The sequence below is a fragment of the Acidimicrobiia bacterium genome (assembly GCA_009694375.1).
Lineage (GTDB): Bacteria > Actinomycetota > Acidimicrobiia > Acidimicrobiales > VFJN01 > VFJN01.
Map to the genome: position 1 here is coordinate 229,198 of SHVB01000001.1, position 56,143 is coordinate 285,340.

Genomic DNA, 56,143 nt, shown 5'->3' on the forward strand with positions numbered 1-56,143 from the left:
GCCAACCGGCGCATGAAAACCACCCGGGTGGGGGGCGGCCACCCCGGCTACCTCGTTCGGGAAGATCCTCGCGATGACGACATCCACGGGCCTCGCACCACGCACCAGCAGGACCTGTGGCACTACACGGTGGCCCGCATGGTCGATGCCTGTCAGGCCAACGGCATCTTGGCCTTCTACGGCCCCTTCGGGGACATCAAAGACACGGTGGCCTGCGAAGATCAGTTCCGCAACGCCTACCTGCTGGGCTGCGTGGGGGCGTGGAGCCTGCACCCGGTACAGATCGACATCGCCAAGCGCGTGTTCTCCCCCGATCCCGCCGATGTACGCCACGCCCGGGCCGTGATCGCTGCCATGGGCGACGGCACCGGCGCCGTGATGCTGGAGGGGAAGATGGAAGACGACGCCTCGGTGAAGCAATGCCAGGTCATGATCAACTTGGCCGAACAGCTCGCCGCCCAGGACCCTGCCCTGGCCGCCCTGTACGCCCAGGCCGCCGACGCATGACCGTCTCCGCCCCTCGGCCTCGGCGCTCGGTCCTCTACATGCCCGGGGCTAACGCCCGGGCCCTTCAGAAGGCCCAGACGATTCCCGCCGATGCCCTCATCTTGGACCTCGAGGATGCGGTGGCCCCCGACGCCAAACCGGCGGCCCGCCAGAGCGTCTGCGAGGCCGCCAACTCTGGCGATTACGGCACCCGGGAAATCGCCATCCGGGCCAACGGCATCGGTACGGAGTGGCACGGGGCTGACCTCGCCGCCATTGCGGCCGCCGGTCCGGCCGCCATCGTCATCCCCAAGATCAACTCCGCGGCCGACGTACACCTGATCGAGCGTGCCCTCGAAGCCGGAGGCGCCCCCGATCACACCCAGATCTGGGCGATGCTGGAAACCCCCATTGCGATGTTGTCGGCCCTGGAAATCGCCACCAGTTCCGAGCGTCTCACGGTGCTGGTGATGGGCACGAACGACCTCGCCAAGGAACTCCAGGCCGTCCCTGTGCCGGGTCGCCAACCCCTTTTGGCCGGGCTGAGCCAGTGCCTGCTGGCCGCTCGGGCGGCGGGCAAGATCATCCTCGACGGCGTCTACAACGACATCACCGATGCCGCCGGTTTCCTGGCCGAATGTGAACAGGGTCGCGACCTCGGCTTCGACGGCAAGACCCTGATCCACCCCAGCCAGGTCGATCCGTGCAACATCACCTTCGCTCCCAGCGCCGAGGAGGTGACCAAGGCGGGTCGGGTCATCGCCGCCTTCGAGGAAGCCCAAGCCGAGGGCCGGGGGGTGGTCACCGTCGATGGCCGCATGGTGGAGAACCTCCACGTCGACGCCGCCCGGCGCACCCTCGCCATTGTCGAGGCTATCGACGCCAGCACCACGTAATCCCCTCGATCACCCAACCCACCCCTGCTTGGGGCATCATCGGGACATGAAGGTCGCTCTGTTGGCCGTCGCCGGTGCCGCTGGCGCGCTCACCCGTTACGGCGTGGGAAACTGGTTCGGCACCCGGACGTTCCCGTGGTCCACCTTGGGTATCAACCTCGTCGGCTCGTTCGCTCTCGGCGTGATCTTGCAACTCGGCGACCTCCGGGGCTGGTCCGATACGCGCACGACACCGTTGGCCGTCGGCTTCCTCGGCGCCTTCACCACGTTCTCGGCGTTCTCCTATGAGGTCCAGGAACTGCTGCGGGCCGATCGCATCGGTAGCGCGGCGGGCTACGTGGCACTGTCGGTGGGTGGTGGGGTGCTCGTCGCCTTCGCCGGCTACGCCGCCGCTCGCACCTTCGCCTAGGGCCGTCGATGGGGACCCGGGGCCAGGATCAGTAGGCGCCGGCGAGTTTGTTGTGGTCCCAACTCACCACGCGCTCACCGGTGATCCGCACCCCGAAGCGCTTGGCGCCGGTGGCGTGCACATGCGGCCGGACCTCCTCAGTGACCTCACCGAAGTAGCGCTCGTAGACCGCTTCACCGATCGCCATAATGGCGTCGTGGTCGGTGATGACCTCGGCCCGGCCCACGATCTCCACGCCCATGAGGTGTTCGTAGTCGGCTCCAGTTTCCACCAGGCAGGTCACCCGCGAGTCGCGCTGCAGGTTGAGGATCTTCTGGCTCTTGCCGAAGGTCCAGAACACGGCGTCACCGTCGATCATGGCGTACCACATGGCCACCAGATGGATCGTGCCATCGTGGTTGAAGGAGGCCACGTTCATCGTGTGGCGGCCATCGAGGTACTGGGCCACCTCGGCTTCGGTCATCTTGATCTGGTCACGACGAGACATAGATCTCTGTCTACTGCCTGTAGGTACCCGGAGCGTTACCGGGAGCAAAGAGTTCGGGAGCCACGGGACAATCGGTGCGCCGGACGGCTTCGGCGGGCGCCTCCAGACCGGCCGGGCCGCATACCTTGTCCACCAGGGACAGCGGCACCACCTCTTCGTCGAGGTCCCAGGGATCCGTGGGCCGGATGGCCCGTCGATTGGCAAGGGCCTCCCACATGCGCGGCGGCAACAAGCGCCCGGCGCCCACCGTGAGCCACACGGGCACCTCCGCCGCCTGGGCCACTGCGGCGGCCGCGTAGGAACCGCTCACCCCCACAAATCCGCTGGGCCCGCAGGCCACCGCCTCGAGCAAGACGACCTCGGAGTGGACCACGGCGGCGGCGAGGCCGGCCGGGGCAACGTCTACCGCATCGATACCAGCCTGCTGCAAACGACGAACGAGGCCGCTCCCCTCCCCCAGCACATCGACCGCCAGCACCTCCACGTCGCCGCGACCGGGCAGGGCCTCGCCCACCAACTCCGGCCAGCCGATCACGCACACGGTGCCATCTTCGGGTAGGGCAAAGGCCAGTTCGCGCCCAGTGGGATCGGAGTCGATGTCGTCGACCGCTTGCCATGCCTCCCGCCGACCTTCCGGCGAGGTGAGCACCCGCGCACACAGCCACCACAACGGACCAGAGGTGGGATGGCGGTCCACGATGCGTCGGCAGGCCGCCACCAGTCCGGCCGGATCATCATGAAAGGCGGCGAGGGCCTGGGCGGTCTCGCGCACCAGCACGGCCTGATCGATCCCCGATGCTCGGGCCACATAACGGAGCCGCTCGATCGGATGCATTGCCTGAACCTACCGGGGTTCGGTCCAACGCCCTTCCCCCTTCGCGGCCGTTAGACCCCGGGCTTGAAGAACATGAGATACCCAAGCGCCAGGAAGACCACGGTGGCGATGTCATTTCCCCATCGCAGTTGCCGCCCGGCACTGGCCTCTCCCGCCGCCAGGCGACGCAGCGCCGGCCCGGTAATGCCGCCCACCACCCCACACAGCGCCAGCCACAGCAGCAGAGCCAGGGACAGCCAGGTTTGGCTGAAATCCCATGGCGAGCCGGAGGCGAAGACCAGCGCCAGCCCGAGGAGGCCGGTGACTACCAGGGCCGGCAGGTGAACCCATTGTGTATTGCGGGCCAGATGGTCCGCTACCCCGCTGGCTCCTAGCTCCCCCTGGGCCTGCGTCCCGAACCGACCCCGCCAGCCCACCAACGGGGCGAAGGCCACCGCGAAGGAAAAGACGTGGCCCATCAGCAAAAGGTTGTACCAATGAGAGGCGTAAACGGCGAGGACCATACGGGAGGACCTTAGAGAGGCTCGGCGGAATCTGCTCGCGCGGAACCTAGCGCGCTACCGTCGGGACTCGTGGCGACCGACCCCCCTGCCGATCTCACCCTTACGCCCATCAACGGCGAGTCCCGCACGGTGAAAGGCTGGGTGACCACCTTTCAGTTGGCCGCCGTGGTGCTCGACCCGTTCACCAACGAGAGCGCCTGGCTTATCGCCACCGCCGGACGGATTCTCACGCACTTCAACGGCGCCGACTGCCGGGCCGCCTTCATCATCACCGGAACCGCCGAAGAGGCCCGCCAGTTCCTCGGCCCGTGGGCCAAGACCATCCTCACCTTCGCCGACCCCACCCGTGCCGCCGTCAGCGCCCTCGGTCTCCAGGAACTACCAGCGTTCGTGCAGATTCAGGGCGACCTGCACGTGGCCAGCGCCGCCGAGGGCTGGGATCCGCCCCAGTGGCGAGCAGTGGCGGCCAGCCTGGCCAAGGCCATGAGTTGGTCCTCGCCGCTCATCCCCGAACCCCACGACCCCTCGCCCTACGCCGGCGCCGCCGCCGCAGGCTGATCGGGCTCCGCCCCCTTAGTAAGACCGAGCAGATCGAGCCGGGCGTCGAGTTCGGTAGTTTCCATGAGCCGGCGGGCGATCACTAGCTCACGGATACTTTGGCCGGTCTTGGCCGACTCTTGCACCAGTGCCGCCACCTGGTCGTAGCCGAGCACCGAATTGAGCGCCGCCGCCACCTGGGGGGTGGCCTCGGCATACCGCCGCATCCGTTCCTCGTTCGCTTCCAGGCCGCTGATGCAGCGGTCGGCAAAAAGGCGCGTGACGTTGGTGAGAAGTCGGATGGACTCCAACAGATTACGGGCCATCACCGGCAGAAAGGCGTTCAATTCGAAGCTGCCCTGACTACCGGCGAAGGCCATGGCGGCATCGTTGCCAAATACCTGGACCACCACCTGGCTCACGGCCTCGGGCAGCACCGGGTTCACCTTGCCCGGCATGATCGACGACCCGGGCTGGAGGTCGGGAAGGCGGATCTCCGCTAGTCCGGAGGTGGGGCCCGACGCCATCCAGCGTAGGTCGTTGGCAATCTTCAGGAGCGCCCCCGACAGCGCCCGCAGTTCTCCCGACAGGCTCACCAGCGCGTCTTGAGCCCCTTGAGCGGCGAAATGGTTACGCGCCACCCGCAGCACCACATTGCCTCGCTCAGCCAGTAGGGAAACCACGGCAGCGGCAAACCCCGGCGGGGCGTTGAGGCCGGTGCCGGTGGCGGTGCCCCCCAACGGCAGTTCCCCCACCACCACCACCGCGGCGGCAATCCGTTCGCCGGCCTGGCTGATCTGGGCGGCATAGCCACCCATCTCCTGGCCAAGGGTCACCGGCGTCGCGTCCATGAGGTGGGTACGACCGGCTTTCACGACGGTGGCGTATTGGTGGGCTTTGGCGAGCAGCGTTCCGGCGAGATGATCAAGGGCCGGCAGCAGACCGTGGGACACCGTCATCACCGCCGCCAGGTGGATGGCGGAGGGAAACACGTCGTTGGACGACTGCGAGGCGTTCACGTCGTCGTTGGGATGGACCACTCGACCCAGACGCTCGGCGGCGAGGAAGGCAATCACTTCGTTGGCGTTCATGTTGGTCGACGTGCCCGATCCGGTTTGAAACACGTCGACCGGAAACTCGTCGTCCCACTGCCCCCGGGCCACTTCGCGGCCCGCCGCCGCCACCGCCGCCCCTACCTCGGGCGCTAGCACTCGGAGGGAGACGTTCACCTCCGCGGCGGCGGCCTTGATGGCGCCGAGGGCATGGATCAGAGACGGCTCCATCACCATTCCCGACACGGGGAAGTTCTCCACCGCTCGCTGCGTTTGGGGCCCCCACCGAGCCGTGGAGGGCACCCGAACCTCGCCCATCGAGTCGTGCTCAACCCGGAATCCGTCGTCCGACATGACCCCACGCTACGCAGGGGCCTAGCGTTAAGGGGCGATGAGTGACCTCCCTTTCACCGAACTGCTCCCCCTTGGTCCTGACGACACGCCCTACCGCCTCCTCACCACCGAGGGCGTGGCGACGATCGAAGCGGCCGGACGGAGTTTTCTCGAGGTGTCCCCCGACGCCCTGACCCTGCTCACCCGTACGGCGTTCCGCGACATCGCCCATTGGCTTCGACCCAGCCACCTCGCCCAGTTGCGACGGATCATCGACGATCCAGAGGCCTCGGCCAACGACCGTTTCGTGGCGATCGATCTGCTGAAGAACGCCAACGTGGCCGCCGGTGGGGTGCTGCCCATGTGTCAAGACACCGGCACGGCGATCGTCATGGGCAAACGCGGTGAGCGGGTGCTCACCGGCGGCGACGACGAGCGGGCGATCACCATGGGGATCCAACAGACGTACGAGACGTCGGCCCTGCGGTTTTCCCAGATGGCTCCGATCACGATGTGGGACGAGATCAACACCGGTACCAACCTCCCAGCCCAGATTGAGCTCTACGCCACCGGCGGCGATGCCTACACGTTGCTCTTCATGGCCAAGGGAGGGGGCTCCGCCAACAAGAGTTACTTGTATCAGGAGACCAAAGCGGTGCTGAATCGCCCCTCCATGCTGAAGTTCCTCGACGAGAAACTCCGCACCCTGGGCACCTCGGCCTGCCCGCCGTACCACCTCGCCATCGTGATCGGCGGTCCGTCGGCGGAGTTCGCCCTCAAGACGGCGAAGTACGCCTCGGCGCACTACCTCGACACCCTCCCCACTACCGGCTCCCGCCTTGGTCACGGATTTCGCGACCACGAACTCGAAGCCGATGTGCTCACCCTCACCCAGGGATTTGGCATCGGGGCCCAGTTCGGAGGGAAGTACTTCTGCCACGACGTGCGCGTGGTGCGCCTCCCCCGCCACGGGGCCTCCTTGCCGGTCGCCATCGCGGTGTCCTGCTCCGCCGACCGTCAGGCTCTGGGCAAAATCACCAGCCAGGGCGTGTTCCTTGAGCAACTCGAGCAAGACCCGGCGAAGTACCTCCCTGAGATCACCCAGGACGACCTCGTCGACGCCGATGTGGTGCACGTCGACCTCAACCAGCCCATGGCCCAGATTCGTGCCCAACTATCCCGGTACCCCGTGAAGACCCGGCTCTCCCTCAGCGGGCCCATGGTGGTGGCCCGAGATCTGGCCCACGCCAAGATCAAAGAACGCCTCGATGCGGGCGAGGCAATGCCGGCCTACCTCGTGGACCACTGCGTCTACTACGCCGGCCCCGCCAAAACCCCCGAGGGCTACGCCAGCGGATCCTTCGGACCAACCACCGCCGGGCGGATGGACTCCTACGTGGCGCAGTTCCAAGCCGCCGGTGGGTCGCTGGTGATGCTGGCCAAAGGGAACCGGAGCCGAGCGGTCACCGATGCCTGCGCCGCCCACGGCGGCTTCTACCTCGGGTCGATCGGTGGCCCGGCCGCTCGGCTGGCGCAGGACTGCATCCGTCGGGTGGAGGTGCTCGAATATCCCGAGTTGGGCATGGAGGCGATCTGGATGATCGAGGTGGAGAACTTCCCCGCTTTCATCGTGGTGGACGACAAGGGCCACGACTTCTTCGACCTCGTGAGCACGCCGGTGGCCATCACCTGATCCCGCCGCCCCGGTTCGCTCAGGCCAGTTCCACCAACTCGAGATAGCCCTCGGCCCAGTGGTCGAGCGTGCCCTCGGGCATGAGCAACACCTTGTTGGGTTCGAGGTCGCGCACGAAGTCGGCGTCGTGACTGACCAACACGATGCTCCCCGGCCAGCCTCGCAACCCTTCGGCCACGGCCCGGCGCGAACCCGGGTCGAGGTTGTTGGTGGGTTCATCGAGCAGCAATAGGTTGTGCCGCCCCGCCACGAGAATGGCCAGCGCCAGTTTCGTCTTCTCGCCGCCGGAGAGCGTGCCGGCATCCTGGTGGACCTTGTCGCCGGTGAGGCCCATGGCCCCCACGATGGCCCGCAGATCGGGGTCGGCGGCGTGGGGCACCTGCTCCCGGAGGTGCTCGAGGATGGTCCGGCCCGCCTGGATGCCCTCGTGCTCCTGGGCGTAGTACCCCGCCACCACGTTGTGACCTAGCCGGAAACTGCCCTCCTCGGGCTGGCGTTGGGCGGCGAGCACCCGCAACAGGCTGGTCTTGCCGGCCCCGTTGAGCCCCATGATGAGGAGTCGTTCTCCCCGTTCCAGCGCAAAATCGACATCGCGAAACACCTCGTTGTCGCCGTAGCGCACCGCTAGGCCCGCACCATCGAGCACGAGACGACCGGGAGGGGGCGGCGGCGGAAATTTCACATGCACCGAGCGATTCCCCTTCGACACCTCCACCTTGGTGTCTTCCAAACGCACGATGCGCTTCTCGATGCTGTGGGCCATCGACGCCTTGGAGGCCTTGGCCCCGAAGCGGTCCACCAGGGTTTGGAGTCGATCGATCTCCTTGGCCTGGCGCTGAGCGACCTTGGCCAGGCGGATCTCGTCTTTGGCGCGGTTGGCGAGGTACTCGGTGTAGGTGCCCTTGTATTCCTCCATGGCGCCGAGGCTGGCGTCGTCGTATCGGTCGAGATGCAACACGCGCGTGATGGCTTCGTCGAGCAGGTCGAGGTCGTGGCTGATCACCAACAGCGCGCCCCGATAACCACGCATGAAGCCCAACAGCCACTCCTTGGCATCGCTGTCCAGGTGGTTGGTGGGCTCATCAAGGAGAAGGACGTCGCTGCCGGCGAAGAGGATCCGGGCAATCTCCACCCGGCGCCGCTGCCCGCCCGAGAGTGCCCCCACCGGCAGTTCGAGGCGGTCGGCTTCGAGACCCAGGCCCGCCGCGATGCGCAGCGCTTCGCTCTCCGCTGAATACCCGCCATCCACGCGAAACTGCTCTTCGGCCCGGGCGAACCGCTCGACGGCTCGCTCCGAAGGGTCTTCCTCCATCTGCAGCCGGAGTTTTTCAATGCGGGTCATGGCTTCGTCGAACCCGCGACCGGACAAGATGTGGCGGATAGCGGGCATCTGATCGTCAACGCCGTCGAGGCGCGGGTCCTGAGGGAGGTACCCGAGCCCCCCGGTGCGGTTCACCACGCCGGCGAAGGGGTCGGAGACACCGCCGAGCACCTTGAGCAGGCTGGTCTTGCCCGCTCCGTTGCGGCCTACCAAGCCCACCTTGTCCCGGGCGCGAATCGAGAAACTGACCCCGTCCATGATGACGGAGCCTCCAACCTCTACGGCGAGTTCTCGAACCTGCAGCACCTCACCATGGTCACAGTCGCCCACTCCGTTGACCAACTCGTTAGGTTTGATCGCTATGGCGTTGGCCTCAGAATCCCGGGCCGCACTCCTCGTGGTGGCGGCCGCCACCCTCTGGGGAACCAACGGCACCGCGCAGGCCTTGGGCCCCGCCGGGGCCAGTCCGATCGCGGTGGGCGCCACCCGCACGGTGGTGGGCACGGTCGTGCTCGTGGTCATCGCGGCCAGCCGAGGTCGTCTGTGGGCCGGAGCTCGCCACCTCCAGCGCCGACCACTCGTGCTGGCCGCGCTGGCCATCAGTAGCTACCAACTCTGCTTCTTCGGGGGCGTGCGGTTGGCCGGAGTGGCCATCGGCACGGTGGTGGGGGTGGGGTCGGGGCCGCTGTGGGGTGGACTAGTGGGCTGGTTCGGTCGCGGCGAACGGCCGACGCCGCGCTGGGGCATCGCCACGGTCTTGGCGTTGCTGGGCGCCACTTTGCTCGCCACCACCAAGACCAACGGAGTCCGGGTGAACCCGGTGGGGATTGCGCTGGCGGTGGGGGCCGGGGCGAGTTACGCCCTGTTCACCCTTTGGTCCAAGACTCTCACCGACCACCACGACCCCGACCTGGTGATGACCTGGGCCTTTCTGCTCAGCGCCATACTGCTGCTCCCCCTCGGCCTGGCAGCCGGCATTGGCCCGATGTGGTCGGGCGTGGGCGTGGCGATGGCGCTGTGGCTTGGGTTGATGAGCCTCGCGGTGGCCTACTTGCTGTTCGGACGGGGCATCGCGGTGGTGGCGGTAGCCACGGCCACCACCTTGTCCCTCGCCGACCCTCTCACGGCATCGGTGTTGGGGGTGATTGTCCTCCACGAAGAACTCACCCGCTCGCACCTGGCCGGGATGGCTTTGGTGCTGGCGGGCATGGGGGCCCTCACGCTCAGCGTGCCACCCATCCTCCGTCGATCGTAAGGGTCTGACCGGTCATGTAAGACGAGGCATCACTGGCCAGAAACAACAATCCGCCGTCGAGTTCGTGGGCGTCGCCAGCACGGGCCATCGGACAGTTGCGCCGCATGAACTGATTGGCGCTTTCGTCGCTAAACATCAGTTCGGTCATCTCCGAGGGGAACCAACCGGGAGCCAACGCGTTGACCCGTACGCCCTTGCGCGCCCACTGCACCGCCAGTTCCCGCGTGAGGTTCACCACCGCTCCCTTGGTGGCGCAATAGGAGGCCTGCTTGATCGGAGCCGAGGCCACCTGGCCGAGCACCGATGCGATGTTGATGATCGAACCCGACCTCGCTTCGATCATGTGGCGGCCCGCCAGTTGGCTCAGCAGAAACAGAGCGTTCAGGTTCACATCCACCACGCGACGAAAGTCCTGGATTGCCTCGTCCTCGGCGGCCACGGGAAAACCGAGTCCGGCGTTGTTCACCAACACATCAAGATGACCTTCCCGAGCCACCGCCGCCGCGATGAGTTGCTCACAGTCATGGTCGATGGACACATCGCAGGTCATCGGGACGAGGCGATCACCGAGTTCGGCGGCGAGGGCTTCCAACCGGTCCGTGCGCCGGGCCGCTGCCACTACCGTGGCGCCCGCCGCGTGCAGCACGCGAGCGAAGCGGTCACCGAGACCGCTGGAGGCTCCGGTAACAACGGCGACGCGTCCGTCGAGACGAAACGGGGCAGTGAGATCAATGGTGCTCATGGCCCAGAACTTACGAGGTGGCGAGGGCAGGGGGAGGAGTCGTGGCAGGCTGAAGCCATGAAGGTGCGCATCGGGTACGGGCTGGGCACGCGGGCCTCGTGCGATGCGGAGGGGTTCTCCACCCTGGTCACCAGCTTGGAAAACCACCGATTCGACTCGCTTTGGCTGTCGGAACGGGTGGGGAGCCACTGTCCCGATCCCATCGTGGGGCTCAGCATCGCGGCGGGGTTGACCAGCAAGATCAAACTCGGCTTCTCCGTGTTGGTCGTACCCGGCCGCAACCCGATGCTCCTGGCCAAACAACTCGCCACCCTTGACCGCCTGGCGCACGGACGCCTGTTGTCAGCGTTCGGCCTTGGAGCGGTGGATCCCGGCGAGCAGCAGGCCTTCGGAGTAGCGCGAGGAGATCGCGCCAACATTTTCAACGAGGTGCTCCCTCTCCTGCGGCGGTTCTGGGCGGGCGAGACTGTGGACCATGACGGCGCCGCCTACCGCTACCTCCAGGCGGTGGTGCGACCCGTTCCCCTGCAGGACCCGTTGGAGATCTGGTTGGGTGGCATCGCTCCGTCGGAAATGAAGCGGTGCGGTCGCTTGGGCGACGGGTGGCTTCCGTCGTTCTGCACAGCCGAGGACGTGCAGAAGGGCATCGCGGTGATCCAGGCCACCGCCGCCGACCACGGCCGCGTCCTTGACCCGGAGCATTTCGGCGCCGTGTTGCCCTACTGCCACGGTCCCATTCCCGACCCGGTAGTGGCCGGTCTGGCCGCCCGGCGGCCCGATGTTCACCCAAGCCGGGTGGTCGCCAGCGGACTGGACCGCCTGCGGGAAATGATTGGTGAACACATCGAGGCGGGCGGATCGAAGTTCGTCGTGATTCCCCTGGCCGAACCAGACCACTGGGAACCGCACCTCACCGAGGTGGCCGAAGCCCTCCTTCCCCTGCAGAACTAATCGCCTCGGGCTCAACGAAACCGCCCTCGCTCAACCCACGCCAGACACCCTGCGAGCACTCGCGAAGCGCTACGGCGTTCGCTACCTCGTCGTCGACAAGATCAACGGCAGCGCCGCCGACCTGACCGCGCTGGCGAGCCTCACCACCCCCGTCTACGAGGCCGCCGGGGTATCCGTCTTCGCGCTCGGTGAGCCCTCGCCGGCCTAGCGGCTCCATGGACTGAGCAATCCATCCGGAACGAGCGGACTCACGCGCACCCCAGCGGCGGGTATACCTGCCGCCGCGATGGCAGATCGGGTAGTCAGCTCTTCCGAGGAGTTCGCGGCGCCACCGGGGGTCGGGCGCTCGATGTGCGGTGCCCGGGGTGGGATTCGAACCCACATGTCGCCAAAGCGACAGAGGGGTTTAAGCCCTCCGCGTCCACCATTTGCGCCACCCGGGCGGGGGCTACTACCTCAGGCTAGGGCCTCATCCACGCCGACCAGCGCGCCGTCGCCGCGTAAGTGGTGTTGGTGGCCGTCACTGAAGAGAAGTAGCGCAGGGCCCGCCAGGACAAGACCGTCGGGAGTGTGGGCGTGCAGATGGTGGCGACCAGGGGGAACGTGGCGCCGATCCGGTGTAGTCACGGTGGCCTCCCAGTCGTTGGGACCAGGGCGATGGTCGCCTTCCCGCAGGACCACGAAGAGATCGGCGTAGGTCACCTCGACGGGGACATCGTTGATCGCCAGGTCGCAGAGCAGGAGGCGCCAAGACTTCACCCGAGAACCGTACCGGGCGAAGTCATGCCGCTTGTTCGTCGCGTTCGGGGGGCGACTCCAGAGCCCGCCACAACTCAGCTCTCGCCCGATCCGAGGCCGGGCTCACCAGGCCATTGGTGGCGACAATGCCCTCCACGAGATCGGACTGCACGGCGGGCCAGGGTCGACCCCGCACCACTACCGCCACCGTGGCCCCACCAGGCCACCGCGTGATTGATCGTTGCACCCCAACGAGTCGGGGAGGGCTGCGGAACCCGGGCACCACGAGACCAAGAGAACGGGCGGAAGCGGCCAGGACGTGGACGGCCCGAGCGAAGTTGAGCGAGGAGGACTGCATCACCGTTCCATTCAACCTCGCAGGTGTGACAGTCTCCCGGCGTGGATCACGATGCTCCCGCTCCCGCGCTCAACCCCGCCCAGAGCGCGGTGATGGCCGTGCTAGGTGCCCGTCCCCACGAACGTCCTGCGTTCGACCCCCGCCTTCGTTACGAACTACGGAAGCAACTCGAAGACGCTCTCACCCCCGTGGCCGAGCGCATCCCCGCCGGGGAAACACTGTGGCTGTCGAAATACCTCCTCGGCCTCGTGCACGGATGCGAAGGGCTGTTCCTGGCCCAAGACGGCGCACCGTTTGCCTGGTCGCCCGCCACCGTGCGCGGCACCATCTCCCACAAGGCCATCGAGTTGTCGATCGCCTGGCGGGGCGATCCTGCCGCGGGGGAACTCGTGGACGCCGCTCTCGCCAACCTGATCGCCAGTACCGACAGCATCAGCGACTACCTCACTGCCCTCACCGACGGCGAACAAGCCGAGGTGCGCGGCGAGGCCACCGAGCGGGTGAATCTGTTCCTTGAGTGCTTTCCCCCGCTCGAACCCCGCTGGCGACCGGTGGCGGAGAGTCGCCTGCGGGCGGACCTGAACGGCGACCGGATCGTACTGGCGGGCAAGGTGGACCTCAGCGTGGGACGAGCCCACGGCACCCAGGCCGGCAAGGTCCTCATCGACCTAAAAACCGGCGGCTTCGCCCCCCACCATCATGAGGACCTCCGGTTCTACGCCCTCATCGAGACGCTTCGGCTCGGCGTGCCGCCCCGGCTGTTGGCGAGCTACTACCTCGACGGGGCTCGCCTGCAGGAAGAAGTGGTCACCCTCGACACCCTCGGTTCCACCGTGGAGCGAGTGGTGGCGGCGGCGGGTCTCATTGTCGCCTTGCGTCACGATGGCCGCCCACCGGTGCTGAAACCGGGCCTGCAGTGTCGCTGGTGCCCTCAGCGGAGCACCTGCGACGTCGGGCAGCAGCACCTCAGAGAGCACGACGATGCGAGCGGCTGGTGATCACACCGCTGTCAAGAACTACCATCAGCACCGATGGCGCCGTCGGAGAAACCCACCAAAACGGCCACCAAAGCTCGCCGGGTAGTGAAGCTCCCGGTTCCCGCTGAAGCCCGCACGCCCTCGGTGGCGCTCGTAGCGGTGCCATCGCAGCCGGAAGCCGACCAGCATGGTGATCTGCGATGCTCCGATGTAGACGAGTGGGGCCGCTCGGCCAAGAGCCGAGAGCTAGCACGACGGATCTACGGCCCGCTGTACCGCAGTTGGCACCGCGTGGAATGGGACGGCCTCGACAAGATCCCCACCAGCGGCGGTGCGCTGTTGGTATCGAACCATGCGGGTGCCATTCCCGCCGACGCCCCCGCCATCATGCACGGCATCGAAGAAGAAATCGGCCGCCCGGTGTACGGCCTAGCCGACGAGATGTTCAAGCGACTACCAATCGCCGGCACGTTGTGGGCCCGCACCGGTGGAGTACTCGCCCACCCCGACAACGCCTATCGGTTACTGCGGGAGCAGCAACAGTTGGCCCTGGTGTTCCCTGAGGGCACCAAAGGCACCGGCAAGTACTACCGCGATCGGTACCAACTCCGACGCTTCGGGCGCGGCGGGTTCGTGCAGATCGCCATGCGGGCCGGGGTGCCGATCGTGCCGATTGCGGTGGTGGGGGCCGAGGAGGCCATGCCGATCCTTTGGAAGAACACTCCCCTGGCCAAAGTGCTTGGCCTCCCCTACGCCCCGATCACCGCCAACATGCTCGCCTTTGCCGCCCTCGGCCCCCTCGGGGCGCTGCTCCCTCTTCCGGCCAAAATCAAGATACGGGTACTCGACCCGGTCACGTTCGATGTGGAACCCGATCAACCCCGCTATTCGCGAAGCCTCGTAATGGACGAGTCCGAACACATCCGCCAACACATCCAAGATGCCCTGTTGGACATGCTGCGCGACCGCAAATCTGTTTGGTTCGGCTGAAGGGCCCACGATGGGAAAGCGCGTCCTCATCACCGGCCTCGGCACCTTCTGGGGTAGTCGGCTAGCCCAAGCCCTGGAAGCGGACCCCAACGTCGATGTGATCGTGGGCCTCGACCGCAACGCACCCAACATCCCCCTGGAGCGCACCGAATACGTGCGCAGCGATGAGAGCTACTCGATCCTCAGCCGCATCGTGAAGGCCGCCCGAATCGACACGATCGTGCACACCTTCCTCGTGATGGATTCCACTCAGATGAGCTCCCGCCAAATCCACGAGATCAACGTCATCGGAACCATGAACCTCTTCGCCGCCGCCTCGGCTCCGGGCAGTACCGTGCGCAACGTGGTGGTGAAATCGTCCACCCTCGTGTACGGCGCCCACCCCAAAGACCCGGTGTGGTTCTCTGAAGAAAGCCGGCGGGCGGGGGTGCCGGTTCAGATGGTGGAACGCAGCCTCTTGGAGGTGGAGAGTTACGTACGCGACTTTGCCGTGGACAACCCGCAGATCGCCGTCGCCATGCTGCGGTTCTCCAACGTTCTCGGCCCCGACATCACCACCCCTCTGGCCAAGGCCCTCGATCTGCCGCTGGTACCGCGCATGTTCGGGTTCGACCCGCGTTTCCAGTTCGTGCACGAAACGGACGTGGTGCGAGCGATCCTTTTCGTCCTTGACCGCGAGATCCAAGGCACCTTCAACGTTGCCGGCGACGGCCTCCTGCCCTGGAGCGAGGTGGCTGCCCTCTGCGGCAAACGCACCATTCCCCTCTCCCCCTGGGGTCTTGGGTTGCTCAGCGCCCCGATCAGACGCCTGGGCATCGAGCTACCCCCTGAGTTGATCGACCTGCTGCGCCACGGCCGGGGCGTGGACAATCGCCGTCTCAAACAACGCGGCTTCGCTTACGACTTCACCTCGGCCGGAACGGTGACCGACTTTGTCGGATCACTGCGCGTCAGCGCCATGACCGGAGTGACCGGTGCGGCCTACCAGTACGAACGCGACGTGGAACAGTTCTTCCGCCATAGCCCCGCCGTGGTCCATCCCGACTGATCGCCGCGCGCCCTGCCCCACCCGAGGGCAGGGTTGCCCCGAGCGTCAGTTGCCGTTCGAGGACCAGTGCCAGGGTTCGCTGGGCAGGTTGTAGAAGCCGTAGCCCCCCGCGTTGGCCGCCAGCCACCGAAAACAGGGACTACTGCGAGAACTAATGGCCCCGCCACCGTTGCAGGTGAAGTCCACCGCCAGACCGCGTTCGTGCATGGACGAGCCGGGGGGCGCCGTGGGGGGACTGCACTGAGAGGACGGCATCTGATAAATCGCGTAGTCGCTGGTGCCGCAGTGGGCGCGACGCAAGGCGATCTGCGCGGACGAACTGCGGTAACCCCCACCGCAAAGGGCGTTGCCCGCCGCCGAGGCGGCGTTGATCATTGACCGCAGGCGCCCGGTAACCGAGGTCGCCACGGTGATTGAGCCGCCATTAGGGCAGGCCACCGAACCTAGGCCGGGGTTGAGCGATCCCCCACCGCCGCCGCTGGGGGGGCGACCACCGCCGGTGGCGCCGGTGTTTTGCCGGGCGAGGTCAGCTTGATCGTTACGAATCTGCTGGGACAAGGTGGCGTCGATGTCGGCGAGGTTCTCGGCCTCCGCGAGCGCCCGATCGAGGCGACTCTGCACCTGATTGGCGTAGGCGGTTTGTTGCTCGAGCGCCGAGGTGAGCTCACCCAGACGACCTTCCTCGGCGGCCTTCTTGGCTTTGGCCTGAGCCGCGGCGTCGACGGCCAGCGCCCGTTCCACCTCGAGGTCCTCCTCGGCGGCGCCGAGACGATCAAGGAGGTCGTCGTCGTTGGTGTTCTGCAGTTCCAGTAGGGCCCGCTTCTCGGCGGCCTCCCCCGGGTCGTCGGAGTCGAGGGCGGCGAGCGCATCGTCGGAAGGCGGATGCACGAACGCCTCGACGGCGAACTCGCGGATGTCCTCGCGCAGGAGGGCAATCTCGGCCGTCTTGGCCTCCACCGCCGCAGTAGCTTCGGCGAGAGCCTGATCGGCTTGGACGGCGGCTCGCTGGGCTTCGACAAACAGTGCCCGCTGACCGGCCACGTTGTCTTGCAGATCCGCAAGCGCCCGTGACACCTCCGCGTCGCTGGCTCGCAGGGCATCCACTTTGGTAGCCACCTGGGCCTTTTCAGCGCGTACCCGTTCCCGTTGGGCCGAGGGACTCTCGGTGGCCTTCTGAGCCAATCCCACCAGCGGGGTTGAAACCAGAGCGACGGCCAACACCACCCCAAGGGCGGCAACAACAGATCTCGGGGACAACGAACGGGAACCCATACACCTCACCTGGGGTTTATTCACACGAGCCACAGCACCCCCATCGTCCCCGCGTGCAACACGCACCACAAGTCCGGGAGGGCAACAGAAATACTATAGTCGGTAAACTGTAACAATTACAGGACCCAAAGTCACACCAGCGCCACTCGCAGTGCCAAACTGCCCCTATGTCCCTTCTGCACACTGAAATCGCCGACGGCGTCGCCACCGTCACCCTCAGCGACCCCGATCGCCGCAACGCCCTCACCCTCCCCATGGTGGTGGAGATCACCGAACGGTTTGACGAACTCGAAGCCCAGGCCAGCGTCGGCGCCGTCATCATCACTGGATCGGCACCGGCCTTTTGTGCCGGCGCCGACCTATCCCATCTCAGTGATGCATCCGGAGGCGAAGCCGAGGTGGGCCTCCGCGCCATTTACGAAGGCTTCTTGCGGATCGGGCGCTCCCCGCTTCCCACCATCGCAGCGGTAAATGGTGCGGCGGTGGGCGCGGGGATGAACCTCGCCCTTGTCTGTGATGTGCGACTCGCCGCCACCAGTGCCCGCTTCGACACGCGCTTCCTCAACCTCGGTCTGCACCCCGGGGGAGGACACACCTGGATGGCCCACCGTATTGCTGGTCCGCAGACGGTGGCCGCCACCGTATTGTTCGGCGAGATACTCAACGGCGCAGAGGCGGAACGGGTAGGGCTGGTGTGGAAATGCCTACCCGACGATGAACTACTCAACTACGCCCGGTTGATGGCCGGGCGCGCCGCCTCGGTTCCTGGCGAACTTCTCCGCCGCACCAAAGCCACCCTGGCCGATGTCCCGACCATCACCGACCATCCCGCCGCCGTGGACCGCGAACTCGTGCCCCAGGTGTGGTCGCTGGAACAACCAACCTTCCAGACTCGCGTGGCTGCCCTTCAGGCCAAAATCTCCTCGAACTAGCCGCGCCCCTCAGTCGATCCAGGTGGCCGCCAGTGCGTCACGGCGATCGACCCACTCCTCCGACGTGATGGCGAAGCGAATGTGGTCCTCCCAGATCCCGTTGATCTCCAAGTAGCGCAGGGCAACCCCTTCGTCACGGATCTCCAGTTTTTCCGTGACCCGCCGACTGGCCAGGTTGCGAGGAATGATCGAGATCTGGATTCGGTGCAGGTTCAGTTGCTCAAAGGCGTGCTGGCACAGCAACACGAGCGCCTCGGGCATGTAGCCCTGCCCGGCGCGGGCTTGGTCGATCCAGTAGCCCAGGTAGGCACTCTGAAACGGTCCTCGCTGCACGATGGACAGGTTGAGTTCGCCGGCGAAGAAGCCATCGACGAACAGTCCGAAGCCGTGGCTGGTGCCGAGTTGCCGCTCGCGGTCACGAGCACCGCAGCGCGCCGCGAAGGCGGCCCGATCGCGCACCGGATCGGGGGCCCCGGCCAGCGAGGCCGGCTCCCACTTCACCAACCAGTCGCAGTTGCGCTGACGAACCTCGGACCACGCGGGAAAGTCCTCCCGCACCAAGGGACGCAACACCACCCGGCGGCTGATCAGGGTGCTCATGCCCCTGATCCTGCCGTATCCGAAACGATGGAGGCGACAAGACCATCGAGGATGTCGGCGACTGACACCGATAACTCGTCGATCCCGAGCGTGCGCATGAAGGCCACCAAGATGCAGCAGCCGCCCACGATCACATCAGCCCGCTCCCGATCGAGGCCCGGATTGTGCACACGATCCTTCGGCGCTTCGGTAGCCAGGGTGCGAAACACGTCCTCGGCGGCCGCCCGAGTGAGCACAAAGTGGTGGAGGGCATCGCGGTCCCACTGCGCCAACCCGATCTCCACCGCCGCCACCGTAGTGATGGTGCCGGCAAGGCCCACCACCTTTCGTGCGGCGGTGGCCGGCGGCACCTCTCGAATCAGATCGTCAAAGAAATCCGACGCCTCCGCGATGGCATTGGACAACTCTTCGGGCGCGGGCGGATCAGTGGTGAAGTGCTTCTCGGTGAGGCGCACACAGCCCAGGTCAAAAGAGCGGACGGCGTCGAGGGTGCGGCTACCAACCATGCACTCGGTGGAACCACCGCCGATATCGACCACCAAGAACGGCCCTTCCGCCAGGTCCAGATCGGCCGTGGAGCCCGCAAAGGCAAGCGCGCCCTCCTCCGCCCCACTGAGCACCTCCACTGGCATGCCAACCGCGGCGGCCGCCGCTACGAAGTCTTCGGCATTGGCGGCATCGCGCACTGCGGAGGTGGCAACCACTCGCAGTGTTTCCACCCCGTGGGCGTCCATAATGCCCCGGTAGTCTCGCAGCGAGGCCACGGTGCGCTCCATGGCCGCCGGGTCCAGTCGACCGTTGCGGCCCACCCCCTGGCCCAACCGGGTGATCGTCATCCGCCGTTCCACGGTGGTGAGTCCGTGGCGAATCAACAATCGCGTGGAGTTGGTTCCACAATCGATAGCGGCGAGCAGAGGCACCGCCTGACGCTACCGGTGGGAACGCCGACCCGCGCGGCCCGCCCGGGGGGAACCCGGCGGTGCTTAGGTCGCCTGGAGGAGATGCTCCTCAACCCACTGGCCCACGGGATCGTCACCGCCGGCGAGATGCCAGGCGTAGTGCGCGTGGAGACACTTCACCCCCACCCGGGTGCCCCCCACCCCGCCGCGGGGCCGATGGCCGGTGTGGCCCGGGGGTACGGCCGCATCGCGTTCGGCGGCGTATCGGGCGTGCGCCACCACCAAGATGGCGGGGTCGATCTCCGCTTCGGCCCGGTTCACTCCCCCGGCGGCTTCTAGTCGTGAAACACGAGTGCGTTCGGGTTCGCCTACCAACCAGTAACGGGTGGGCATGGGCGTGCCGTCGTGGAGTAGCGGAGCGTTTTGCAGCACCACCGGCGAACCGTCGTCGTGCCGGACCACCACCACAAAGGCCCCCTGTACCGGCCGCCCCAGGAGCGCCTCTACCGCCGCTCGATCGGCCGCGTCGGCGGTCATGGGTGCCGGCCCAGTGACCACTTCAGGACCGATGAGCCCGCACCACCGACCAACGCCGCCGGAGTCGGCGACGGCGTGGAGGTCCGGCGCAGGCCAGGGGCATCGCTCCGCTGCTGTTCAAGCCGCCCGCGCGGTTCCACCTCCTCCCGCTTCGGCGGGTGGTTGCGGGTGATGGACATCCCCATCACAGGCCTCTGATGGTCATGGCGTGAACTTCCGGATCCCCGTCGCCGCCCACACCCACAGCACCACCAGCGCACCCCCCAGCGCCACCAATCCGGTCCAGGTAACCGACCAGGTGACCTCACCCACAAATCCCTGACGGGCCAACGCGAGCACATCACTGAGGGGGTTGAGGCGAGCGAACGGCTCCGTCCATCCAATCTGATCGGCGAGAGGCACGGTGCCCGTCGAGAGGAATGTGCACACAAAAATCACTAATTGCAAGATCGGACCGGATCGCTGATTGGGCATTCGAAATACCAGGCCCAGGGCCCAGCCCGCCGAAATAACCGCAGTGCCTATCGCGGCCAGGAACAACACCAGCAGACCGAGGGCACCGCCGGGGATACGCGCCCCCATCACCAGCGCCACCGTCAGCACTACAGCGGTAGTCACCATCGCCCGTACCGCCGTGGCCAAGGCTGGTCCTGCCAGTAGGGCCACCCGCGAACCCGGCGACAGCAGCAGCCGGGCATAAAAACCCGTCTCGATATCCCGCACGGTGGCGAAGCCAATACCAGAGCCCGCGAAAGCCGACCCTTGGATAATGGCGAAGGGCGCAAACCAACTCACAACGTTGTCGGTGGGGAACGACGGCAGCGCCAACAGGCTGCTGAAGGAGCCCGAAAAGGCCACCAGAAAAAAGATCGGCATGGCCAGCAAGGGGACCATGGCCGACGGGATGCGCAAGATCCCCAGGAGCGACCGGTGGCCGAGGGCCAGCGCCATGGGAACCCAGGAGAACACCGACGGCGCCGGGATGGTCGGTGCCGTCATGTTGCCCTCCGCAACCGCGCCCGCAAGGCCATGTTTGCCCCGAAGATGGCTAGCGCCGCCAACCCCGCCGCCACCAGAAGCGACCCGGCGGCCCTGCTCCAGTCGAGTCCCACGATTACCTGGTAGCGCATCCCATCCACCATCCAGGTCACCGGGTTGTACGACGCGATCGAACGGTAGGCCCCCTCCATCGACTCCGTGGGAAAGAAAGCCGAGGACACAAACAACACGATGAAGGTGAGGGGGAACATGTTCTGCACCGCTTCGGCCGAACCGGTGCGCAGGGCCAGCATGGCGGCAAAGCCGCCGATGACCAGGGCCAGCACCATGGCGTAGGCCATGAGCAGCAGGCCACCGGGCACACCGGCGGCGATGCGCGCCCCAAAGGCACCGTAGAGAACGATGAACACCAGGGCTTGCAGAGCGCCGGTCACCGAAGCCCCCATCAACCGGCCCACCAGGATCGATGTGCGCGACACCGGAGAAGCCAACAGGCGGTCGAAGAACCCGGTCTGAATGTCGGTGGCGGTATCGCTGCCCGCGGCGAGCCCACCGAAGAGAACCGACTGGGTGATGGAGGCCACCAGGAGAAAGTCGAGCAAGGAATCCACCCCGTCGAATCCGGGGAGAAACTCCACCGCCCTCCCCATCGCCGAGGTGTTCACCGCCGCGATGAAGATCGGGAACAACAGGCCCGGCAGCCACACCTGCGGTTGACGGAGCGTGCCCCGGATCGAACGCAGGCCCAGGGCTCGGCCCTGCTCAACTACGACACGGGCGTCAAACCCGACGTCTCGCTCACCAACGACCACCGTAGCCATCGCTACTCCGGCACGCCTTCGTCGGGAATGCTGGCGCCTTCGAGACGACGGCCCGTGGCCTCGGCAAACACGTCGTCGAGGCTCGGGGCATCGAGTTCCACCTGCTCTACCGGAACCCCGGCATCTTCAAGAGCCCGCAAAGCCGCCGAAACCGTCGTCGGCCCGGCGCGTAGGCCAATCGCCACGGCGGTTTCATGGCTGGGACGAGGGTCGCCGAAGGCAGCCAAGGCCTGACGCGCCACCGGTAGTTGATGAGACGCCACCGTCACCTGGAGGCGGTAGTCACCCACGGCTTCTTTGAGCACCTTCGGATCGCCCTCGCGCACGATGCGGCCGTCGTCGATAATGGCGATACGCCCGGCCAATACATCAGCCTCCTCGAGGTACTGCGTGGTGAGGAACACCGTGGTTCCCTCTTGGTTCAACCGGCGCACCTCGTCCCACAAGGCCCTCCGACTGGTCGGATCGAGGCCGGTGGTGGGCTCGTCGAGGAACAACACGCTGGGTTCGTGCACGAGAGCGAGAGCCAGATCCAACCGACGCCGCATACCACCGGAATAGGTACCCACCCGCCGCTGGGACGCCAGCGAGAGACCCACTCGGTCGAGAAGCACATCCCCCCGTCGGTCAGCTTCGGTGCGGCTGATCCCGTGCAACACCGCCTGGAGTCGCACCAGTTCGCGCCCCGTCATGAGTGGATCAATGGCGGCATCCTGCAGGGCCACCCCGATCGAGCGGCGCACGGCACCCGCCGCCGACACCACGTCGTGGCCGGCCACCCGAGCCACGCCCGCGCTGGGACGCAGCAGGGTCGTAAGCATGCGCACCACGGTGGTCTTGCCGGCCCCATTGGGCCCGAGGAAGCCGAAAATCTCTCCCTGCTTCACCTCCAGATCCACTCCGGCCACCGCCACGATGTCGCCGAAGCGCCGCACCAAGCCCTCCACTTCAATCGGATGACTCACGGGGCTTCCTTCCGGGCGGCTTGGCTGGCGGTCCAACCCCGCTTCGCGGGGCAAGATCTTTCGGGAGTTGAGTGACCCCAGAGAACCGATTGGGTTCACCCCCGTGGATCGACCCGGCGGGAGAGACCCGATGGTGCCAGATCCACCCGTTTCACCCCCAAGGGCTGGGCAGGACTGAGTCGGTCGCCGTCGATCCTACCGCCGTCGCCTCCTCAACTCGGCGGAGGCTCCGCCGGGGCCGGCGCGCTCAACATCGGGCCGAAGGGCCACAGCGAGGGAAACTCCAGCGGGGGCAGCGGGGCCGCCAGCACGGCGTAGGCCTCCTCCCCCGGCAGCACCAGGTTGTATTGCTCCCGAGCAAGCCGCTCGATCTCCTCGGCCGACTGCAGGCGCTCGACGCGATCCTCATAGGCCTGGTTCTGATGACGAAGCACCGTAAGACGCTGCTCGGTTTCACGGATGTTCCGTCGCTGGGCCAGATAGGTCGGCGTAGGCAACACCACCAGCACCAGCAACGCCAGCACCACGACGGCCCCGCTCACCAGCCCCAGCATCCGCCCGGAGCGCCGCCACGAACGGCGGGGGGTGACCGGCTTGGCGGGAGTAGCGCGACGACGCGACATCACTCTGGGCCGATGCCCTGGGCCAACACGCTGGCCCCTCCATAGGCGGCGGTCTCCCCCAACTCGGCCTCGATGCGCAACAACTGGTTGTACTTCGCCACTCGGTCCGAACGCGCCGGTGCCCCTGTCTTGATCTGGCCGCAGTTGGTGGCCACGGCGAGATCGGCGATGGTCACGTCCTCGGTCTCCCCGGACCGATGCGACATCACCGAGGTGTAGCTGGCGCGAGTGGCCATCCGCATTGTTTCGAGGGTCTCGGTGAGGGTGCCGATCTGGTTGACCTTGATGAGAATCGAGTTGGCCACCCCGGCGTCGATACCGCGCTCCAGTCGTTCGACATTGGTAACGAAGAGGTCATCACCCACCAGTTGCACCGCAGAGGACAGCCGTTTCGTGATGCTCGCCCAGCCCTCCCAATCCTCTTCCGCCATGCCATCTTCGATCGACACGATCGGATAGGCGGCGCACAGGCGGGCGTACTCGTCCACCATTTCGGCGGGCGTGAGCGTGCGGCCTTCTCCCACCAGTTGGTAGGCACCGTCCACGAAAAACTCCGAGGAGGCAGGGTCGAGGGCGATGGCGATCTGCTCACCGGCCATGAAGCCCGCCTGCTCGATGGCCTCCACCAGGAAGCGCAGCGCCTCCTCGCTACTGGCGAGATCGGGGGCGAACCCGCCTTCATCGCCCACCGCGGTGGACAGGCCGCGATCGTGCAGCAAGGCCCGGAGCGTGTGATAGGTCTCCACGCCCCACCGCAATCCCTCGGAAAAACTGGCGGCACCGATGGGCATGATCATGAACTCCTGAAAGTCCACGGTGTTGTCGGCGTGCACTCCCCCGTTGAGGACGTTCATCATCGGCACCGGCAGCAGGTGGGCATCGGCACCCCCCACGTAGCGCCACAGCGGCAGCCCCACCTCCTCGGCGGCCGCATGGGCCACCGCCAAACTGACGCCGAGCATGGCGTTGGCCCCGAGGTTGGCCTTATTGGCCGAACCGTCAAGATCGATGAGCAACAGGTCCACGGCGCGCTGATCCAGAGCCTCGAAACCCTCGAGGGCCCCGCCGATGGTGTCGTTCACATGAGCCACGGCCCGCAGCACGCCCTTACCGCCAAAGCGCTCCCCGCCGTCGCGGAGTTCCACGGCTTCGAACTGCCCGGTGGAAGCCCCGGAGGGAACCATGGCGCGGCCCGTCGCTCCCGAAGCGAGAAAGACCTCCACCTCCACGGTGGGATTGCCACGCGAATCGAGAACCTCGCGACCGTGGACGTGTTCGATGGAAGACATGGGGGTGATGTGGCTCCTGTGGCAGGTGAGGCGGATGTTATCCCTGGGAACGCGATGAACAAAGGCACACTGGCTACTGCGGCCCGGAAGCCTCCCGATCCCGGTACGCATCCCGGAGTCGGAGTGCCGCGCCGCGCAACTCATTCTCCGGGTCCAGACCCGTCGCCCGGGCCTCGTCGACCAAGGCCAACAGCCGGCCCCCCAGCGACGCCGGATCCCCCCCGGGCAGGTCCGGCCAGGCCACCCCCTGTGCCGCCGCCTTCTTCTGCACTTTCAGCGCATAGGCCAAAGCGGGCAGCGCCGCGGGAATCCCGTCCATCACGCTGGTACGGCCTTTCTCCAGTACCTTGCGCCGCTCCCAATCCGTCGCCAGTTGGGTCACGTCGGGACGACCACCATCGGGCTCGAAGACGTGGGGATGACGCGCCACCAGTTTGTCGTGGATGCCCCGGGCCACATCAGCCAAGGTGAACTGGCCTTCCTCGGCAGCCAACACGGAGTGGAACACCACCTGAAAGAGAAGATCCCCCAGTTCCTCTTCCAGTGCATCGAAACCCAACCCGGCGGCCACATTCACCCCATCGATGGCCTCGAGGACCTCGTAGGTCTCCTCCAACAGGTGTCGGGTGAGGCTGGCATGGGTTTGCTCGGCATCCCAGGGGCACTCCGTTCGGAGGCGCCGCACCAACTCATGGAATCGCTCCACCTCGCCGGCCACCGGGTCGCCGAAGGTGGGGATCCACAGCGAGGTGAGGTGGTCGGGATCCACCTCACGGTCGAGATCGTCCCAGGCCACCGTTCGGACCAACTCCTCCGGCAACCCCAGCCGCTGTAACACCACCACCGGTGGCCCGTCCTCCACGGCCAGTTTGATATCCGACAGCACGTGCTGCTGGTCGCACTGACCCACCAACAACGGGCCCACCACCCCGGCGGTCTCCACCGCAAAACGACGACCGTCCACCAGCCGCACCCCCCGCGCTACGGGATCCACCCGCAGCCGGGCCCAGGCGAGATCGAGGAACGACAGGGCGGGCAGCACCTGCACCGCCACCCGCTGGTCGGCCACCAGCAACTCGACCGCCCGCTCCGCCACCACCGGGGAACCCGGTACGGCGTAGAGCACCTCGCCGTGCTCGGCGGCGGCGGCCACCACCGTCTCCACGATGGCGGCGTACACCTCCTCGAAGGACGCCGCCCCCTCGTAGTGACCGTCGAAGTCGGTGGCGCTAGGCAGGGCCTCCGCCGCCGGGTGGCGTCGGGTGCGTAGGAACTGCACGGAAATGGATTCAATGGCCGCTCGGGTACCGGTGGTCAGCAGATCAGCGTCGGCCGGACCGAGCCCGGCGATCACCACCCGCGGCCGGCACCCCATCGCCGCCTCAGGTTCCGCTCGGCGCGACAACCGACGGTGCTATCACCGTGGCCGTACCGCTGTCCCAGCGCCCGTAACGGGGGCTGACAGCGATGTCGGTATCTTGGAGAGCGGCGACGCGCCAGGCCGGGTAGTCATCCTCGCCGAGCGCGCTGGACAGCCCGATCTGACGAGCGAGGGAGTCGATGAGCGCCACCCGATACGAGGCAGAGAACCCCGCCAACTGCGTATCGGCGGTGGCCTGGTCGCCGAACACCACAGTGACCACCTCGGCGCGCATGGCGTCATCCAGCACCAGGCCCTGGGCCTCGAATTCGCTCCGGGTGAGTTCGAAGTCAATGCGTTGGGCAGCGAGGCCCCGCACGAGATCACCCTGGTAGGCCCCGGGAGCGGGCGCCTCGGTCAACCGGGGGTCTAGCAGGACGTCGTTGCCCACCCATTCGTCGAGTTCCTTCTGAAACTCGGCGTAGCTGATCCGGGTATCCCCCACCCGGATGGCCGAGTCGGCTTCGTTGCCACAGCCCGCCGAGAACAGCAGAACCAGGGCGAAGGGGGCGAACATCCACAGGCGGCGGGGCACGAACGGCGAGCCTAGTGATGGGTCAGGTCAGTATGGGAACCGGGTCCAGTTGGCGCAACAGATCCACCAGAGCATCGGCCGGATGAAGTTGCTGGGGCACCGGCACGATGAGGAGTTGCTCCGCCTCTTTGTAGATGGCCCGAGGATGGAGGCGGGCCAAGCGGATCTGCTGACTGGTCTTGAGTGGCAGCGGCGACAGCCGGGCCGTGTAGGGCTGCCCGCCGTAGCCCGAGGGCTTGACCACGGTGACCTCCCGCAGGCCGGTACGGGACGCCTCGGCACGCAGGCGCGCCACGGCGAGGAGTTGTTCGGCCTCGAGAGGCAACGGGCCATAGCGGTCCTCCCATTCGGCCCGAATGTCGGCCACTTCGGAATCGGTGGTAACCGCTGCCAGGCGTCGATAGGCCTCAAGGCGCAGTTCTTCCTTCTGCACGTAGTCACGGGGCAAGTTGGCGGCCAGGGGCAGATCCAACTTGATCTCGGCTGGTTCCCTCACCGGCTCGCCCTTCAGCTCCGCCACGGCCTCGCTAACCATCTGGCAGTAGAGGTCGTAACCCACGGCGGCGATGTGGCCCGACTGGCCCACCCCCAGGAGATTACCGGCCCCGCGTATCTCAAGATCGCGCATGGCGATCTTGAAGCCCGAGCCCAACTCGGTGGCCTCGCCGATCGTCTTGAGGCGTTCGTAGGCAGCCTCGCTGAGGACCCGATCAGCCGGGAGAAACAAATAGGCGTAGGCCCGTTGTCCAGAGCGTCCCACCCGGCCGCGGAGTTGATGCATCTGGCCCAGTCCGAGCAGATCGGCCCGATCCACCACCAGCGTGTTCACCGTGGGCATGTCGATACCGCTCTCGATGATGGTGGTGCACACGAGCACGTCGTAATCCCCCTCGGAAAACGCCAGCACGAGTTGTTCAAGGGTGCCTTCGTCCATCTGCCCGTGAGCAATGGCCACACGAGCCTCCGGCACGAGGTCGCGCACGTGCTCGGCGGTGCGCTCAATGTCCTGCACCCGGTTATGCACGTAGAACACCTGTCCCTCACGCAATAACTCTCGCCGGATGGCCTCCGCCACGGCGCGGTCGTCGTACTCCCCCACGAAGGTAAGGATCGGCATGCGGTCCGCCGGTGGCGTATGCAACAAGGTGAGGTCCCGGATACCGGTGAGGCTCATCTCCAGGGTACGCGGAATCGGAGTGGCCGTGAGGGTGAGCACATCCACGCCGATCTTGAGTTGTTTGATCTGCTCCTTGTGACTCACCCCGAAACGCTGCTCTTCGTCCACCACCAGCAGTCCCAGGTCCTTGAACTTGATGTCCTCGGAGAGCAGTCGATGGGTGCCGATCACCACATCCACCTCGCCGCTGTGCACCGCTCGGGCTACCGCTTTGGCCTGTGCCGCCGTCAGGAAACGCGACAGCACCTCCACCCGCACCGGATAGCCGGCGAAGCGGTCGGCGAAAGTGGCGTGGTGCTGTTGGGCCAGCAGCGTGGTGGGCACCAACACCGCCACCTGCTTGCCGTCTTGCACGGCTTTGAAAGCCGCCCGAATGGCCACCTCGGTTTTGCCGAACCCCACGTCGCCGCACACGAGGCGATCCATGGGGTACTCGGCCTCCATGTCGGCCTTCACATCTCCGATGGCGGTGAGCTGGTCGGGGGTCTCCTGGAAGGGAAAGTCATCCTCCAGTTCGCGCTGCCAGGGTGAGTCTGGGGCGAAGGCGTGGCCGGGAGCGCTGATGCGCTTCTGGTAGAGCACCACCAACTCTTGGGCGATCTCCGACACCACCGAACGCACCCGGGCCTTGGCCCGTTGCCAACCGTCCCCGCCGAGGCGCGACAGCGCCGGGGAGTCGCCGCCGGTGTAGTGGCGCACGGCATCGATTTGATCCGACGGCACATAGAGTTTGTCGTCACCGCGGTACTCGAGAAGGAGGTAATCGCGCTCCACTCCCCCGATCGCCCGTTTCACCATGCCGGAGTACCGGGCCACGCCGTGCTGATGGTGCACCACGTGATCCCCCGCCTTCAGATCGTCGAAGAAGCCCTGGGCATCGCGACGCGGCGGTCGCACCTTCCGGTGAGCGCGGCGACGGCCAGTGAGGTCGTGTTCAGTCACCACCGCCACTTTGATGGCCGGCAGAATGCAGCCGCGCTCAAGCGGGCTGATGTCGATGGAGGGCACCAGGCCGTGTTCGGACAACAACGTGGCCAGGCGCCCCGCCGAGCCCTCCCCCTCGGCGGCCACCACGATGCGGTAGCCATCGGCAGCCAGGCCCGCCAACTGCCGCACAACCCGCCCGGGATCGCCGGCGATGGCATCGATACCCATGGCGGTGACGGTGGCTACATCGGGGCGCTCCGCGGCGGTGGTCACCGTCCATACCGGGGCATCGGTGTGGGTGAGTAACCGATCAAAGGGCAAATATAAGCGCGCCAAGCCATGCTCCCCGCCGGCCTCGGTCGCCCCCCATGTCTTCGCCAGCGTGCCGGCGAGATCGGCTTCCTCGGCCAGGAGATCCGCGGCCCGGTCGCGCATGCGCCGCGGCTCCAACAGCAACACCAGGGCCCCGGAACCCACCAGGTCGAAGAGCACGTGTTCGCCATCGGCGAGCCAAGGCAACCATGACTCCATGCCGTCGAACCGCTGACCCTGAGCAAGACGCTCCCACTGCTCGCGCCCCCAGGGATCGGTGGCGATCAACGCCTCAGCGCGGGCGCGCACCTCGGTGGTGGGTAGGAGCTCCCGGCAGGCGAACACTTCCAGGTGGTCCAGGTCCTCGGTGGAGCGTTGGTCGCTCACGGAGAACTCGGTGAGACGCTCCACTTCATCGCCCCACAGGTCGATGCGCGCCGGGCGGTCGGCGGTAGAGGGGAAGACGTCGATGATGGACCCCCGCACCGCCACCTCGCCGCGGTGCTCCACCACCGCCTCCCGGTGATAGCCCGCGTCCACCAGGGCCCGTACCAGGTCGTCGCGGTCGCGCTGTTCCCCCCGCCGCACCACCAAAGGCTCCGTGTCTTCCACCTGCGGGCCGAGGCGCTGCACGAGGGCCCGCACCGACGCCACCACCACGCGCGGGGCGCGTTCGGCATCCCGTAGACGCCACATGGTGCGCAGGCGGCGGCCCATGGTCTCCACCGAGGGTGATACGCGCTCGAAGGGGAGCGTCTCCCAGGCCGGAAACGTGTCCACCGCATCGTGGCCGAGGTAGGCCCGCAAGTCGTTAGCCAAGCGATCTGCATCACCGCGGGTGGGCGTGGCCACCACGATCGGACGGCGAGCCGACTGCGTAGCCAGGCCCGCGATCGCCAACGCGCGCGCCGGTTCGGGGACGGCCAGCAGGGCCGATGACCGGCCGAGAACCGATGCCAAGCCCGGCTCATCGCGCAGCAAGGCCGGGAGATCGCGCAGCAACATGGGGGCGTTCCTCAGCCCGACGGACCGGTACGGAACCAGTCCACGGTGTGGCGAAGGCCTGCTTCCAGAGCCACCGGTTCGATCACCGGATCAGTGCCGGCCACCAGTGCGCGCAGAACGGTTTGGTCGGCTTGACTATCCCGTACATCACCCGCGCGCGCGGCAGTATGGATGCGCTCGATGGGGTGGCCGAGGATCCGTTCGAGAACGTCAAGCACCTCGAGCAGGCTGGCCCGACCTCCGAAGGCGAGGTTCACCGGGCGGTCGCTCACCAGACGATCGCGCACCACCGCGCCGAGCACCTCGCACACCGAGCTGACGTAGGTGAAGTCGCGAGTCTGGCCGCCGTCACCGTGCACCACCACCGGTTCCCCGGCCAGCGCGGCCGACACGAAGGCTGGCACCACCGCGGCGTAGGCGTGACCCGCGGCCTGGAGTGGCCCGAATACGTTGAAGAACCGGAAGGCCACCGCACCGAAACCGAAGCAAGCCGCATGGGAGAGCGCGTAGGCCTCGGTAGCGAGTTTGGATACGGCGTAGGGCGAGGACGGCATGGTCACGAGATCTTCGGTCTTGGGCAGGGCAGGGTTGTTGCCGTAGACCGACGACGACGACGCCACCACGATCTGACCCACCCCGTGACGGCGGACGGCCTCAAGTACCTGCAGGGTGCCAGTGGCATTGGCGTGGTGCGAGGCCAGCGGATCCTCGAGCGATCGCGGCACCGATGGCAATGCCCCGAGGTGCACCACGGCGGCGGCGCCCGGCAACACCTCATCAAGCACGACGGGGTCTACGAGGTCGCCGACCACCAGCGCCGCGGCGGTTCCCGCCAGGTTGGCGGCCACCCCCGTGGAGAGGTCGTCGAGGGCAACGACCTCCGACACCCCATCAGTGAGGAGCAGTTGACGGCACAGATTGGCCCCGATGAACCCAGCCCCTCCCGTCACGACGACCTTCACGAGTGGGCCTCCATGACGTCCAGGATGCCCTGAATCACTCGATCCTGGTCCGAGGGGGTGAGCGAAGAGCCGCTCGGTAAGCAGAGACCGGATGCGAACAGCCGAGCCGAGGTGCCATCGAGCCGGGCCGGACACTGGGCGAACACCGGTTGGAGGTGCATCGGCTTCCAGGTGGGACGGGCCTCGATGTCGAGGGTTTCGAGATGTTCCCGCACCGCAGCGGGGGTGCAGCCGGCCACCGTGGAATCGATGGTCATGCAGGTGAGCCAGCGGTTCGTGCGACCGGTGGCCGCCTCGGGCATGAACCCGATGCCCGCCAGCGTCCCGAGGGCGGCGACGTAGCGGTCGAAGATGGCCCGGCGGCACTGAACCCTTCGGTCGAGATCGGCGAGTTGTGCCCGCCCGAACGCGGCCAGAAGGTTCGAAAGGCGGTAGTTGTAGCCCACCTCCACATGCTCGTAATGAACCATCGGCTCGCGAGCCTGGGTGGAGAGATGTCGCACCCGCTCGGCCACCGTCGCGTCGTTCGTCACGAGCGCTCCCCCACCGGTGGTCGTGATGATCTTGTTGCCGTTGAACGACAGCGCCGCCGTCTCCCCGAACGAGGCAGCCGGCGCACCGTCATAGGTGGCCCCCAGGCTCTCGGCGGCATCGGAGAGGTGCACCACACCGTGGGCGGCGAGGTGCGGGGCGATGGCGTGATGATCGACCGCCTGTCCGTAGAGGTCCACCAGAATGGCCGCCGCGGGCGGGGCCGCCCGGCGGGCCTCGAGTTCTTCGGCGAGCAGCCCCGGCGAGATGTTCCAGGTATCGGGATCACTGTCGATGAGTACCGGGGTGGCCCCGACGTAGCGGATTGCGTTCACCGAGGCGGCGAAGGTGAGATCCGATACCAGCACGTGGTCACCGGGCCCCACGCCGTGAACGAGCAAGGCCAGATGCAAGGCCGCCGTGCCGCTGCTCAGCGCCACGGCGTAGCGCCGGGCCACCACCTGGGCCACCTCCTGTTCGAAGGCCGCCAGGTCCGGCCCGGCGGGCGCCAACCAGCCTGAGTCCATGGCGGCGAGCACCCGCTGGCGTTCGGCGGGGCCCGCCTCGGGGGGCGAGAGGAAAATCCGTGACACGGGTTCCCTTCCAGATCGGAGTCAGGGGTGGGTAAGATCCGGGCGCGTTGTTGGGGGTCCAGGCACTGTTCAGGATGCCAGTATCCGCACGCTCGTGGCGACATTCGCCCACGAACAGCGCCAAACAGTGAGAACGGAAGCAGAGTGGAGCGAGAACACGCTACGCCCGGGGGGGACGATCAAACAGCGGGCGAGGCACGTTCGGTCGCGCCCAGGAGGGGCTACGAGGCCCTGATTGAGTACCGATTCGCCTGGCTGGCGGGGTGGGACTCACTGAGTTGGGCGATGGCGATGTGGTTAGCGATCTGGGTGCGCTACGACTTCAATGTTGGCCGCATCGGCACCGCTGGGGTGTGGTTGGCCATCGCCCTGACCGTGTCGATCCAGGTAGTCGTAGGGCTCTGGCAGGGGCTCTACATGGGTCGGTGGCGCCTGGGTTCTTTCGAGGAGATCGAGGCCCTCCTGAAAACGGTTCTGCTGGCGGTCGGTGCCCTCCTGCTCGTCGATATTCCCACCCGTTGGGTGCCTATCAGCGTGCCCGTGGCAGCCGTGTTCATCGCGCTGGTGGCCATGGCTGCCGTGCGTTACGGATGGCGCGTGCTGATCGATCGTGGTCGGCGGCCCAGCGGCATCGGAGCGGCGAGGGTCCTCGTGTTCGGGGCCGGCGAGGGGGCCGATCAGGTCATCACCGCCATGCTGCGAGACCCCTCGAGCCCCTATCTGCCGGTGGGGATTCTCGACGACGACCCCCGCAAGTCGCAGTTGCGAATCCGGTCGGTGCGTGTGCGCGGTACCAAAGTCGACCTCGCCACCGTGGCCGCCGATCTCCGGGCCGACGTGTTGCTCATCGCCATCCCCTCCGCCAGCGGTCCGCTCGTACGGGAACTGGCCGCCCTTGGTACCGCCGCCGGGTTGCGGGTGATGGCGGTGCCCGCCATGAACAGCCGCTTCGACGACAACATCGGCGTGGAGGACATTCGTCCCCTCACCACCACCGACCTTTTGGGCCGACGAGAGATCGACACCGACATCGACGGCATTGCCAAGTACCTCACTGGACGCCGCGTGCTCGTCACCGGTGCCGGCGGGTCCATCGGGTCGGAGCTCTGCCGCCAGGTACACCGCTTCGGGCCATCGGCACTGGTGATGCTCGACCGTGACGAGAGTGGCTTGCATGCCGTGCAGATGTCGATCGACGGTCGGGCCCTGCTCGACAGTCGCGACCTCGTCGTGGCCGACATCCGTGACGCCGAACGCATGGCCGAAGTGTTCCAGGAACACCGCCCCGAGGTGGTGTTCCACGCGGCGGCCCTCAAGCACCTGCCGCTGTGCGAAATGCACCCCAGCGAGGCGGTGAAGACCAACGTGTGGGGTACCTCCACCCTGCTGGACCTCGCCATGCATCACGACGTGGACACGTTCGTGAACATCTCTACCGACAAGGCCTGCGATCCCGTCAGCGTGCTGGGCGCCACCAAGCGCGTGGCGGAGCGCCTCACCGCCGCCGCCGCCGGAACCGCACGCGGCGATTACATCTCGGTGCGCTTCGGGAACGTACTCGGCAGCCGTGGTTCAGTGCTCGGCGCCTTCCGAGCCCAGATCGCCATGGGGGGTCCGATCACCGTCACCGATCCTGAGGTGACCCGGTATTTCATGACGGTGGAAGAAGCCGTGCAACTCGTGATCCAGGCCGGGGCCATCGGCGAGCAGGGCGGGGCGATGGTGCTCGACATGGGCGAACCCGTGCGGATTGTGGACGTGGCGCAACGCCTAATCGCCGAAGCCGACCGTCGGATCGAGATCGTCTACACCGGTCTCCGCCCGGGCGAGAAACTCCACGAGGTCCTCGAGGGGATCCAGGAACATCCCCGGCCCTCGGCCCATCCGCTCATCGCCATCGTGAAGGTTCCTCCCCTAGCCGCCACCGCCGTGGTGGGCCTGACCTCCTCGAGTAGCGAGGTGCTCCTCAAGGATCTCCTCCGAAACATGGATCAACCCCCTGTGACCGCCCCCCAGGATTGATCCCGAGCGGGATCAACGGATCGGCCGCGCCGGTACGCCCACCACCGTGGCCCCCGGGGCCACATCCGCTAGCACCACCGCTCCCGCACCCACCACGGCCGCCTCGCCCACTCGCACGCCCGGCAGGATATGGGCGCCGGTGCCGATAGACACCCCGCTCTCCAGATGGACCGCACCGCTCACCGTCGCCCCGGGCAACACCGTGACGTAGTCCTCCAGGATCGCATCGTGGCCCAGCGTGGCGTTGGGCCCCAGGTAGCCGTGGCGACCAATGGTGATGTGGGTGGTGAGACGCGCCCCGGCACAAAGCACCGTGCCCACACCTAACTCCACCTCGCTGCCAGTGGAGGCCAACGGGTGCACCAGCGCCGGGGACCAAAGCAGGGCGCGGTGGGCATCGAGGGTGTCGCCCACCCGGCGGCGGGTGGCGCTCTCCCCAATCCCCAGAAGCACCAACGCGTCGAGTTCCGCGAGGAAACCCACGTTGCCGAGTACCGACACACCGCGACGCCGCAGTGGTTCGAGGTCGGGGGAGCCGTCATCCACAAAGCCCAAACACGAGCCACCGCACGCCTCCACCACGTCGAAGACCTCGCGCCCATGTCCGCCTGCCCCCACGATCACAATGCTCATGAACCGCTCCCCTGGAAAGGTGCCATGGTGGTCGAACCCTCCCCGCTGATGCCCTCCCGGCGAAGGACCGCCCCCACCGTACGGGCGATGATGGCCAGATCCAGGGCAAAGGAGCGGGTCTCGACATACTGCACGTCGAGTTCGAATCGGTCCTCCCACGCCACCAAGTTGCGCCCTTGGACCTGAGCCAAGCCCGTGAGGCCGGGGCGAAGGTCGTGACGACGGGCCTGCCGGGGGGAGTACCGCTCCAGATATTCCATCAGGAGCGGGCGGGGCCCCACCAGGCTCATGTCGCCACGCAACACATTCCACAGTTCCGGCAACTCATCGAGACTGCTGGAGCGCAACAAGCGCCCCACCCGCGTGAGGCGCTCTGCATCCTCCCCCGGGCCAGAGCGCATCGTGCGGAACTTCATGATGGTGAACGGGGTTCCGTGCCGCCCCGGCCGACGCTGCCGGAACAACACCGGGGAACCCGTGGTGACCCGCACCGCTGCCGCGATAATCGCCATCGGTACCGCCACCACCAACAACGCCAACCCGGAGCCAACCACATCGAACAGGCGCTTCACCCGCATCAGGAACCGGCCTGGGCGTAACGGCGGCGATTGACCAACTGACGGGCGGAGTCTTCGAGTCGCATGCCGCCGCTGGCCTTGCGCCGGAACCAGCGCAGACCGTCGGCCACCTGGATCGGGGTGCGGTGCAGTCGGTACCGGTCGCCATCGCTGGGGTTGGCCCGACTCCCCGCCACGGCCGCTGACCGAAAGCGCGCCCGCACCTCCGCCTCCGCCGCCGGCGATCCCAGTAGGGCCTTGGGATAGGCAAAGTGGGTGCACGTCACCCCGAGGCGCTCACCGATCAGGTCAATAGAGCGGTCGAGTTCTCCCGCCGCGCTCGGCCCGTCGACCCGATCCAACAGGGCGTGGGTATGCGTGTGGGAGCCGATGGTGGCGAGGCCCGATGCCACGAGTTCCTGCAGGCCGTCCCAAGAGATGGGAGCACCCTCCCCGGGGAAGGGACGGCGGGCCTCAATGAAATCGGTGGCCACGTAGAACGTGGCCGGCGCCCGGTGGCGAGCCAGTACCGGAAGGGCCTCGCTCACCCAGTCCGTGGTGCCGTCATCAAAGGTGAGGACGACGGGTTGATCCGCCACAGTCCCTGCCTCCAGACGGGCGATGCCCTCGTCGAGAGTGACGAGTCGGCCCGAGGCCGCCAACTCCCCCACCTGCGCGTCGAACCCCGCGGTGGTGAGATCCACCGCCGAGGCGGTGTGCCCTCCGACGCGGTGGTAGATGAGGATGACCAGGCCGGGGGCGCTTGGTCGCAGCGCGTCGGCACCGGCAGCGGCCACCTTCACCGCCGCACCGATCCCCTGCTTGGCCATCTCCCGGGCTCCCACGGTGGCGATGCTACGACCGGCTCAGGGGGTGAGGAGGCCGGCGTAGCGAGCCTCCACGATTCGGGCGGTCCGAGCGATGTCGAAGTGCTCCACCCGATGCCGAGCGGCGGCCGCCAATCGGGCCCGATCGGGGGCCGATCGGGCGAGGCGAAGGTAGGCCATGGCCAGCGCGGCGGGGTCGCCCGGGGGAACCAGGAGGCCATCCACCTCGTTGGTCACCACCTCCATGTTCCCGCCCACCCGGGTCACTACCGGGGGCACCCCCAAGGCCATGGCCTCCAGCAGGCTGATGGGGAGGCCCTCATGGCGAGAACTCAAGGTGAAGACATCTGCCCCCACCACCACCGCCGCCGGATCGGCTTGGTAGCCGAGCATCACCACCCGCTCACCCAGGTTGTAGGCCAACAGGCCGGCGCGCAGTTCGGCCTCCAGCGGACCCTGCCCTACCGACACGAACCGAAGACGCTCCTCCTCAGCGCACGCCTGGGCCGCGGCGGCGAACAGCGTGGGGTAGTCCTTGTTGGCCCGCAGGTTGGCCACGATGGCCACCACGATGTGATCGTCTTTCCAACCCTGTCGAGCGCGGGCGGCGGCGCGTTCGACGCGCCGCGCCACCAAGGGTGCCAAGGGCACACCGTGGACCAGCACTTCGGTCTTGGCCCGCCACGGCGACCACTCCGAGGCCACCACCTCGCGCGATACGGCCCAGCGCACCCGATCCAGCGGCAGTGTCAGCGCGTTCGCCGTGCGGGTAACCACTCCGTGGGATCCCCAGAGGTTGTGTTCGGTAGACACCAACACCGGTCGGGCGCGTTGCGCCCGCAACACCGGCCGGGCCACCGCCGCCACCGCCGGGGAATGGAAATGGACCACGTCGAAGCCACGGGCCAAGGCCCGCAACCGCCCCGGCCAACGACGGTCCGACATACCTTCTCGGCCGGCCAGCCGATGGCACCTCACGTCGAGCGCTTCGAGTTCGGGGACCAGGTGCTGCTTGCGCTCCAGCAGGTACGCCACCTCGTAGTGCACCGCGGCGGGGTTGGCCACCGCCGCCAGTGACACCACCAGGCGCTCCGCCCCCCCGGGACCAAGACCCTTGATCACGTGAAGGACGCGCACGGCACGGGACGTATCCACGACGGAACCGTACCCGCCCCACCCGTGCCAGGATTGCCGGATCGTGTCCCGCAAGATCGCCCACCTCACCACCGTTGACCTGTCGTTGCGCTACCTGCTGTTGGCACAGATCGACGGAAGCCTCGCGGCCGGGGACGAAGTGCTCGGCATCAGTGCCCGCGGCCCCGACGTGGCGTTCCTCGAAGAACGCGGGATGCGCTTCGTCGAACTCACGGGCTCCACCCGCGCCATGAGCCTCCGCCAGGACCTGCGGGCGGCCCGATCGCTCTGGCGCATCCTGCGCCACGAACGCCCCGACGTGCTCCACACCCATACTCCCAAGCCGGGTCTGTACGGCCGCCTCGTGGGGCGCCTCGCCGGAGTGCCCCGTGTGGTGCACACCACCCACGGCCTCTACGCCGCTCCCGACGACCGGCTTCCCAAACGGCTACTCGTCTACACCCTCGAGGCCATCGCCAGCCGCTTCAGCCATGTGGAGCTGGTCCAGAACCCCGAAGACCTGGAATTGATGGGTCGTTGGCATATCGCCTCGCGCCGGAAACTTCGGCTCCTGGGCAACGGTGTAGACCTCGACCGGTTCCAGCCCGCCGAGGAGGCCCAACGGCAGGCCGAACGCGCCGCGCTCGGCCTCCAGCCCCACGATGTGGTGGTGGGCCTCGTGACGCGCCTGGTGGCCGAGAAGGGCATCGAAGAGTTGGTCAACGCGATAGCCATCGTGGGACCGCCGTTTCGTCTCCTGCTGGTGGGGCCCCACGAGCCCGACAAATCCGATGCCCTCGCCCCCGCTGTCCTCGAGCGGGCCGCCGCGAACGGCGCGATCCTCACCGGTCACCGGCCCGATGTGGAGCGGCTCTACGCGGCCATGGATCTCTTCTGCCTCCCGTCGCATCGCGAAGGGTTCCCGCGAGCCGCCATGGAAGCCGCCGCCAGCGGCCTGCCGGTGGTGGCCACCAACATTCGCGGCTGCCGCCAGGTGGTGGACCCCGGGGTGACCGGAACCCTGGTACCCGTGCGAAATGCCGGTGCCCTCGCCGACGCGCTGCGTCTCTGCGCCGCCGAGCCGGCCCGGCGCACGCTCGGCATCGCGGGCCGGGCCAAAGCCGTCACCGACTTCGACGAAGCGACCGTGGTCGCCCGCGTGTTGGCCGCCTATGACTCCTCGGCGGATTGAGCGGCCCGGAAGCAGGCCGCCGCTGCCACCGCCAGAGCGACCACCACCGCCGCCCACCCCGGCGTCCTCGCCCAATCTCGCTGGATGGCGATCTGGCGGGCCGCCACCAACGCCGCCGCGAGGTGCACCGCCACTCCCCCGCGCCACCACCAACCCGCCAGCGGTCGCATCGGTGCCGCCACGGCGAGGACCACCAGGGTGGTCACGCACAGACCGCCACCCACCAGGGCGTGAGCGTTCCCGGCCGCCCCTATGTACGCGGCCACCACCGGCAGGACACTGACCACAAGGACCGCCGGTCGGGAAAGCCTCAACCCACCCAGGGCCAGCACCGCCGCCACTCCCACACTCACACCCGTCGCCACGATGGCGGTACTGGTTTCGGGCACAGCCGCCCACACCCCCACCAGGGAGGCGACCACGAGCCACAGGACCGGAGGTACTCGATCCACCGGCTCCCCCGGCAAGCGCCACGCCCCCCGTCCCACCACCACCGCCAGGGCCAACGCTCCCACGCCCGCCCCCACCCCCAGTTCCTGCACCACCGGCGTCGGTGTACCACCGACGAACCGGCGGTCGGCCACGAGGGCCGCCAACACCGCCGCGAACACGGCGATCACCCCCACCCGGGATCGACCCCTCACCACCGCCACCGCCGCCGCCGCCCCCCCGGCCACCAGGGCCATGGCTGCCAGGGACAGGTCGATCTGGCGCAGCATCACGCTCAGAACAGCTCGAGGTCGCCGAGTGAAAAGGCCAGGTCACCGAGCGGGGGAACCGCCGGACGCGCCAGCGGTCGCCAGGTCACAATGGGCCCCCGGTGGCGCAGGGGCAACACACCGTGGGTGGCACCAAACCCGATCCCGATGGCGTAGTCGCCCGCCTCCCGCACCAGCCGACCCAGGGCTGCCCGATCGGGCCGGGGCGCCAACCACTCCACAATGGCCACCTCGCGTGCCGGGCCGCGACGGCGCACACGGAAAATCACCAGCCCCCCGCCCGCCTCGATGGCGCGGTACTGGAGTGGCTCGAACGAATAGCGCCAGGCCAGATAGGCCGCCGAGCGCGGCGTGGACCACCCCGTCACCGGCAGGCCCGCGCCGAGGGCAGCCACCGCGGGATCCTGCAGCACCTCAGCCGCTGGCTCCCCAATGGCGCAAGGCTCGGACCACTTCTCCGCCGCCGTGCGAGCCTGCCGCAAGATTGGCAACCGCCACAGAGTGGCGGGACGCATCCCGATCGTCGGCCGCCCCAACTCGTGCCACCCCATCTTCAAGTAGCCGGGCCGGCTCTGCTCGTTGGGGGTATTGAAGATCGCATCCACCCCCGCGGCCGTGAGGTCCCCTACCGCCTGGAGGGTGAGTCGGCGGAACAGACCACGCCCCTGATAGGCGGGATGCGTGGCTGTGTCCACCGCCCGACCCATGGCGATCGTTTCACTTCGGCTCCGAAAGGACCAGCGCAAGAACGTCCGAAACGCCACCACCTCACCGCCGTCTTCGGCCACCCACGCCGGCGAAAGACCCGCCGGATTCTCGTCGTGTTTCCATCGAAAAAACTCGCGATCACGCTCGTCATCGGCCCATCCGAGGGCCATCGCGGCCACGGCCAGCACCTGCTCCCGGTCCCCCGGAACACTGGGCCGGATCGTCAGTTCGTCAGACGCCATCTGGCCTGCATCATGCCCGACGGCCCTCGGCTCGGGAGCGACCCCAACCGGGCGGGTAGCATCAGCGGTGTTATGGCCACCCGCACGACCGACCCCGCCGCGCCGGTTCTGAACATCAAAGATGATCGCTGTGCGGTGATCGCCGAGGTAGCCCAGGGCCACGACGGCAGCCTGGGCCTGGCGCACTCCTTCATCGATCTCGCCGCCGAGGCCGGGGTTGACGCCATCAAGTTCCAAACCCACATCGCGGCGGCCGAGAGCACGCCCGAGGAGCCATGGCGGATCAACTTCAGTTACGAAGACACCAACCGCTACGCCTACTGGCAGCGCATGGAGTTCACCGAACCCCAGTGGCAGGGCCTGCGCGACCATTGCGATGGGAACAACCTTGGCTTTATCTCCTCGGCTTTTTCCACCGAGGCGTTGGAGTTGCTCCGCCGGGTCGGGGTGGCAGCCTGGAAGATCTCCTCGGGTGAAAGCCTCTCGTCGGACCTCTTGCGCCACCTCGGCAACGAAGGCGTACCCGTGCTCATCTCCACCGGCATGTCCACCTATGCCGACATCGCGGCCGCCGTGGACCATTGCCGAGCTGCCGGGAGCGAACCCGTGCTTCTGCAGTGCACCTCGATGTACCCCACCCCGCCCGAGCGACTGGGGCTCAACGTGCTCGCCGATCTCCGCCGCCGCTTTGACTGTGCCGTGGGCCTGTCGGATCACTCCGGCACGATCTACCCGGGCCTGGCGGCGGTGGCCCTCGGGGCGGTGGTGCTGGAAGTGCACATGACGTTCTCGCGGCGCATGTTTGGGCCCGATTCGCCGGTGGCCCTGGAACCCGATGAGCTAAAAATCCTGGTGGAAGGGGTGCGATTCCTCGAGCGGGCGCGCGCCGCCCCGGTAGACAAAGACGCGGTGGCCGCCGAGTTGTCCGAGGTGCGCAATCTATTCGGCAAGTCCCTAATCAGCGCCCGAGCCCTGGCCGAGGGAACCGTGCTCACTCACGATGACCTCACCGCCAAGAAGCCGGCCTTTGGCATCCCCGCCACCGAGCGGGAGGTCATCGTGGGCCGCACGCTGCGCGTGGCGGTGCCCGCTGGCCACCCACTCTCCGTCGACGACCTGGCCGACCCATCCCATTGATCAACGCCTCCCGCCACCACGTCGTGATCGCGGAGCCCGTCCACTACGCCCCGGAGGCTCGCGCCATCCTGACCGAGATCGGTCCGGTGGTGGACGGTCCCTTCGACCGCCACGGCCTTCTCGACGCAGTGAGCGACGCCGGTGTATTGGTGGTGCGGCTCGGGCACGAGATCGATGCGGCGGTCATGGCGGCCGGCCCACACCTGCGGTACATCGCCTCGCCCACCACGGGCACAGATCACATCGACCTCACGGCGGCGGCCGAGCGAGGCATCCAGGTGATCACGCTGCAGGGCGAGGTGGAATTTCTCCGCACCGTGCGCGCCACCCCCGAGCACACCTGGGCCCTGCTGCTGGCCCTGGCCCGCAAACTCCCCGTCGCGGCGGCGAGCAGCCACACCCGGTGGGATCGAGACGCCTTCCGGGGTAGCGAACTGGCCGGGAAGCAACTGGGGATCTTCGGCCTCGGGCGGGTCGGACGCATCGTGGCGAGCTACGGCGTCGCCTTTCAGATGCCGGTCATCGCCTACGACACGGAGCCGGTTTCAGCCCCAGGGGTCACGATGGTGGCCTCGCTGCCCGAGTTGCTCCGCCACGCGAACATCCTGACGGTGCACGTTCCCCTCACCGAGCACACCCGCCACGCCATTGGTGCAGCCGAATGTGGCCTCCTCCCCCCCGGGGCGCTCGTAGTCAACACGGCCCGGGGAGCGATCATCGACGAGGCAGCGCTGGTGGACGCCCTGCGCGACGGCCACCTCGGCGGTGCGGCGGTAGATGTGCTCGAGGATGAACGCAGCCCCCACGGTGTTCCCGGCGGCCCATTGCTGCGGTTCGCCAGCGAACACCCCGACCGGGCTATCGTGACGCCTCACATCGCCGGGGCCACCTGGGAATCGATGCACCGCACCGAGGTATTCCTGGCTGAACGCCTACGGGGGCTGGTCTCCCAGGAGGCCTGAACACACGATGCATCCATTGTCTGCCCACCAGGAGGCCTCGTTGCGCAAGGTGTGCGTTGTCGTCACCGCTCGACCGAGTTATGCCCGCATCAAGAGCGTCCTCGAAGCCGTGCGCGATCGGGCCGACCTCGAACTGCAGTTGGTCGTTGGAGCATCGGCGCTGCTCGAACGCTACGGCCCGGCCATCGATGTCATACGGGCCGACGGCTTCGAACCCGACGCGGTTGCCTACATGGTGGTGGAAGGCGAAAACCTCGTCACCACCGCCAAATCCACCGGCCTGGGCGTGGTGGAGCTGGCTTCGATCTTTGATCGCCTCCAGCCCGACGTCGTGGTGAGCGTGGCCGACCGCTACGAGACGATCGCCACCGCCATTGCCGCGTCGTACATGAACATTCCCCTCGCCCATGTGCAGGGGGGTGAGATCACCGGCTCGATCGACGAGAAGGTTCGCCACGCCGTAACCAAACTGGCCGACATCCACCTGGTGGCCACCGAACTAGCCCGCCAACGAGTGGTGCGCATGGGTGAGGTGCCCGCCAGCGTGTTCCTCACCGGCTGCCCGTCGATAGACCTCGCCGATCGAGTGGCCCGGGAGACAGAACCGTTCGATCCGTTTGACCGCTACGCCGGGGTGGGCGAGGAGTTCAGCGTCGATCAGGACTACGTCGTGATCATGCAGCACCCGGTGACCACGGAGTACGCCGATGCCACCCAACAGATCGATGCGACCCTCGCCGCCCTTACGCAGATGGATCTGCCGGTGTTCTTCTTTTGGCCGAACGTAGACGCCGGTTCCGATCGCATCTCCAAACGCATCCGACAGTTCCGAGAGGAATACGATCTCCCGCACGTGTACTTCTTCAAGAACCTCCCCCCCGAAGACTTCCTGCGGCTGATCAGTCGGGCTCGCTGTGTCATTGGCAACTCCAGCGTGGGCATACGCGAGTGCTCCTACCTAGGCGTGCCCGTGGTGAACATCGGCACTCGGCAGCACGGCCGGGAGCGCGGCCCCAACGTGATCGACGTACCCGCTTCGAGCGATGAGATCGTGGCCGCCGTGCAGCGCCACCTGGCTACCGAACCGGCGCCGGGCGTACACATCTACGGCGATGGGCAGGCGGGCAGGCGGATCGCGGAGGTGCTCGCCACCTGTGCACTCACCATCGAGAAGCGCCTCACCTATTGAGGATGGAGGATGACGTCGTATGAACACCCCCGCTGAGGACGAGGACTACTGGGGTGCCTCCGGCCTCCGGTCCCTCTTCGAGAACCTCCCCGCCGACCCGGTGGCGCTCCGTCCCGATGTCAATGACCTCGTCCGACTCCACCGCCTGGTGCGCACCCGACCCTGTGTCACCGTTGTCGAGTTCGGGATCGGCTGCTCCACCATCGCCCTGGCCCACGCCATGGATCAGAACGAACAAACCCACGGCGAGGAACTACGGACCCGGCTGGCGCGCAATTCGCAGTTGTTCCAAGTGTTCAGCGTGGATGCCAATCAGCGATGGATCGACCATACGGCCTCGCGCCTTCCCGCCCATCTTGCTGCCCGCGTGCACCTGAGCCACAGCACCGTGTCGGCCACCACCTTCGGCGGGCGACTGTGTCACACCTACGACACCCTTCCCAATGTGGTCCCCGACTTCATCTACCTCGACGGCCCTGATCCGGCCGACGTCACCGGGGCCGTCAACGGCCTCGATTTCTCCGCCCCGGAGCGCACGGTGATGGCCGCCGACATTCTGCTCATGGAGCCCACGTTGCTGCCGGGAACCGTGATCGTGGTGGACGGCCGGGAAAACAACGTGCGCTTCTTGACCCGCAATCTGCAACGCCCGATCTCGCTCTCGGTCGAGGGCGACGCATCGATCATCGAATTCGTGGAACCACGCCTCGGTCGGGTGGATGTGATCGGCGTGGATGGGCGGGGCCGACCCGGCCAGTCATGAGGATCTACTGGTACGCCCCCTTCGACAACGCGTCGGAGATCGAACTCGCCCAGGCGTTGGTGGGCCAGGTCTCCGACCTCGTCCTGCACTCGGTTTACAGCCGATTTGGGGTGCGTCTTCCCAAACGAGACGACGAACTCACAATGGTGCGCGACCTCCCCGCTCCCGCCAACGAACTCTTTCGGAGAAGTACCCGGTTCCGTCGCGCCAAGGTGGCGTTAAACCGCGCCCGGTTCCGTCAACACGAGATCTCCAACGGCGACTTTGATCTCGTCCACCTCCACACGTTCAACATGTTCACGGATTGGATCGCCCTGCCTCTGCTCCGGCGGAAAGGTCGGCCGCTGGTGCTCTCGGTCCACAACGTGCGCCCGCACGACCAACGCGGACCCCGCGCGATCGAGACACTGGTTCACCGATTGGCGTACAACGTGCCCGACCGCCTCATCGTGGCCCATGAGAGCCTCCGCACCCGCCTCGTCGAGGAGTTCAGGATTGCGCCGGAACGGATCTCGGTGGTCCCTCTTCCCAGCCCCCGGGTGGAACTGGCCAGTGATCATCCCGCCGAAAATCCCAAGGAACTGCTGTTCTTCGGCACCCTGCGTAGCAACAAGGGCCTTGAGGTATTGCTCAGCGCCATCGCCTCGATTCCTCGTGCTACCCCGATCATTTTTCGGATTGCCGGTCGCGGTGATCACGAGATCGAGCAGCTCATCGCGCGCCACGCCCAACATGATCCGCGTATCCGCGTGGAGATTGGTTGGATCACCCCCGAACGCCAAGCCACCCTGTACGCCCGTGCCTGGGCGGTGGTGGTCCCCTACCTTCCGGCCTTCGCGGCCCAGAGTGGCACCGTCCGCGTGGCGTACAGTTTCGGCACCCCGGTCATCGCGTCCAATACCGGCGCGCTCGGTGAGACCATCCGCCAAGACGGGACCGGCTGGCTGGCCGAGCCCGGCGATCCACGTGACCTCGCCGACCGGATGCTGGCGGCGGTAGCCGATGTTGAGGGTCGCCAGGCCCGGGCACTGGTGGCCAAACGCCTCGGCCAGGAGCGCAACGCCGAAACCCTGGCGCCGCTGGTACTCCAGCTCTACGCGGAACTCGGCGTCGTCCCATGAGCGATCCCGGTCGATCGGTCGGGCACCCAAACACCGATGGGCTTGAGGAGGTGGCGGACGCGCTGTTGCACACGATCGCCAGCGATGGCCTGGGGCGGGGTCTGCTGTGGTCGGCCGCTCCCACTGCGCTTCTCGACCATGCCCGGGGTTCGGCGGCGCCTCCGGGGCGAGGCGGAGGCCGGGGGGCCCGGCCCACCATCACCACCCTGCTGGCGGCACTGGCCACAGCCCGCGGGTCGTGCCTCACCACCGTGGACAACGTGTTGTTTGCCTACGAAGGGGCCAACCCGCAGGCCACCCTCGCGCCGGTAATCGATGCCACCGCCCGAACCCGCGGCGTGGCACCCGTGACTCACTCTGTGCGCCCACCGCTGTCGCTGCTCACCGCCGGAACCCGCGACCTCCGCCATGAGCGGGCCGCCCTACGCCAGGCGCTTCCGGCCGGGGTGCCTGAGGCTGTTGAGCGGGCCCTGCAAGCCGCGGTGCGGGCCCACGCCCGCGCCGAGGCAGCGCTGGATTCCATTGAGCCGCGTTTGGTGGTGCTGGCCTCCCAGCACTCCACCGCTTCACGGGCGTTGATCCAAGCCGCCCGGGTACGCCAGATCCCCACCGCTTACCTCCCCCACGCCCCGGCGGCCGACACCTACCAGTACCGCGATCTCCCCACTGATTTCGCCGGATTGCGGGGGGCCCGAGAAGTGGATTTCTATCGGTCGCTCGGGGCTCGAGGGGCCCTCGCGGTGGTGGGCAATCCCCAGGCCCAGGTGGTGATCCCCCCGCACCTGAACCCCGAGGCGGCGGTGATCTTCGCGCCTCGGCCCCAACCCATCGCCGAGGTGCGCGAGCAGGTCGCGGCGGTGGCGGAGGCGGCGGAGGCCGTGGTCGTGTCTCCGCACCCTCGAATGCGCCACCAGCGGCGCTACGCCGATCTATGGCCCGCGCACTGGGAGGTGCACCACGGCTGGACGGCCGAGCTGCTACGGGACGCCCACCCGTGCGTGATCCAACGCTCTAGCGGGGTGGCGTGGGAGGCCATGGCCCATGGTGTTCCGGTGATCGAGTTGGCCTCACCCGCCGCGGGGGATCCGTCGTACCTCATGATTCGCGAGCCCTACGCCCGGCGGTGCGCCTCGAACAACGACTTGCCCGCCGCGGTAGCCCAGGCCCGTCAATCCGCCACCGACCCCCTCGCCCGCCAGCAACTCATGGCCTGGGCGCAGGAGTGGTGTGCCGTCAGCGGCTCCCACGCGGTGGCTCGGGCCACCGAGTGGATCGAGCAGTGTGCGTCGGCTCCCTACCCCGCGGAGCCCCTACTCGACTATTGGGCACAGCCGTCCGGAGTGGCATGAGCGATCCACGACCTCTGGTCCTCGCGGTGGTCCCGGCCCGGGGTGGGTCCCGTGGCGTCCCGCGGAAAAACATTCGCGTGTTGGGAGGCCACCCGCTTCTCGCCTACACCATCGCGGCGGGCCGGGCGAGTGAACGGGTGACCGACCTCGTGGTGTCTACCGAGGATCCTGAGATCGCCGAGGTAGCTCGCTCTTACGGTGCCGAGGTGATCGACCGACCCGACGCCCTCGCCACCGATGAGGCTCCCACTGCGCCGGTGATTCAGCACGCCATCGAGCGCGTCGAGGAAGCCACCGGGCGCACCTACGACTACATCCTTACCCTCCAACCCACCACACCGTTTCGCCGCGGCTGGGACATCGATGCGGCGGTTGATCTCCTGGAGGCCACTGCGAACCCGGCGGCGAGTGTCACGAGCGTGGTGCGGATCTTCGATGCCCATCCGCTGCGGGTGAAGCGCCTGACGCAGGACCGCCTGCAGCCCTACATCGCCGGCGATGACGTCCCCACCCGGCGCCAGGACCTTCCTCCCGCCTACCTGCGCAACGGCGCCATCTATCTGGCCCACCGACCCACGGTGACCGGCGGTTCGGTGTGGGGGAACCCGGAGATCCCCTACCCGATGCCGCCTGAGCGGTCGGTCAACATCGATGAACCACTCGACTTCCTCCTCGCCGAAGCGGTGGTGCGGGCAGGCCTCACCGAGATCGACCTTCTCCTCGAATCCCCCCAGGACGACTGAGCATGCACCCTTCCAACGACTACTACGGCCACGAGATGATCCTGTCGTGGGCCGCCTCGATCCATCGCCCGAAACGAACCTTCGGTTACATCCAGCACGGGTGGAAGCCGGAGTCGGGGTTTCCGGCCGACATGCGCCTGATCCCGAAGGCGCCGTTATTCGTCTGGTCCGAAGCCAACCGCTCGGCCACCGCGGCGCGTCATCCGGGCCACACCGTGGAGGCCATCGGCGCGCCATTCCTGTACCTCCATGAGCTCTTGAAGCCCGCCCTGGCGATCGAGCCCACCAAGGACCTCCTCGTCTATCCGTGTCATCAACTCCGCAGCGCCCCCCTGGCTGGCGAGGTGCACTCGACCCTCATCGATCAGGTCCGGGACCTGGATCCCACCTCCATCACGGTGAACCTCCATCCCTATGAGTTCGACGATGGGCACACCGTCGCGCTGTACCAAAGCGAGCTGCCGGATGCGACGGTCACCACGAACTGGCTACGACCCCCGTGGGTGGTTAGCGACGATCCCACCATGTTGATCCGCCAGATCCTTCAGATGTTGGATCACCGACGCGTGGTGTCGAACTGCCTCACCACCGCCGTGCTGTACGCGTCGTACCTGGGTCGCGACGCCCGACTGCTTCGGCACCCTGAGCGCCGCCAACCCCCTACCGAGGGGCGCGGACGAGCACTCCATGAAAGATTGGAGCAAGCCACCAACGGCACAGCCCTCGCCGCCATCGCGGCGAGCGAGTTGGGGGCCGACCATCTCCGTACGCCCGACGAACTGCGGGCCGTGCTGGGATGGGACTCCCGGTGGCGCGGCGCGGCGGCGGGAACCGTCCGGCTCTTCGGGTCCATCCGGAACCACTAGCCGGCGCCGATCAACCCGCGAGCGTCACGCGTCGGCGGCCCCGAGGCGGGCGACGAGATCGACCTCGCTGGCATCGCCCTGGGCCACCACCCGACCATGCTCGAGCACAATGAAGCGATTGCAGCGTCTGATCAGGGCATCTCGGTGCGACACCACGATCACGATCGAGGTTGGGGACAGGTCGAGCAGAGACTGCTCCACCAACGCCTCGTTGGCCGCGTCGAGGGCACTGGTGGGTTCATCGAGGATCAGGCAGGTGGGCGAGGCCAGCAGCGAGCGGGCCAGAGCCACGCGCTGGCGCTGCCCCCCTGACAACGATGAGTGCCCCTCCCCCACTGCGGTGGCATAGCCCTCGGGTAGGGCCTCGATCTCCCGATCAATCCCGGCACGCCCGGCGGCGCGTTGCACCTGCTCGGCCGTTGCGGGGCGGTGAAAGGCGATGTTCTCGGCGATGGTGGCGGCCAGGAGCACGGGTTCTTGGGATAGCAAGCCCAGTTGCGTGGTCCACGACTGCGCCGAATAGGTCTCCACCGCCGCACCATTCACCTGCAGCGACCCCGTCGTGGGCGACAACAGTCCGGCCAGCGTGTTGGCCAGGGTCGTCTTGCCGCCCCCGGAGGGGCCGATCACGCCCAGCCAGTCGCCGGGTCCGAGGTCGAGGTTGATGCCCTCGAGCGCCTGGTGTCCCGAGGGATAGCGATAACCCAGGTTGTGGAGCGAGATGGCGGTCACCGGCCCCAGTTCGGCGTCACCCCGGGGGGTTTGCCGATCTCGGTTGTCGCTCACCGAATCAAGGAGTTCTTCGAGGAACGGCCTCGTCTCTACATAGATCTGAACCGACGAGTTCAGTTGCTGGATGTAACTCAGCGAGCGCACGGCCAGAATGGCGGCCGTCCCAAACGCTACGGCCGCCACATCTATCGCCCGCCCCACCACCACGATCCCCACGATGGCGGCCAGCAGCACCTGCTGGTAGACGCTCGGCAGCATCCGCTGAATGAACTTCAGACGGGCGTAACTGTCCGCGGTGGCACTACTCAGATCCTTCAGACGAGTGGCCGCCGCTTCCTCCACCCCGAAGACGTGGAGTTCGCGATTGAGTTGCACGTACGACGTGGCGTTGAGTTGCAGGTCACCGAGGAGATCCGCTTGCCCTCGCGCCAGGTGCTTCGACCGCCGTCGCAGCGGGTTCAACGCGGCGGCGGAGCCGAGGGCCACCACGGCGAACAACAGGGCAATGGCAGGGGCGGTGACCACCACGATGACCAGGTAGATGGCGAGGCTGATCACCGCCACCGAGGCCACCGAGAGTAACTGGAGCGGGATCACCGCCTGTTGGGCGTTCAACCCCAGCAACTGCTGCAGGCGCCCAAGACGAGCGGCGTGGAGGTGCTCCCAATCGGCCGCGAACCAGGCGTCGATCACCAGGGAACGGGCCCGGCGCAGCGCGAACGCCTGGTTCCGGGCCGATACCTGGGCTTCGGCGAGTCGGGCCAGCAGCGTGATCAGCAGGCTGATCGCCGCCACGCCGGCGAGGGCGCCAAAGGACAACGAGCCCGTGAATGGCCCCCAGGCAAGATTGGCCCGGTTGTTGTCCTCGACGAGGAGCAGCAGCAGGCGAAGAATGGTGAGGAGCGACACCGTCTCGGACACCGCGATCACGGTGCCCAGGATCGGATGCACGATCAATCGGCGACGTCGGGGGCCAAAGAGGCGGCCCAGCATCTGCCAGAGGCTAGCGACGGTATCGGGGGCCACTGAGGCGACCGCCCGCTTCAGGGCGCTCACGGAGCCACCCCAGGAGGTACCAACCACAGAAGCGGTAGCGGCACCGGAGGGAGGTCGTCGAGAATGGTCATAGCGCGTGGGGGTCCCAAGGGCCCTCCGTTACCGGTGAGCCTACGCCAGAGCGATTGGCTCCCCTGGACACCCGGGGGAATCGGCCCACCCCGCCGGTGCAGCAGCGCAGGGCGTTCTAGCCTGTGGTCCTGGCTGTTCTCCCGTACCCCTCTCCTGACATACTCCGTGCCACGCTGGCCGAGTGGTCCGTGGCGTATGACCTCACCACCCAGACCACCCACCTCCTGAGTCCGGAAGCGGGCTGGGTGTTGGATCTGTGTGATGGGCAGGCCTACACCGAGGAGCTTGTGGCCGAGATCGCCGGCATCACCGGCGGTCCCACCGATGACATAGCCGCCGATGTGCACGCCTATTTGGAGATGCTCAGCGAGATCGGGTTGGTGGGCGAGCGGGATGGGCTCACCACCCCGGTGGTGGCCGAGAGCACGAGAGCCGCCGATCCTGCTGGTCCTTACGTCAGCGCAGGGCTGCGGGTGCTGACCACCGGAGTGGTCCTTCGCAGCAATGACGCAGCGCTGCTGGCCCAAGCCGAGACGCGGGTGGCGTCGCTTCGAGGGGACCTACCCATCACCGTGACCATCGACATGAAGGCGCAGCCCGGGGGCGACGTCACCCTCACCGGCGGGGGTCCGGCCCGTTCCTATGCCTCGCCAGCCGAAGCCCTCGACGACCTGCCCCATGCGCTTCGCTCCATCGCCACCCACACCCCCGTTTGCCTCGTGCTGCGCTCCGGGTGTGTGCGTTCCCCCGACGGTGAGGTCGTCTTGTTACCCGGTCCGTCCGGATCGGGGGCCACCACCCTGGCCGCCGCACTCATTCGCCTCGGCTGGGACTACGCCAGTGACGCCATCGTGGGAATCCAATCGGCGCCGCCACGAGCGCTCGCCTACCCCGCTCCACTGGCCCTGAGCGACGAAAGCCGCCGCATCCTCCGACTCGACCCCTCCCCATCGGCCACCACCAACCCCACCGACGTGCGGGCCGATGTCACGATCCTCCACGGCCCCGTCGGCCCGGTAGAGCGGGTCGTCATCACTTTCTTCCAAGCCGGAGCGCGCCTGCACCTCGAGATGCTCGACCCCACTGTTGCGGTGGGCGCGCTACTCGAGCACGCCCTCAACCTGGCCGAGGTCGGTAACGCCGGCCTCGACATCGTGTGTGATCTGGCCCAGCGTGTGCCGGTGCTGGGCCTGGTGCACAGCGACATCAACGAGGCCGTGGCGGCGGTCAATGATTCGTCGCCCCGGCCCGGGCCGTAAGCCCCGGCGCGTTGGTTCAGAGGCGTTCGACGTTGGCGGCGTGGGGCAGGCGGGCCTTGGTATCGAGCACGTAGCGGGCGTGGGCCACGATCACGGCGGGATCGAAGGCCGCGTGGTCCACCAAGAGCACCACGGCATCGGCCGACGCGATCTCCTCGGGCGTGGCCTCCACCGGCCGCACCCCGGCCGGGAAGCGATCGGAGGCCACGTGCGGATCGGCGGCCACCAGTTCTGCACCCAGATCCGCCAGCAGGTGGGCCACTCGGTGGCTGGGGCTCTCCCGCCAATCCCCCACGTTGGCTTTGAAGGAGATGCCCAGCAGGAGGATGCGACTCCCCCGGATGGGCTTGCCCTGATCGTTGAGGGCACTGAACAGGCGTCGTACGACGTAGTCGGGCATGTGCTCGTTGACGTCGTTCGCCAATTCCACGAAGCGGAAACTCTGCCCCAGTCGGCGTTTCACCTGCCAGGAGAGGTAACTCGGGTCCACCGGGAGGCAGTGGCCACCCACGCCCGGACCGGGCGTGAAACGCAGGTACCCAAACGGTTTGGTGGAGGCGGCGTCGATGGCCTCCCACACGTCGATTCCGAGATCGTGGGCGAACATCGCCAGTTCGTTCACCAGGGCGATGTTCACATGCCGGAACGTGTTCTCGAGAAGTTTGGTGAGTTCGGCTTCCTTCGGGGTGGATACTGGCACCGTGGTCTCCACGATCCGGTCGTAGAACAATCGGACGGCGGCGAGGCTGGCGGCGTCGACCCCACTCACCACTTTCGGGGTGTTCACCAGGGTGTAGGTCTGATTGCCCGGGTCGATGCGCTCGGGGGAATAGCCGAGGTGAAAGTCCTCGCCGGCCCGCAGTCCCGACCCGGCCGCCAGGATGGGGGCGAGGCGCTCCTCCGTCGTGCCGGGGTAGGTGGTGCTCTCCAGCACCACGGTGGCCCCCGGCGTGAGCAGCGGGGCCAGATCGGCACCGGCCTTGTCGATGAAGGTGAGGTCGGGGATGCTCTCGCGCAGCGGGGTGGGCACCGTGATGATGGCCACATCAAAACGGGCCAGGCCCGCGAGGGTGGACACGGCTCGATAACGACCAGTGGCCAAGGCCTCCGCCACATCGTGATCGCTGATGTCCTCCACGAACGACGTGCCCGAGGTCAACGCAGCCACCCGCGCCTCGTCCACGTCGTAGCCGATCACCTCGTAACCAGCGGCCACCGCCCGCATCGCCAGGGGCAAGCCCACGTATCCCTGCCCCACGATGATGGCGATCTCGTTGCTCATCTCCCCATGATGCCCCCTCGACGAGCTCCGCTGGCGTTGCGCCCGTCGGGTCCGCAGCAGAACTACTCTCTCGGCCGGGTGTTATAGCGGCTCATGGCTTGTCCGGGATCGCCCTGCAGGATGAGCTCGACGGCATCAGCGGCCTCCTGCACCACCACGTTCAGTTCGGCGCGGTCTGCTTTGCCGGGCTTCTTGAGGACGTGCTCCACGCCCTGGGCTTTACCCGGTGGCTTGCCGATGCCGATGCGCACCCGCACGAAGTCGTCGGTGTGGAGGTGCGCCTTGACGGACTTGAGACCGTTGTTGCCAGCCAACCCGCCCCCCACCTTCACCTTGAGCGTGCCTACCGGGAGGTCGAGCTCATCGTGCACAATCACAAGGCGGTGGGGGTCGTCGATCCCATGCCGGCGCACCAACGGCGCCACCGCCTCGCCCGAGAGGTTCATGTAGGTGAGCGGGATCGCCAGCGCCAGACGCTTCTCCCCCACCGTCACCTCGTCGGCCAGGGCGCGTTCCTTGCCTTTGCGGAGTATCGCACCGTGGCGTTGGGCCAGCAGTTGAACCACCTCGGCCCCCACATTGTGACGGGTGCCGTCGTATTCGGCGCCCGGGTTGGCCAGACCAACCACCAACAGGTCCGCTGGGGTGCCGCGACGCAAGGTCGCGCCACCCCATCGCCCAAACATCAGCCCTCGTCACCGTCGCTGGCCTCGGGGGCACTATCACCGCTGGCCTCGCCATCGGCCGCTTCGCCGGCACCCTCGGCATCGGTAGCGGCATCGCCGACCACCACCACTTCAGCCACCTGACGACTGGCGGTCACCACCGCCTCTTCGGGATCGACGGTGGTGGTAACACCGGCGGGCAGAACGATGTCGCTCACCCGCAGGGCGCTTCCGATCTCGAGACCGGAGATGTTGATGGTGAGGCCGGTGGGGATGTCGGCCGGTTTGGCGGTAATGAGTAGGGAAGTGAGCACCTGATCCACCACGCCGTCGTCGTCGGCCACATGCTTGGCTTCGCCTTCGATGTGGATCGCCACCTCGACCTCGACGGTCTTGTCCAGATCCACTCGGATGAAGTCGACGTGCAAGATGTTGCGGCGCACCGCATGGCGCTGCATGTCCTTCACCAGGGTGGGCATCCGCTCACCGGATACGTCGAGGTTGATGACGGCGTTGAGGCCCTGCTCGGTGATGAGGGCGGCCCGCAGTTCGCGCCATTCCACCATGAGCGGGATCGGATCGGCCCCGAGGCCGTAGACCACGCCGGGGATTTTTCCCTCGTTGCGCAGACGACGGGCGGGACGGGTGCCCTGGGGAGGACGCGGGGTTGCTTGGAGAATGATCTCGGCCATCGGATGCTCCTACGTCTGAGATCGCGCCGGAGCGCGTTGGTTCTGTGGTTGAGGACATGAGGGTACTTGATCGGCCCAATCCCGAGCCACCTGGCAGGATCTCGTCCTATGCGTATCGGACTCGCCCTGCCGGCCATGCTCGACGGTCTCGATCGGCGCGGAGTGCTGGAGTGGGCCCGCCGCATCGAAGCCGATGGGTACTCCACCATTGGCTTCGGCGAGCGGATTTCCTACCGTAACCTGGAGATGTTCTCCGTGCTGAGCGCGGCCGCGGCCGTCACCGAAACGGTCGATATCGCCGCCTCGGTGGTGGTGCTCCCGATGCATTCGGAGGTCTCGGTGGCCAAGCAGATGGCCACGATCGACGTGCTCTCCGGAGGCCGAGCGGTGCTGGGGGTCGGGGTGGGTGGGCGGTCGGAGGACTACGAGGCGCTCGACAGGCCCGTAGCGCAGCGCTGGGACCGCCTCGACGCCCAGGTGGCCCGCCTGCGCCGCCTATGGGACGGGGAGCCACCGGCGCCCGGTCACGCGCCCCTCGGCCCACCCCCGCTGCATCGGATTCCGATCATCTCAGCGGGGGTAGGACCGCGTTCCCTGGCCCGCAGCGCTCGCTGGGCCGACGGCATCAACGGATTCGAACTCGACCCCACCCCGGCGGCCCTGGCGGGTGGGGCGGATCGCGTCCGCTCGGCGTGGACGGCCGCCGGGCGAGAGGATCCACCCTTACTCATGACGAGTTGGTGGTTTGCCCTCGGCGCCCAACCCCTTCCCCAACTGCGGGGGTATGCCCGCCACTACCTCGGGGTCTTTGGCCCCGCGCTCGCCGATGCCCTCGCCAATTCCGCCACCGCGGCCGGGCCCGATGCCGTGCGAGCCGGGGTAGAAGCCGCCGAGGCGGCGGGCTACGACGAAATCCAACTCGTCCCCACGGTCACCGATCTGACCCAACTCGATGAACTCACCGAGGTGCTCTCCGACTACCTCTGACCCGCGGGCCACCCTCGGCAACCCCCGTGAGGGGAACGGTCAGTTCTGGTTGGCGCCGCCGAAGATCTCCGAGACGGAATTGTCTTCGAATACCGCATCGATCGCCTCGGCCAGGATCTTGGCCACCGACAGCACCTCGATCTTGTCGATCTGCTTTTCCGGACCCAGGGGCAAGGTGTTGGTGACGATCACCTTGCTGATCACAGAGTTCTTGAACCGGTCGATGGCTGGGCCCGACAGCACTCCGTGGGTGGCGAGTGCGTAAATATCGGAGGCACCCCGTTCCCGGAGTTGGTCGGCGGCCGCGCAGATGGTGCCGCCGGTGTCGATCATGTCGTCGATGATCACGCAGGTACGGCCTTGGACGTCGCCCACGATCTCCACGGCCTCCACGCTGTTCTTCACGCCCTTCACCCGGCGCTTGTGCACGATGGCCAGATCAGCCTGCAGTTGATTGGTGTACCGCTCCGCCACCTTCACCCGGCCGGCATCAGGCGACACGACGACGAGATCGGCGTGGAGGTTGGTCTTGATGTAGTCAACGAGGACGGGCATGGCGGTGAGGTGGTCCACGGGGCCGTCAAAAAAGCCTTGGATCTGCCCGGAGTGCAGGTCCACCGACATCAGCCGGTTGGCCCCCGCCGAGGCAAATAAGTTGGCCACCAACTTGGCGGTGATCGGCTCACGACCCTCGGCCTTGCGATCCTGGCGGGCATAGCCGTAGTTGGGGATCACGGCGGTGATGCGCTTGGCCGAGGCGCGCCGGGCGGCGTCGATCATGATCAATTGCTCCATGATCACATCATTGACGGAAAGGTCCTCGGTGGAGCCGTGCGTCTGGATGATGAACACATCGGCGCCGCGCACGTTTTCCCCGAGCTTTGCGTGGATCTCGCCATTGGAGAACTCCACCAAGTTGGGATGGCCGAGTTCCACGCCCAACTGGGCCGCAATCTCGTTGGCCAAGGGCAAGTTCGACCGGCCCGACAGTAGGTGCAGCCTCTTCTTGGTAATCAGCTCCATGGGTTCCTTTAGTGCGTGGCGATGTTGGGAGTGTAGAACGCCCCGGTGTGGGTACCTGGCGCAATTTCGGCCCCCGGTTCCAGCACGGCGTAGGGACCGACCACGCAATCAGCGCCGATGGTGCTGTGACGGGCAACGGTATGCTTGAGGGTGGTGTGTTCGCCCACCGTGCAGTCCACCAGCCGACATCCCGGGCCAATC

General features: G+C 67.1%; 56 protein-coding genes, 1 tRNA gene and 1 pseudogene (2 of these 58 running past the window's edge). 24 read left to right on the top strand and 34 right to left on the bottom strand.

The genetic code is table 11. The features are described 5' to 3' along the window. The 3 genes in view from EXQ71_01105 to EXQ71_01115 are tightly spaced (at most 46 nt apart) and all read left to right on the top strand, a layout consistent with a single transcriptional unit that may run on beyond the window. Positions 1 to 507 carry the end of a CoA ester lyase gene (locus tag EXQ71_01105; protein MSO86102.1) on the top strand. The gene continues 555 nt to the left of window position 1, outside the view, so 507 of the gene's 1,062 nt are visible here — the last part of the coding sequence; the start codon falls outside the window, past its left edge; it ends in the stop codon at positions 505 to 507. Next, a complete protein-coding gene (locus tag EXQ71_01110) occupies positions 504 to 1,382 on the top strand; it encodes a CoA ester lyase (protein ID MSO86103.1) in 879 nt (292 codons plus the stop codon). The genes EXQ71_01105 and EXQ71_01110 overlap by 4 nt, the downstream gene beginning before the upstream one ends. 46 nt (positions 1,383 to 1,428) lie before the next feature. After that, complete coding sequence (locus tag EXQ71_01115) at positions 1,429 to 1,791, top strand: CrcB family protein (GenBank protein ID MSO86104.1); 363 nt, start codon at positions 1,429 to 1,431, stop codon at positions 1,789 to 1,791. Between the two features lie 28 nt (positions 1,792 to 1,819). Here EXQ71_01115 and EXQ71_01120 read toward each other — a convergent pair whose 3' ends face one another. Genes EXQ71_01120 through EXQ71_01130 form a run of 3 tightly spaced genes read right to left on the bottom strand, consistent with a single transcriptional unit; the run spans position 1,820 to position 3,616 of the window. Further along, positions 1,820 to 2,278, bottom strand: a complete 459-nt coding sequence (locus EXQ71_01120; GenBank protein MSO86105.1) for a pyridoxamine 5'-phosphate oxidase — start codon at positions 2,276 to 2,278, stop codon at positions 1,820 to 1,822. Between the two features lie 10 nt (positions 2,279 to 2,288). Beyond that, complete coding sequence (locus EXQ71_01125) at positions 2,289 to 3,113, bottom strand: hypothetical protein (protein MSO86106.1); 825 nt, start codon at positions 3,111 to 3,113, stop codon at positions 2,289 to 2,291. 50 nt (positions 3,114 to 3,163) lie between these two features. Then, the gene (locus EXQ71_01130) at positions 3,164 to 3,616 is read right to left on the bottom strand and encodes a hypothetical protein (GenBank protein MSO86107.1); all 453 of its coding nucleotides are present in this window, start codon (positions 3,614 to 3,616) and stop codon (positions 3,164 to 3,166) included. A 69-nt stretch (positions 3,617 to 3,685) separates the two neighbouring features. Between EXQ71_01130 and EXQ71_01135 the strand changes: the two genes are divergently transcribed. Continuing rightward, positions 3,686 to 4,174: a hypothetical protein gene (locus EXQ71_01135; protein MSO86108.1), complete on the top strand. Its 489-nt coding sequence runs from the start codon at positions 3,686 to 3,688 to the stop codon at positions 4,172 to 4,174. Here EXQ71_01135 and EXQ71_01140 read toward each other — a convergent pair. After that, a complete protein-coding gene (locus tag EXQ71_01140) occupies positions 4,147 to 5,559 on the bottom strand; it encodes a class II fumarate hydratase (GenBank protein ID MSO86109.1) in 1,413 nt (470 codons plus the stop codon). The genes EXQ71_01135 and EXQ71_01140 overlap by 28 nt on opposite strands. A 37-nt stretch (positions 5,560 to 5,596) precedes the next feature. Here EXQ71_01140 and EXQ71_01145 point away from each other — a divergent pair, with 37 nt between their 5' ends. Next, entirely contained in the window at positions 5,597 to 7,231 is a 1,635-nt protein-coding gene (locus EXQ71_01145) for a fumarate hydratase (GenBank protein MSO86110.1), read from the top strand. 19 nt (positions 7,232 to 7,250) lie between these two features. Here the strand turns inward: EXQ71_01145 and EXQ71_01150 are convergent, their stop codons facing one another. Beyond that, positions 7,251 to 8,810 (bottom strand): ABC-F family ATP-binding cassette domain-containing protein, encoded by a 1,560-nt coding sequence (locus EXQ71_01150; protein ID MSO86111.1) that lies wholly within the window; start codon positions 8,808 to 8,810, stop codon positions 7,251 to 7,253. Here EXQ71_01150 and EXQ71_01155 point away from each other — a divergent pair. Beyond that, entirely contained in the window at positions 8,809 to 9,807 is a 999-nt protein-coding gene (locus tag EXQ71_01155) for an EamA family transporter (GenBank protein MSO86112.1), read from the top strand. The genes EXQ71_01150 and EXQ71_01155 overlap by 2 nt on opposite strands. On the opposite strand, the gene EXQ71_01160 is transcribed toward EXQ71_01155, so the two are convergent. Continuing rightward, a complete protein-coding gene (locus tag EXQ71_01160) occupies positions 9,776 to 10,549 on the bottom strand; it encodes an SDR family oxidoreductase (protein ID MSO86113.1) in 774 nt (257 codons plus the stop codon). The two genes, EXQ71_01155 and EXQ71_01160, sit on opposite strands and share 32 nt — an antisense overlap. Positions 10,550 to 10,606: 57 nt before the next feature. Here EXQ71_01160 and EXQ71_01165 point away from each other — a divergent pair, with 57 nt between their 5' ends. Continuing rightward, entirely contained in the window at positions 10,607 to 11,500 is an 894-nt protein-coding gene (locus EXQ71_01165; protein ID MSO86114.1) for an LLM class flavin-dependent oxidoreductase, read from the top strand. Between the two features lie 354 nt (positions 11,501 to 11,854). Here EXQ71_01165 and EXQ71_01170 read toward each other — a convergent pair. The 3 genes from EXQ71_01170 to EXQ71_01180 all read right to left on the bottom strand — a co-directional run bounded on the left by EXQ71_01170 (position 11,855) and on the right by EXQ71_01180 (position 12,599). Continuing rightward, positions 11,855 to 11,943 (bottom strand) — tRNA-Leu (locus EXQ71_01170). Between the two features lie 13 nt (positions 11,944 to 11,956). Next, on the bottom strand, positions 11,957 to 12,259 hold the full coding sequence (locus EXQ71_01175; GenBank protein MSO86115.1) for a hypothetical protein: 303 nt from the start codon (positions 12,257 to 12,259) through the stop codon (positions 11,957 to 11,959). A gap of 22 nt (positions 12,260 to 12,281) precedes the next feature. Then, entirely contained in the window at positions 12,282 to 12,599 is a 318-nt protein-coding gene (locus EXQ71_01180; protein ID MSO86116.1) for a hypothetical protein, read from the bottom strand. 38 nt (positions 12,600 to 12,637) lie between these two features. On the opposite strand from EXQ71_01180, the gene EXQ71_01185 reads away from it, so the two are divergent. Genes EXQ71_01185 through EXQ71_01195 form a run of 3 tightly spaced genes read left to right on the top strand, consistent with a single transcriptional unit; the run spans position 12,638 to position 15,611 of the window. After that, complete coding sequence (locus tag EXQ71_01185) at positions 12,638 to 13,594, top strand: hypothetical protein (GenBank protein ID MSO86117.1); 957 nt, start codon at positions 12,638 to 12,640, stop codon at positions 13,592 to 13,594. 33 nt (positions 13,595 to 13,627) lie between these two features. Then, positions 13,628 to 14,563, top strand: a complete 936-nt coding sequence (locus EXQ71_01190; GenBank protein ID MSO86118.1) for an acyltransferase family protein — start codon at positions 13,628 to 13,630, stop codon at positions 14,561 to 14,563. Beyond that, the gene (locus tag EXQ71_01195) at positions 14,514 to 15,611 is read left to right on the top strand and encodes an NAD-dependent epimerase/dehydratase family protein (protein ID MSO86119.1); all 1,098 of its coding nucleotides are present in this window, start codon (positions 14,514 to 14,516) and stop codon (positions 15,609 to 15,611) included. Before EXQ71_01190 ends, EXQ71_01195 begins: the two co-directional genes overlap by 50 nt. 45 nt (positions 15,612 to 15,656) lie before the next feature. Here the strand turns inward: EXQ71_01195 and EXQ71_01200 are convergent, their stop codons facing one another. Continuing rightward, positions 15,657 to 16,883: a hypothetical protein gene (locus EXQ71_01200; protein MSO86120.1), complete on the bottom strand. Its 1,227-nt coding sequence runs from the start codon at positions 16,881 to 16,883 to the stop codon at positions 15,657 to 15,659. 167 nt (positions 16,884 to 17,050) lie between these two features. Between EXQ71_01200 and EXQ71_01205 the strand changes: the two genes are divergently transcribed. Next, complete coding sequence (locus tag EXQ71_01205) at positions 17,051 to 17,815, top strand: enoyl-CoA hydratase (GenBank protein MSO86121.1); 765 nt, start codon at positions 17,051 to 17,053, stop codon at positions 17,813 to 17,815. A 9-nt stretch (positions 17,816 to 17,824) separates the two neighbouring features. Here the strand turns inward: EXQ71_01205 and EXQ71_01210 are convergent, their stop codons facing one another. The 13 genes from EXQ71_01210 to EXQ71_01270 form a co-directional block, all read right to left on the bottom strand. Then, positions 17,825 to 18,415: an N-acetyltransferase gene (locus EXQ71_01210; protein MSO86122.1), complete on the bottom strand. Its 591-nt coding sequence runs from the start codon at positions 18,413 to 18,415 to the stop codon at positions 17,825 to 17,827. Next, the gene (locus EXQ71_01215; GenBank protein ID MSO86123.1) at positions 18,412 to 19,251 is read right to left on the bottom strand and encodes an exopolyphosphatase; all 840 of its coding nucleotides are present in this window, start codon (positions 19,249 to 19,251) and stop codon (positions 18,412 to 18,414) included. The genes EXQ71_01210 and EXQ71_01215 overlap by 4 nt, the downstream gene beginning before the upstream one ends. 147 nt (positions 19,252 to 19,398) lie before the next feature. Next, complete coding sequence (locus tag EXQ71_01220; protein ID MSO86124.1) at positions 19,399 to 19,851, bottom strand: DUF501 domain-containing protein; 453 nt, start codon at positions 19,849 to 19,851, stop codon at positions 19,399 to 19,401. A 201-nt stretch (positions 19,852 to 20,052) separates the two neighbouring features. Continuing rightward, entirely contained in the window at positions 20,053 to 20,850 is a 798-nt protein-coding gene (locus EXQ71_01225; protein MSO86125.1) for a hypothetical protein, read from the bottom strand. Next, positions 20,847 to 21,671, bottom strand: a complete 825-nt coding sequence (locus tag EXQ71_01230; protein MSO86126.1) for a hypothetical protein — start codon at positions 21,669 to 21,671, stop codon at positions 20,847 to 20,849. Before EXQ71_01230 ends, EXQ71_01225 begins: the two co-directional genes overlap by 4 nt. A gap of 2 nt (positions 21,672 to 21,673) precedes the next feature. Further along, positions 21,674 to 22,636: an ATP-binding cassette domain-containing protein gene (locus tag EXQ71_01235; protein ID MSO86127.1), complete on the bottom strand. Its 963-nt coding sequence runs from the start codon at positions 22,634 to 22,636 to the stop codon at positions 21,674 to 21,676. A 212-nt stretch (positions 22,637 to 22,848) separates the two neighbouring features. Continuing rightward, positions 22,849 to 23,259: a septum formation initiator family protein gene (locus EXQ71_01240; protein ID MSO86128.1), complete on the bottom strand. Its 411-nt coding sequence runs from the start codon at positions 23,257 to 23,259 to the stop codon at positions 22,849 to 22,851. Next, entirely contained in the window at positions 23,259 to 24,548 is a 1,290-nt protein-coding gene (locus EXQ71_01245) for a phosphopyruvate hydratase (GenBank protein MSO86129.1), read from the bottom strand. The genes EXQ71_01240 and EXQ71_01245 overlap by 1 nt, the downstream gene beginning before the upstream one ends. 73 nt (positions 24,549 to 24,621) lie before the next feature. Next, on the bottom strand, positions 24,622 to 25,923 hold the full coding sequence (locus EXQ71_01250) for a hypothetical protein (GenBank protein MSO86130.1): 1,302 nt from the start codon (positions 25,921 to 25,923) through the stop codon (positions 24,622 to 24,624). A 7-nt stretch (positions 25,924 to 25,930) separates the two neighbouring features. Next, a complete protein-coding gene (locus EXQ71_01255) occupies positions 25,931 to 26,503 on the bottom strand; it encodes a hypothetical protein (GenBank protein MSO86131.1) in 573 nt (190 codons plus the stop codon). Between the two features lie 22 nt (positions 26,504 to 26,525). Further along, positions 26,526 to 29,924 carry a transcription-repair coupling factor gene (mfd, locus tag EXQ71_01260; protein MSO86132.1) on the bottom strand — a complete coding sequence of 1,133 codons (3,399 nt, stop codon included), beginning with the start codon at positions 29,922 to 29,924 and terminating at the stop codon, positions 26,526 to 26,528. 11 nt (positions 29,925 to 29,935) lie between these two features. Then, positions 29,936 to 30,886 carry an NAD-dependent epimerase/dehydratase family protein gene (locus tag EXQ71_01265; GenBank protein ID MSO86133.1) on the bottom strand — a complete coding sequence of 317 codons (951 nt, stop codon included), beginning with the start codon at positions 30,884 to 30,886 and terminating at the stop codon, positions 29,936 to 29,938. Continuing rightward, positions 30,883 to 32,010: an aminotransferase class I/II-fold pyridoxal phosphate-dependent enzyme gene (locus tag EXQ71_01270; protein MSO86134.1), complete on the bottom strand. Its 1,128-nt coding sequence runs from the start codon at positions 32,008 to 32,010 to the stop codon at positions 30,883 to 30,885. Before EXQ71_01270 ends, EXQ71_01265 begins: the two co-directional genes overlap by 4 nt. Positions 32,011 to 32,295: 285 nt before the next feature. Here EXQ71_01270 and EXQ71_01275 point away from each other — a divergent pair, with 285 nt between their 5' ends. Beyond that, complete coding sequence (locus EXQ71_01275; protein ID MSO86135.1) at positions 32,296 to 34,032, top strand: polysaccharide biosynthesis protein; 1,737 nt, start codon at positions 32,296 to 32,298, stop codon at positions 34,030 to 34,032. Between the two features lie 12 nt (positions 34,033 to 34,044). Here the strand turns inward: EXQ71_01275 and EXQ71_01280 are convergent, their stop codons facing one another. From EXQ71_01280 to EXQ71_01295, 4 genes are read right to left on the bottom strand one after another with little or no spacing between them, the layout of a single operon-like run. Then, entirely contained in the window at positions 34,045 to 34,665 is a 621-nt protein-coding gene (locus EXQ71_01280; GenBank protein ID MSO86136.1) for a UDP-glucose 4-epimerase, read from the bottom strand. Beyond that, positions 34,662 to 35,243 (bottom strand): sugar transferase, encoded by a 582-nt coding sequence (locus tag EXQ71_01285; GenBank protein ID MSO86137.1) that lies wholly within the window; start codon positions 35,241 to 35,243, stop codon positions 34,662 to 34,664. The genes EXQ71_01280 and EXQ71_01285 overlap by 4 nt, the downstream gene beginning before the upstream one ends. Then, positions 35,243 to 36,067, bottom strand: a complete 825-nt coding sequence (locus EXQ71_01290) for a polysaccharide deacetylase family protein (protein MSO86138.1) — start codon at positions 36,065 to 36,067, stop codon at positions 35,243 to 35,245. The genes EXQ71_01285 and EXQ71_01290 overlap by 1 nt, the downstream gene beginning before the upstream one ends. A gap of 21 nt (positions 36,068 to 36,088) precedes the next feature. Further along, the gene (locus EXQ71_01295) at positions 36,089 to 37,204 is read right to left on the bottom strand and encodes a glycosyltransferase (protein ID MSO86139.1); all 1,116 of its coding nucleotides are present in this window, start codon (positions 37,202 to 37,204) and stop codon (positions 36,089 to 36,091) included. Positions 37,205 to 37,247: 43 nt separating this feature from the next. Here EXQ71_01295 and EXQ71_01300 point away from each other — a divergent pair, with 43 nt between their 5' ends. Then, a complete protein-coding gene (locus EXQ71_01300; protein ID MSO86140.1) occupies positions 37,248 to 38,375 on the top strand; it encodes a glycosyltransferase family 1 protein in 1,128 nt (375 codons plus the stop codon). Between the two features lie 475 nt (positions 38,376 to 38,850). Continuing rightward, positions 38,851 to 39,042 (top strand): annotated as a pseudogene (locus EXQ71_01305) (isocitrate dehydrogenase (NADP(+))). A gap of 57 nt (positions 39,043 to 39,099) precedes the next feature. On the opposite strand, the gene EXQ71_01310 reads toward EXQ71_01305, so the two are convergent. Then, the gene (locus EXQ71_01310; GenBank protein MSO86141.1) at positions 39,100 to 40,044 is read right to left on the bottom strand and encodes a GNAT family N-acetyltransferase; all 945 of its coding nucleotides are present in this window, start codon (positions 40,042 to 40,044) and stop codon (positions 39,100 to 39,102) included. A 72-nt stretch (positions 40,045 to 40,116) separates the two neighbouring features. Between EXQ71_01310 and EXQ71_01315 the strand changes: the two genes are divergently transcribed. From EXQ71_01315 to EXQ71_01350, 8 genes are read left to right on the top strand one after another with little or no spacing between them, the layout of a single operon-like run. Continuing rightward, positions 40,117 to 41,181 (top strand): N-acetylneuraminate synthase, encoded by a 1,065-nt coding sequence (locus EXQ71_01315; GenBank protein ID MSO86142.1) that lies wholly within the window; start codon positions 40,117 to 40,119, stop codon positions 41,179 to 41,181. After that, the gene (locus tag EXQ71_01320; protein ID MSO86143.1) at positions 41,172 to 42,143 is read left to right on the top strand and encodes a hydroxyacid dehydrogenase; all 972 of its coding nucleotides are present in this window, start codon (positions 41,172 to 41,174) and stop codon (positions 42,141 to 42,143) included. The genes EXQ71_01315 and EXQ71_01320 overlap by 10 nt, the downstream gene beginning before the upstream one ends. A gap of 7 nt (positions 42,144 to 42,150) precedes the next feature. Then, a complete protein-coding gene (gene neuC / locus EXQ71_01325) occupies positions 42,151 to 43,332 on the top strand; it encodes a UDP-N-acetylglucosamine 2-epimerase (hydrolyzing) (GenBank protein ID MSO86144.1) in 1,182 nt (393 codons plus the stop codon). A 19-nt stretch (positions 43,333 to 43,351) separates the two neighbouring features. Next, on the top strand, positions 43,352 to 44,095 hold the full coding sequence (locus EXQ71_01330) for a hypothetical protein (GenBank protein MSO86145.1): 744 nt from the start codon (positions 43,352 to 43,354) through the stop codon (positions 44,093 to 44,095). Continuing rightward, positions 44,092 to 45,216: a glycosyltransferase gene (locus EXQ71_01335; GenBank protein MSO86146.1), complete on the top strand. Its 1,125-nt coding sequence runs from the start codon at positions 44,092 to 44,094 to the stop codon at positions 45,214 to 45,216. The genes EXQ71_01330 and EXQ71_01335 overlap by 4 nt, the downstream gene beginning before the upstream one ends. Beyond that, complete coding sequence (locus tag EXQ71_01340) at positions 45,213 to 46,565, top strand: hypothetical protein (protein MSO86147.1); 1,353 nt, start codon at positions 45,213 to 45,215, stop codon at positions 46,563 to 46,565. The genes EXQ71_01335 and EXQ71_01340 overlap by 4 nt, the downstream gene beginning before the upstream one ends. Beyond that, positions 46,562 to 47,308, top strand: a complete 747-nt coding sequence (locus tag EXQ71_01345; protein MSO86148.1) for an acylneuraminate cytidylyltransferase family protein — start codon at positions 46,562 to 46,564, stop codon at positions 47,306 to 47,308. The genes EXQ71_01340 and EXQ71_01345 overlap by 4 nt, the downstream gene beginning before the upstream one ends. Before the next feature lie 2 nt (positions 47,309 to 47,310). Continuing rightward, complete coding sequence (locus tag EXQ71_01350) at positions 47,311 to 48,174, top strand: hypothetical protein (protein MSO86149.1); 864 nt, start codon at positions 47,311 to 47,313, stop codon at positions 48,172 to 48,174. A 24-nt stretch (positions 48,175 to 48,198) separates the two neighbouring features. Here the strand turns inward: EXQ71_01350 and EXQ71_01355 are convergent, their stop codons facing one another. Next, the gene (locus tag EXQ71_01355; protein MSO86150.1) at positions 48,199 to 49,962 is read right to left on the bottom strand and encodes an ABC transporter ATP-binding protein; all 1,764 of its coding nucleotides are present in this window, start codon (positions 49,960 to 49,962) and stop codon (positions 48,199 to 48,201) included. A 194-nt stretch (positions 49,963 to 50,156) separates the two neighbouring features. Between EXQ71_01355 and EXQ71_01360 the strand changes: the two genes are divergently transcribed. Next, on the top strand, positions 50,157 to 51,293 hold the full coding sequence (locus EXQ71_01360; GenBank protein ID MSO86151.1) for a PqqD family peptide modification chaperone: 1,137 nt from the start codon (positions 50,157 to 50,159) through the stop codon (positions 51,291 to 51,293). Between the two features lie 16 nt (positions 51,294 to 51,309). On the opposite strand, the gene EXQ71_01365 is transcribed toward EXQ71_01360, so the two are convergent. The 3 genes from EXQ71_01365 to EXQ71_01375 form a co-directional block, all read right to left on the bottom strand. Continuing rightward, positions 51,310 to 52,575 (bottom strand): nucleotide sugar dehydrogenase, encoded by a 1,266-nt coding sequence (locus tag EXQ71_01365; protein MSO86152.1) that lies wholly within the window; start codon positions 52,573 to 52,575, stop codon positions 51,310 to 51,312. 62 nt (positions 52,576 to 52,637) lie between these two features. Then, positions 52,638 to 53,207, bottom strand: coding sequence for an aminoacyl-tRNA hydrolase (locus tag EXQ71_01370; protein ID MSO86153.1), 570 nt, complete (start codon positions 53,205 to 53,207; stop codon positions 52,638 to 52,640). A gap of 53 nt (positions 53,208 to 53,260) precedes the next feature. After that, entirely contained in the window at positions 53,261 to 53,932 is a 672-nt protein-coding gene (locus tag EXQ71_01375; protein ID MSO86154.1) for a 50S ribosomal protein L25, read from the bottom strand. Between the two features lie 108 nt (positions 53,933 to 54,040). On the opposite strand from EXQ71_01375, the gene EXQ71_01380 reads away from it, so the two are divergent. After that, the gene (locus EXQ71_01380; protein MSO86155.1) at positions 54,041 to 54,919 is read left to right on the top strand and encodes an LLM class flavin-dependent oxidoreductase; all 879 of its coding nucleotides are present in this window, start codon (positions 54,041 to 54,043) and stop codon (positions 54,917 to 54,919) included. 39 nt (positions 54,920 to 54,958) lie between these two features. Here EXQ71_01380 and EXQ71_01385 read toward each other — a convergent pair whose 3' ends face one another. Together EXQ71_01385 and glmU are read right to left on the bottom strand one after the other, a co-directional pair. Beyond that, positions 54,959 to 55,942, bottom strand: coding sequence for a ribose-phosphate diphosphokinase (locus EXQ71_01385; GenBank protein MSO86156.1), 984 nt, complete (start codon positions 55,940 to 55,942; stop codon positions 54,959 to 54,961). A gap of 8 nt (positions 55,943 to 55,950) precedes the next feature. Next, positions 55,951 to 56,143, bottom strand: the 3' end of a protein-coding gene (gene glmU / locus EXQ71_01390; protein MSO86157.1) for a bifunctional UDP-N-acetylglucosamine diphosphorylase/glucosamine-1-phosphate N-acetyltransferase GlmU. Its footprint extends 857 nt past the window's final position; the window shows 193 of its 1,050 coding nt (coding positions 858-1,050); the start codon falls outside the window, past its right edge — the gene reads right to left on this strand; its stop codon occupies positions 55,951 to 55,953.

What these genes read in the sequence shown, in the direction of transcription:
- EXQ71_01140 (MSO86109.1), bottom strand. Translation starts at nt 5,559, where the DNA reads ATGTCGGACGACGGATTCCGGGTTGAGCACGACTCGATGGGCGAGGTT.
- EXQ71_01330 (MSO86145.1), top strand. Translation starts at nt 43,352, where the DNA reads ATGAACACCCCCGCTGAGGACGAGGACTACTGGGGTGCCTCCGGCCTC.
- EXQ71_01120 (MSO86105.1), bottom strand. Translation starts at nt 2,278, where the DNA reads ATGTCTCGTCGTGACCAGATCAAGATGACCGAAGCCGAGGTGGCCCAG.
- EXQ71_01275 (MSO86135.1), top strand. Translation starts at nt 32,296, where the DNA reads ATGGCGATGTGGTTAGCGATCTGGGTGCGCTACGACTTCAATGTTGGC.
- EXQ71_01285 (MSO86137.1), bottom strand. Translation starts at nt 35,243, where the DNA reads ATGCGGGTGAAGCGCCTGTTCGATGTGGTTGGCTCCGGGTTGGCGTTG.
- EXQ71_01345 (MSO86148.1), top strand. Translation starts at nt 46,562, where the DNA reads ATGAGCGATCCACGACCTCTGGTCCTCGCGGTGGTCCCGGCCCGGGGT.
- EXQ71_01145 (MSO86110.1), top strand. Translation starts at nt 5,597, where the DNA reads ATGAGTGACCTCCCTTTCACCGAACTGCTCCCCCTTGGTCCTGACGAC.
- EXQ71_01380 (MSO86155.1), top strand. Translation starts at nt 54,041, where the DNA reads ATGCGTATCGGACTCGCCCTGCCGGCCATGCTCGACGGTCTCGATCGG.
- EXQ71_01365 (MSO86152.1), bottom strand. Translation starts at nt 52,575, where the DNA reads ATGAGCAACGAGATCGCCATCATCGTGGGGCAGGGATACGTGGGCTTG.
- mfd (MSO86132.1), bottom strand. Translation starts at nt 29,924, where the DNA reads ATGTTGCTGCGCGATCTCCCGGCCTTGCTGCGCGATGAGCCGGGCTTG.
- EXQ71_01150 (MSO86111.1), bottom strand. Translation starts at nt 8,810, where the DNA reads ATGGACGGGGTCAGTTTCTCGATTCGCGCCCGGGACAAGGTGGGCTTG.
- EXQ71_01160 (MSO86113.1), bottom strand. Translation starts at nt 10,549, where the DNA reads ATGAGCACCATTGATCTCACTGCCCCGTTTCGTCTCGACGGACGCGTC.
- EXQ71_01110 (MSO86103.1), top strand. Translation starts at nt 504, where the DNA reads ATGACCGTCTCCGCCCCTCGGCCTCGGCGCTCGGTCCTCTACATGCCC.
- EXQ71_01340 (MSO86147.1), top strand. Translation starts at nt 45,213, where the DNA reads ATGAGCGATCCCGGTCGATCGGTCGGGCACCCAAACACCGATGGGCTT.
- EXQ71_01165 (MSO86114.1), top strand. Translation starts at nt 10,607, where the DNA reads ATGAAGGTGCGCATCGGGTACGGGCTGGGCACGCGGGCCTCGTGCGAT.
- EXQ71_01310 (MSO86141.1), bottom strand. Translation starts at nt 40,044, where the DNA reads ATGGCGTCTGACGAACTGACGATCCGGCCCAGTGTTCCGGGGGACCGG.
- EXQ71_01250 (MSO86130.1), bottom strand. Translation starts at nt 25,923, where the DNA reads ATGGGGTGCCGGCCGCGGGTGGTGATCGCCGGGCTCGGTCCGGCCGAC.
- EXQ71_01375 (MSO86154.1), bottom strand. Translation starts at nt 53,932, where the DNA reads ATGGCCGAGATCATTCTCCAAGCAACCCCGCGTCCTCCCCAGGGCACC.
- EXQ71_01190 (MSO86118.1), top strand. Translation starts at nt 13,628, where the DNA reads ATGGCGCCGTCGGAGAAACCCACCAAAACGGCCACCAAAGCTCGCCGG.
- EXQ71_01245 (MSO86129.1), bottom strand. Translation starts at nt 24,548, where the DNA reads ATGTCTTCCATCGAACACGTCCACGGTCGCGAGGTTCTCGATTCGCGT.
- EXQ71_01200 (MSO86120.1), bottom strand. Translation starts at nt 16,883, where the DNA reads ATGGGTTCCCGTTCGTTGTCCCCGAGATCTGTTGTTGCCGCCCTTGGG.
- EXQ71_01220 (MSO86124.1), bottom strand. Translation starts at nt 19,851, where the DNA reads ATGACCGCCGACGCGGCCGATCGAGCGGCGGTAGAGGCGCTCCTGGGG.
- EXQ71_01115 (MSO86104.1), top strand. Translation starts at nt 1,429, where the DNA reads ATGAAGGTCGCTCTGTTGGCCGTCGCCGGTGCCGCTGGCGCGCTCACC.
- EXQ71_01350 (MSO86149.1), top strand. Translation starts at nt 47,311, where the DNA reads ATGCACCCTTCCAACGACTACTACGGCCACGAGATGATCCTGTCGTGG.
- neuC (MSO86144.1), top strand. Translation starts at nt 42,151, where the DNA reads ATGCATCCATTGTCTGCCCACCAGGAGGCCTCGTTGCGCAAGGTGTGC.
- EXQ71_01210 (MSO86122.1), bottom strand. Translation starts at nt 18,415, where the DNA reads ATGAGCACCCTGATCAGCCGCCGGGTGGTGTTGCGTCCCTTGGTGCGG.
- EXQ71_01225 (MSO86125.1), bottom strand. Translation starts at nt 20,850, where the DNA reads ATGACGGCACCGACCATCCCGGCGCCGTCGGTGTTCTCCTGGGTTCCC.
- EXQ71_01205 (MSO86121.1), top strand. Translation starts at nt 17,051, where the DNA reads ATGTCCCTTCTGCACACTGAAATCGCCGACGGCGTCGCCACCGTCACC.
- EXQ71_01240 (MSO86128.1), bottom strand. Translation starts at nt 23,259, where the DNA reads ATGTCGCGTCGTCGCGCTACTCCCGCCAAGCCGGTCACCCCCCGCCGT.
- EXQ71_01315 (MSO86142.1), top strand. Translation starts at nt 40,117, where the DNA reads ATGGCCACCCGCACGACCGACCCCGCCGCGCCGGTTCTGAACATCAAA.
- EXQ71_01155 (MSO86112.1), top strand. Translation starts at nt 8,809, where the DNA reads ATGATGACGGAGCCTCCAACCTCTACGGCGAGTTCTCGAACCTGCAGC.
- EXQ71_01280 (MSO86136.1), bottom strand. Translation starts at nt 34,665, where the DNA reads ATGAGCATTGTGATCGTGGGGGCAGGCGGACATGGGCGCGAGGTCTTC.
- EXQ71_01215 (MSO86123.1), bottom strand. Translation starts at nt 19,251, where the DNA reads ATGACGATCACCCGGTTGGGCCAGGGGGTGGGCCGCAACGGTCGACTG.
- EXQ71_01195 (MSO86119.1), top strand. Translation starts at nt 14,514, where the DNA reads ATGCCCTGTTGGACATGCTGCGCGACCGCAAATCTGTTTGGTTCGGCT.
- EXQ71_01335 (MSO86146.1), top strand. Translation starts at nt 44,092, where the DNA reads ATGAGGATCTACTGGTACGCCCCCTTCGACAACGCGTCGGAGATCGAA.
- EXQ71_01385 (MSO86156.1), bottom strand. Translation starts at nt 55,942, where the DNA reads ATGGAGCTGATTACCAAGAAGAGGCTGCACCTACTGTCGGGCCGGTCG.
- EXQ71_01125 (MSO86106.1), bottom strand. Translation starts at nt 3,113, where the DNA reads ATGCATCCGATCGAGCGGCTCCGTTATGTGGCCCGAGCATCGGGGATC.
- EXQ71_01230 (MSO86126.1), bottom strand. Translation starts at nt 21,671, where the DNA reads ATGGCTACGGTGGTCGTTGGTGAGCGAGACGTCGGGTTTGACGCCCGT.
- EXQ71_01130 (MSO86107.1), bottom strand. Translation starts at nt 3,616, where the DNA reads ATGGTCCTCGCCGTTTACGCCTCTCATTGGTACAACCTTTTGCTGATG.